The organism is Streptomyces aurantiaciflavus, assembly GCF_049808595.1.
Classification (GTDB): Bacteria; Actinomycetota; Actinomycetes; order Streptomycetales; family Streptomycetaceae; genus Streptomyces.
Genome location: NZ_JBNCAQ010000001.1, coordinates 1 through 57,671 on the forward strand (window position 1 = coordinate 1; position 57,671 = coordinate 57,671).

General features: G+C 72.3%; 42 protein-coding genes and 1 pseudogene (1 of these 43 running past the window's edge). 10 read left to right on the top strand and 33 right to left on the bottom strand.

Translation table 11 applies throughout. The features are described from left to right. Positions 1 to 31 precede the first annotated feature (31 nt). The 4 genes from infB to rimP form a co-directional block, all read right to left on the bottom strand. Positions 32 to 3,112: a translation initiation factor IF-2 gene (infB, locus tag ACPT94_RS00005; protein WP_360345524.1), complete on the bottom strand. Its 3,081-nt coding sequence runs from the start codon at positions 3,110 to 3,112 to the stop codon at positions 32 to 34. A gap of 147 nt (positions 3,113 to 3,259) precedes the next feature. Then, positions 3,260 to 3,556, bottom strand: coding sequence for a YlxR family protein (locus ACPT94_RS00010; protein ID WP_425244745.1), 297 nt, complete (start codon positions 3,554 to 3,556; stop codon positions 3,260 to 3,262). Positions 3,557 to 3,657: 101 nt separating this feature from the next. After that, the gene (gene nusA / locus ACPT94_RS00015) at positions 3,658 to 4,656 is read right to left on the bottom strand and encodes a transcription termination factor NusA (RefSeq protein ID WP_360345520.1); all 999 of its coding nucleotides are present in this window, start codon (positions 4,654 to 4,656) and stop codon (positions 3,658 to 3,660) included. A 2-nt stretch (positions 4,657 to 4,658) separates the two neighbouring features. Further along, positions 4,659 to 5,177: a ribosome maturation factor RimP gene (gene rimP, locus ACPT94_RS00020; RefSeq protein WP_360345518.1), complete on the bottom strand. Its 519-nt coding sequence runs from the start codon at positions 5,175 to 5,177 to the stop codon at positions 4,659 to 4,661. A 238-nt stretch (positions 5,178 to 5,415) separates the two neighbouring features. Here rimP and ACPT94_RS00025 point away from each other — a divergent pair, with 238 nt between their 5' ends. From ACPT94_RS00025 to ACPT94_RS00035, 3 genes are read left to right on the top strand one after another with little or no spacing between them, the layout of a single operon-like run. Next, positions 5,416 to 6,027, top strand: a complete 612-nt coding sequence (locus tag ACPT94_RS00025) for a hypothetical protein (RefSeq protein ID WP_360345516.1) — start codon at positions 5,416 to 5,418, stop codon at positions 6,025 to 6,027. Continuing rightward, complete coding sequence (locus ACPT94_RS00030) at positions 6,024 to 6,545, top strand: ferritin-like domain-containing protein (protein WP_425244746.1); 522 nt, start codon at positions 6,024 to 6,026, stop codon at positions 6,543 to 6,545. The genes ACPT94_RS00025 and ACPT94_RS00030 overlap by 4 nt, the downstream gene beginning before the upstream one ends. Before the next feature lie 45 nt (positions 6,546 to 6,590). Beyond that, positions 6,591 to 7,484, top strand: coding sequence for an aminoglycoside phosphotransferase family protein (locus ACPT94_RS00035; protein ID WP_425244747.1), 894 nt, complete (start codon positions 6,591 to 6,593; stop codon positions 7,482 to 7,484). Here the strand turns inward: ACPT94_RS00035 and ACPT94_RS00040 are convergent. The 11 genes from ACPT94_RS00040 to dxr all read right to left on the bottom strand — a co-directional run bounded on the left by ACPT94_RS00040 (position 7,481) and on the right by dxr (position 18,561). Next, positions 7,481 to 7,696 carry a ferredoxin gene (locus tag ACPT94_RS00040; RefSeq protein WP_360345512.1) on the bottom strand — a complete coding sequence of 72 codons (216 nt, stop codon included), beginning with the start codon at positions 7,694 to 7,696 and terminating at the stop codon, positions 7,481 to 7,483. The two genes, ACPT94_RS00035 and ACPT94_RS00040, sit on opposite strands and share 4 nt — an antisense overlap. Positions 7,697 to 7,700: 4 nt before the next feature. Next, positions 7,701 to 8,918 (bottom strand): NADH-ubiquinone oxidoreductase-F iron-sulfur binding region domain-containing protein, encoded by a 1,218-nt coding sequence (locus ACPT94_RS00045; protein WP_425244748.1) that lies wholly within the window; start codon positions 8,916 to 8,918, stop codon positions 7,701 to 7,703. Continuing rightward, entirely contained in the window at positions 8,915 to 9,520 is a 606-nt protein-coding gene (locus tag ACPT94_RS00050; protein WP_360345508.1) for a ferric reductase-like transmembrane domain-containing protein, read from the bottom strand. The genes ACPT94_RS00045 and ACPT94_RS00050 overlap by 4 nt, the downstream gene beginning before the upstream one ends. Further along, a complete protein-coding gene (locus ACPT94_RS00055) occupies positions 9,517 to 10,482 on the bottom strand; it encodes an FAD:protein FMN transferase (protein WP_360345506.1) in 966 nt (321 codons plus the stop codon). The genes ACPT94_RS00050 and ACPT94_RS00055 overlap by 4 nt, the downstream gene beginning before the upstream one ends. Next, entirely contained in the window at positions 10,482 to 10,868 is a 387-nt protein-coding gene (locus ACPT94_RS00060; RefSeq protein ID WP_425244749.1) for a hypothetical protein, read from the bottom strand. Before ACPT94_RS00060 ends, ACPT94_RS00055 begins: the two co-directional genes overlap by 1 nt. Positions 10,869 to 11,005: 137 nt before the next feature. Beyond that, the gene (locus tag ACPT94_RS00065) at positions 11,006 to 12,709 is read right to left on the bottom strand and encodes a proline--tRNA ligase (protein WP_360345502.1); all 1,704 of its coding nucleotides are present in this window, start codon (positions 12,707 to 12,709) and stop codon (positions 11,006 to 11,008) included. Positions 12,710 to 12,838: 129 nt separating this feature from the next. After that, a complete protein-coding gene (locus tag ACPT94_RS00070; RefSeq protein ID WP_425244750.1) occupies positions 12,839 to 13,402 on the bottom strand; it encodes a GNAT family N-acetyltransferase in 564 nt (187 codons plus the stop codon). Positions 13,403 to 13,478: 76 nt separating this feature from the next. Further along, the gene (locus tag ACPT94_RS00075) at positions 13,479 to 14,327 is read right to left on the bottom strand and encodes a GNAT family N-acetyltransferase (protein ID WP_360345498.1); all 849 of its coding nucleotides are present in this window, start codon (positions 14,325 to 14,327) and stop codon (positions 13,479 to 13,481) included. A gap of 271 nt (positions 14,328 to 14,598) precedes the next feature. Beyond that, complete coding sequence (ispG, locus tag ACPT94_RS00080) at positions 14,599 to 15,756, bottom strand: flavodoxin-dependent (E)-4-hydroxy-3-methylbut-2-enyl-diphosphate synthase (RefSeq protein ID WP_360345496.1); 1,158 nt, start codon at positions 15,754 to 15,756, stop codon at positions 14,599 to 14,601. Positions 15,757 to 15,997: 241 nt separating this feature from the next. Then, positions 15,998 to 17,290, bottom strand: a complete 1,293-nt coding sequence (locus tag ACPT94_RS00085; RefSeq protein ID WP_425244906.1) for a M50 family metallopeptidase — start codon at positions 17,288 to 17,290, stop codon at positions 15,998 to 16,000. Between the two features lie 8 nt (positions 17,291 to 17,298). Continuing rightward, positions 17,299 to 18,561, bottom strand: coding sequence for a 1-deoxy-D-xylulose-5-phosphate reductoisomerase (gene dxr, locus ACPT94_RS00090; RefSeq protein WP_425244751.1), 1,263 nt, complete (start codon positions 18,559 to 18,561; stop codon positions 17,299 to 17,301). Positions 18,562 to 18,758: 197 nt separating this feature from the next. On the opposite strand from dxr, the gene ACPT94_RS00095 reads away from it, so the two are divergent. Further along, complete coding sequence (locus ACPT94_RS00095; RefSeq protein WP_425244752.1) at positions 18,759 to 19,214, top strand: lamin tail domain-containing protein; 456 nt, start codon at positions 18,759 to 18,761, stop codon at positions 19,212 to 19,214. A gap of 3 nt (positions 19,215 to 19,217) precedes the next feature. Here ACPT94_RS00095 and ACPT94_RS00100 read toward each other — a convergent pair whose 3' ends face one another. Together ACPT94_RS00100 and ACPT94_RS00105 are read right to left on the bottom strand one after the other, a co-directional pair. Then, the gene (locus ACPT94_RS00100) at positions 19,218 to 21,164 is read right to left on the bottom strand and encodes an acyl-CoA dehydrogenase family protein (protein WP_360345490.1); all 1,947 of its coding nucleotides are present in this window, start codon (positions 21,162 to 21,164) and stop codon (positions 19,218 to 19,220) included. 111 nt (positions 21,165 to 21,275) lie between these two features. After that, complete coding sequence (locus ACPT94_RS00105) at positions 21,276 to 22,094, bottom strand: GH12 family glycosyl hydrolase domain-containing protein (RefSeq protein ID WP_360345488.1); 819 nt, start codon at positions 22,092 to 22,094, stop codon at positions 21,276 to 21,278. A 267-nt stretch (positions 22,095 to 22,361) separates the two neighbouring features. Between ACPT94_RS00105 and ACPT94_RS00110 the strand changes: the two genes are divergently transcribed. Together ACPT94_RS00110 and ACPT94_RS00115 are read left to right on the top strand one after the other, a co-directional pair. Then, positions 22,362 to 23,378, top strand: coding sequence for a LacI family DNA-binding transcriptional regulator (locus tag ACPT94_RS00110; protein ID WP_360345487.1), 1,017 nt, complete (start codon positions 22,362 to 22,364; stop codon positions 23,376 to 23,378). A 125-nt stretch (positions 23,379 to 23,503) separates the two neighbouring features. Continuing rightward, positions 23,504 to 25,546, top strand: coding sequence for a glycoside hydrolase family 31 protein (locus tag ACPT94_RS00115; RefSeq protein ID WP_360345485.1), 2,043 nt, complete (start codon positions 23,504 to 23,506; stop codon positions 25,544 to 25,546). A 67-nt stretch (positions 25,547 to 25,613) separates the two neighbouring features. Here ACPT94_RS00115 and ACPT94_RS00120 read toward each other — a convergent pair whose 3' ends face one another. From ACPT94_RS00120 to ACPT94_RS00150, 7 genes are all read right to left on the bottom strand, one after another. Beyond that, on the bottom strand, positions 25,614 to 26,342 hold the full coding sequence (locus tag ACPT94_RS00120; RefSeq protein WP_360345483.1) for a glycoside hydrolase family 12 protein: 729 nt from the start codon (positions 26,340 to 26,342) through the stop codon (positions 25,614 to 25,616). Positions 26,343 to 26,379: 37 nt separating this feature from the next. Further along, positions 26,380 to 28,653 (bottom strand): glycosyl hydrolase family 95 catalytic domain-containing protein, encoded by a 2,274-nt coding sequence (locus ACPT94_RS00125; protein ID WP_360345481.1) that lies wholly within the window; start codon positions 28,651 to 28,653, stop codon positions 26,380 to 26,382. Beyond that, entirely contained in the window at positions 28,650 to 30,629 is a 1,980-nt protein-coding gene (locus ACPT94_RS00130; protein ID WP_425244753.1) for a beta-galactosidase, read from the bottom strand. The genes ACPT94_RS00125 and ACPT94_RS00130 overlap by 4 nt, the downstream gene beginning before the upstream one ends. Then, a complete protein-coding gene (locus tag ACPT94_RS00135; protein ID WP_425244754.1) occupies positions 30,626 to 32,839 on the bottom strand; it encodes a WD40/YVTN/BNR-like repeat-containing protein in 2,214 nt (737 codons plus the stop codon). The genes ACPT94_RS00130 and ACPT94_RS00135 overlap by 4 nt, the downstream gene beginning before the upstream one ends. A gap of 361 nt (positions 32,840 to 33,200) precedes the next feature. Further along, a complete protein-coding gene (locus tag ACPT94_RS00140) occupies positions 33,201 to 34,154 on the bottom strand; it encodes a carbohydrate ABC transporter permease (protein WP_425244755.1) in 954 nt (317 codons plus the stop codon). Next, the gene (locus ACPT94_RS00145; protein WP_425244756.1) at positions 34,151 to 35,197 is read right to left on the bottom strand and encodes an ABC transporter permease; all 1,047 of its coding nucleotides are present in this window, start codon (positions 35,195 to 35,197) and stop codon (positions 34,151 to 34,153) included. The genes ACPT94_RS00140 and ACPT94_RS00145 overlap by 4 nt, the downstream gene beginning before the upstream one ends. A gap of 27 nt (positions 35,198 to 35,224) precedes the next feature. Next, positions 35,225 to 36,925: an extracellular solute-binding protein gene (locus tag ACPT94_RS00150; protein ID WP_360345471.1), complete on the bottom strand. Its 1,701-nt coding sequence runs from the start codon at positions 36,923 to 36,925 to the stop codon at positions 35,225 to 35,227. A gap of 386 nt (positions 36,926 to 37,311) precedes the next feature. On the opposite strand from ACPT94_RS00150, the gene ACPT94_RS00155 reads away from it, so the two are divergent. Continuing rightward, a complete protein-coding gene (locus tag ACPT94_RS00155) occupies positions 37,312 to 40,149 on the top strand; it encodes a glycoside hydrolase family 3 C-terminal domain-containing protein (protein WP_425244757.1) in 2,838 nt (945 codons plus the stop codon). Between the two features lie 189 nt (positions 40,150 to 40,338). On the opposite strand, the gene ACPT94_RS00160 is transcribed toward ACPT94_RS00155, so the two are convergent. The 4 genes and pseudogenes from ACPT94_RS00160 to gabT form a co-directional block, all read right to left on the bottom strand. Continuing rightward, a complete protein-coding gene (locus ACPT94_RS00160) occupies positions 40,339 to 41,784 on the bottom strand; it encodes an aldehyde dehydrogenase family protein (protein WP_425244907.1) in 1,446 nt (481 codons plus the stop codon). A gap of 145 nt (positions 41,785 to 41,929) precedes the next feature. Then, positions 41,930 to 42,604 (bottom strand): phosphatase PAP2 family protein, encoded by a 675-nt coding sequence (locus tag ACPT94_RS00165; RefSeq protein ID WP_360345467.1) that lies wholly within the window; start codon positions 42,602 to 42,604, stop codon positions 41,930 to 41,932. 196 nt (positions 42,605 to 42,800) lie between these two features. Beyond that, positions 42,801 to 43,017: pseudogene (locus ACPT94_RS00170) on the bottom strand (phosphatase PAP2 family protein); the annotation flags it as partial. Between the two features lie 135 nt (positions 43,018 to 43,152). Further along, entirely contained in the window at positions 43,153 to 44,487 is a 1,335-nt protein-coding gene (gene gabT, locus ACPT94_RS00175; RefSeq protein WP_425244758.1) for a 4-aminobutyrate--2-oxoglutarate transaminase, read from the bottom strand. A 278-nt stretch (positions 44,488 to 44,765) separates the two neighbouring features. Between gabT and ACPT94_RS00180 the strand changes: the two genes are divergently transcribed. Further along, positions 44,766 to 47,195: an ATP/GTP-binding protein gene (locus ACPT94_RS00180; protein WP_425244759.1), complete on the top strand. Its 2,430-nt coding sequence runs from the start codon at positions 44,766 to 44,768 to the stop codon at positions 47,193 to 47,195. Between the two features lie 279 nt (positions 47,196 to 47,474). Beyond that, positions 47,475 to 49,115, top strand: coding sequence for a PucR family transcriptional regulator (locus tag ACPT94_RS00185; RefSeq protein ID WP_425244760.1), 1,641 nt, complete (start codon positions 47,475 to 47,477; stop codon positions 49,113 to 49,115). A 465-nt stretch (positions 49,116 to 49,580) separates the two neighbouring features. Here ACPT94_RS00185 and ACPT94_RS00190 read toward each other — a convergent pair whose 3' ends face one another. Beyond that, entirely contained in the window at positions 49,581 to 50,882 is a 1,302-nt protein-coding gene (locus ACPT94_RS00190) for a glucarate dehydratase family protein (protein ID WP_425244761.1), read from the bottom strand. 300 nt (positions 50,883 to 51,182) lie between these two features. On the opposite strand from ACPT94_RS00190, the gene ACPT94_RS00195 reads away from it, so the two are divergent. Further along, positions 51,183 to 52,532, top strand: coding sequence for an MFS transporter (locus ACPT94_RS00195; RefSeq protein WP_425244762.1), 1,350 nt, complete (start codon positions 51,183 to 51,185; stop codon positions 52,530 to 52,532). A gap of 111 nt (positions 52,533 to 52,643) precedes the next feature. On the opposite strand, the gene ACPT94_RS00200 is transcribed toward ACPT94_RS00195, so the two are convergent. The 4 genes from ACPT94_RS00200 to ACPT94_RS00215 form a co-directional block, all read right to left on the bottom strand. After that, on the bottom strand, positions 52,644 to 53,639 hold the full coding sequence (locus ACPT94_RS00200; RefSeq protein WP_425244763.1) for an adenosine deaminase: 996 nt from the start codon (positions 53,637 to 53,639) through the stop codon (positions 52,644 to 52,646). 20 nt (positions 53,640 to 53,659) lie between these two features. Further along, on the bottom strand, positions 53,660 to 54,565 hold the full coding sequence (locus ACPT94_RS00205; protein ID WP_425244764.1) for a ribonuclease Z: 906 nt from the start codon (positions 54,563 to 54,565) through the stop codon (positions 53,660 to 53,662). Positions 54,566 to 54,571: 6 nt separating this feature from the next. Next, positions 54,572 to 54,925: a histidine triad nucleotide-binding protein gene (locus ACPT94_RS00210; RefSeq protein ID WP_360340981.1), complete on the bottom strand. Its 354-nt coding sequence runs from the start codon at positions 54,923 to 54,925 to the stop codon at positions 54,572 to 54,574. 150 nt (positions 54,926 to 55,075) lie between these two features. After that, on the bottom strand, positions 55,076 to 57,671 hold the 3' portion of the coding sequence (locus tag ACPT94_RS00215) for a S41 family peptidase (RefSeq protein WP_425244765.1). 665 nt of this gene lie beyond the right edge of the window; 2,596 of the gene's 3,261 nt are visible here — the last part of the coding sequence; its start codon lies off the right edge, out of view; it ends in the stop codon at positions 55,076 to 55,078.

Genomic DNA, 57,671 nt, shown 5'->3' on the forward strand with positions numbered 1-57,671 from the left:
ACCGCTTCCGTCGGCCGGCGCGAACCGTGGATCACACCCGCGGCTTCTCCCGCATCTCGTACGTCGCGATGACGTCGTCGACCTTGATGTCGTTGAAGTTGCCGAGGTTGATACCGCCCTCGAACCCTTCGCGGATCTCGGTGACGTCGTCCTTGAAGCGACGCAGGCCCTCGATGGTGAGGTTCTCCGCGATGACCTTGCCGTCGCGGACGAGGCGGGCCTTGGTGTTGCGCTTGACCTCGCCCGAGCGGATGAGGACACCGGCGATGTTGCCCAGCTTGGACGACTTGAAGACCTCGCGGATCTCCGCCGTACCGAGCTCGACCTCCTCGTACTCCGGCTTCAGCATGCCCTTCAGGGCCGCCTCGATCTCCTCGATCGCCTGGTAGATGACCGAGTAGTAGCGGACGTCCACACCCTCGCGCTCGGCCATCTGCTGCGCACGGCCGGCGGCACGCACGTTGAAGCCGATGACGATCGCGTCCGAGCCCATCGCCAGGTCGATGTCGGACTCCGTGACCGCACCGACGCCGCGGTGCAGGACGCGGATGTCGACCTCTTCGCCGACGTCCAGCTGGAGCAGGGAGGACTCGAGGGCCTCGACGGAACCAGAAGCGTCACCCTTGATGATCAGGTTCAGCTGCTGGACCTCGCCGGCCTTCAGAGCCGCGTCCAGGTTCTCCAGGGAGAACCTGCGCGTGCGCTTCGCGAAGGCCGCGTTGCGCTCGCGGGCCGCACGCTTCTCCGCGATCTGGCGGGCCGTACGGTCCTCCTCGACCACGAGGAAGTTGTCGCCCGCGCCCGGGACGTTGGTCAGGCCCAGGACCTGGACCGGCGTCGACGGGCCGGCCTCGGCCACGTTGTTGCCGTTGTCGTCGAGCATGGCGCGCACGCGACCGTAGGCGTCGCCCACGACCATCGTGTCGCCGACCCGCAGCGTGCCTCGCTGGACGAGGACCGTCGCCACGGCACCGCGGCCGCGGTCGAGACGGGACTCGATCGAGATGCCCTGCGCGTCCTGGTTCGGGTTGGCCCGCAGGTCGAGCGAGGCGTCGGCCGTGAGGATCACGGCCTCCAGCAGCGAGTCGATGTGCAGACCCTGCTTGGCGGAGATGTCGACGAACATCGTGTCGCCGCCGTACTCCTCGGCCACCAGGCCGTACTCGGTCAGCTGACCGCGCACCTTGGTCGGGTCGGCGCCCTCGACGTCGATCTTGTTGACCGCGACGACGATCGGGACGTCGGCCGCCTTGGCGTGGTTGAGCGCCTCGACCGTCTGCGGCATGACGCCGTCGTTGGCCGCGACGACCAGGATCGCGATGTCGGTCGACTTCGCACCACGGGCACGCATGGCGGTGAACGCCTCGTGGCCCGGGGTGTCGATGAAGGTGATCTTGCGCTCTTCGTCGTTGACCTCGGTCGCGACCTGGTAGGCACCGATGTGCTGGGTGATGCCACCGGCCTCGCCCGCGATGACGTTCGTCTTGCGGATGGCGTCGAGCAGGCGGGTCTTACCGTGGTCGACGTGACCCATGACGGTGACGACCGGCGGACGGACCACCAGGTCCTCGTCGTCGCCCTCGTCCTCGCCGAACTCGATGTCGAAGGACTCGAGCAGCTCGCGGTCCTCCTCCTCCGGGCTCACGATCTGAACCGTGTAGTTCATCTCGCCGGCGAGGAGTTCCAGCGTCTCGTCGGAGACGGACTGGGTCGCGGTGACCATCTCGCCGAGGTTCATCATGACCGCGACGAGGGACGCCGGGTTGGCGTTGATCTTCTCCGCGAAGTCGGTGAGCGACGCACCGCGCGACAGGCGAATGGTCTCGCCGTTGCCGCGAGGCAGCATCACGCCGCCGACCGACGGGGCCTGCATGGCCTCGTACTCCTGGCGCCTCTGCCGCTTCGACTTGCGACCGCGACGCGCGGGACCACCGGGACGACCGAAGGCGCCCTGCGTGCCACCACGGCCACCGGGACCACCCGGACGACCGCCGAAGCCGGGACGGCCACCGCCGCCACCGCCCGGACCGCCGGGACGACCGGCGAAGCCGCCGCCGCCACCGCCACCGGGACCGCCGGGACGACCGGCGAAGCCGCCGCCGCCACCGCCACCGGGACGACCGGCGAAGCCGCCGCCCGGACGACCGCCACCGCCACCGGGACGACCGCCGCCGCCGGGACCGCGGCCGCCGGGGCCGCCGCCGGGACGCGGGCCGGCAGCCGGACGCTGCGGCATCATGCCGGGGTTCGGACGGGGACCGCCGGGGCCGCCGCCGGGACGCGGAGCGCCGCCCTGCGGACGGGGCATGCCGGCCGGCGACGGACGCGAACCGCCCGGAGCCTGCGGACGCGGACCGCCGCCCTGGCCACCGGGGGCCTGGGGACGGGGACCGGCGCCGGGAGCGCCACCGGGGCCACCGGGACGCGGGCCGCCCTGCGGGCGCGGGGCCTGCGGACGGGCCATACCGGCGTTGCCGCCGGAGGTGAAGGGGTTGTTGCCCGGGCGCGGACCGGCCGGACGGGCACCCGGACGCGGCGCGCCGCCACCGGGACGCGGACCCTGCGCGGCGGCCGGGCGCGGAGCCTGACCACCCTGCTGGCCCTGACCGGGGGCGGGACGGCCACCGGGCTTGGGGGCGCCGGGGCGCGGACCCTGACCGGCGGGCTTCGGGGCGGCCGGGGCCGACGGCGGAGCGGTGAACTCCGGAGCGGCCGGGGCCGGACGCGGCGCGGGCCTGGGGCCCGGACGCGGGCCGGGAGCCGACGGCGCGGGGGCCGACGGAGCCGACGAGGCGGCCGGAGCCGCGGGGGCCGCCGGCGGCTGCGCCGCGGGGGGCTTGGGGGCGGCCGGCCGAGGAGCGGCCGGACCGGGACGAGCCGCCTGCGCCGGGGAGGGCGCGGCGGGCTTGGGGGCAGCCTTGCGCGGGGCGGGCTTGGCGGACTTGCCGCTGCCACCACCCTGGAAGGCGTCAGTCAGTTTGCGTACCACGGGCGCTTCGATGGTCGAAGACGCCGAACGGACGAATTCACCGAGTTCCTGGAGCTTGGCCATGACGACCTTGCTCTCCACGCCGAACTCCTTGGCGAGTTCGTATACCCGGACCTTAGCCACTTCGCTCCTTTTAGGTCCGGGTTGCGGCCGGACCGTCGCTACTTCATGGGCGTACTCATCGCGTACTCATCGAGTGCTCATCGCAATCTCGACCTACTTCCGACTCGCGAGGTACCAGGGCCGCGCGGGGGTTCCGCGCGACGCTTCTTACGGTGTTGCCTCTTCGGCAACTGTCATCTGCTCGACGTACTGACGCAACGCCTTTGTGTCGAGCGCTCCCGGGGCGCGCAACGCCCGTGTGAACGCCCGGCGGCGTACCGCCTGGTCGAGACAGACCGGGGCGAGGTGCACGTACGCACCCCGGCCGGGCAGCGTACCGCGAGGATCGGGGACGCAAGCGTCCTTGATCGCCACGATGCGCAGCAGCTCCGCCTTGGCCGCTCGCTCCCGGCACCCCACGCAGGTGCGTTCAGGGCATATTCGGGCATGCGTCCAGCCAGACACAGCTAAGTCTACCTCCCCAGACCGACCTCACCCCTTTGGGCCAGGATTCGAACAGTTGCCGTGCGAACACTGACGTGATCTCAGCGGCCTGCGGCTTGGATCTATTCCCCGCGCTGGTCGCCGGGGTGTTCGGTGTCCGGCCGGATGTCGATCCGCCAGCCGGTCAGACGGGCGGCGAGCCGGGCGTTCTGCCCTTCCTTGCCGATCGCCAGCGACAACTGGTAGTCCGGCACGGTCACGCGCGCGGAGCGGGCCGCCAGATCGACGACCTCCACCTTGGTCACCCGGGCGGGTGACAGCGCGTTGGCCACCATCTCCGCCGGGTCGTCCGACCAGTCGACGATGTCGATCTTCTCACCGTTCAGCTCGCCCATGACATTGCGCACACGGCCGCCCATGGGGCCGATGCAGGCGCCCTTGGCGTTCAGGCCCGAACGGGTGGAACGGACCGCGATCTTGGTGCGGTGGCCGGCCTCACGGGCGATGGCGGCGATCTCGACGGACCCGTCGGCGATCTCCGGCACCTCCAGCGCGAAGAGCTTCTTCACGAGGTTGGGATGGGTCCGGGAGAGGGTCACGGACGGGCCGCGGACACCCTTCGCCACCCGGACCACGTACGACCGCAGACGCAGGCCGTGCGAATACGTCTCGCCCGGGACCTGCTCCTGCACCGGGAGGATGGCCTCCAGCTTGCCGATGTCGACGAGCACGTTCTTCGGGTCGCGGCCCTGCTGGACCACACCGGTGACGATGTCGCCCTCGCGGCCCGCGTACTCGCCGAGCGTCGCGTCGTCCTCGGCGTCGCGCAGGCGCTGCAGGATCACCTGCTTGGCCGTGGTGGCGGCGATACGGCCGAAGCCGGACGGGGTGTCGTCGAACTCGCGGGGCTCCTGGCCCTCCTCGAGGTCCTCGGGGTCCTCCTTCGCCCACACGGTCACGTGACCGGTCTCCCGGTTGAGCTCCACGCGCGCGTGGCGGCGGCTTCCCTCGGTGCGGTGGTAGGCGATGAGGAGGGCCGACTCGATCGCCTCGACCAGCAGGTCGAAGGAAATCTCCTTCTCCCGTACCAAGCCCCGCAGGGCACTCATGTCGATGTCCACGGCTACGCCTCCTCCTCTTCCTTCATGTCCTTCTCGTCCTGCTTGTCCTTGCGGCTGAACTCGACCTGCACGCGGGCCTTGTCGATGTCGGCGAAGGCGAGTCTGCGGGTGGTGGGCTTGCGGCCCTTCACTCCGGGCACCTCGACGTCGAGGCCGTCGTCGTCCACGGTGAGGATGCGGGCGACGAGTTCGCCGCCCTCGTGGAGCTGGAACTTCACCAGGCGGTCCGCGGCCCGGACGTAGTGGCGGTGCTCGGTGAGGGAGCGTTCCGCGCCCGGGGTACCGACCTCGAGGGTGTACTCGCCCTGGCCCATCGCGTCCGTCTCGTCGAGCTTCGCCGAGAGCGCACGGCTCACATCGGCGATCCGGTCCAGGTCCGCACCGGTGTCGGAGTCGACGACGACGCGCAGCACGCGCTTGCGTCCGACGGAGTCCACGGCGATCTCTTCGAGATCGAGGCCCTGGGAGGTGACGAGCGGTTCCAGCAGTTCTCGCAGCCTCTCGCTCTGGGTGGTGCTCATCCGGGTGACTCCTCGGCCGCGTGTGCTGTTGTGGGATGGGTCGCGTGTCAGGTCAAAGGGTATCCGGTCGCGGGGTGTGTTGCCGTCCACCAAGCGGCCGGCGGGCGTCCGGCGAGCGGCCACCCGGGCACCCGGCGGTGCCGATGAGTGGTGCCCGGCAGGCGCGCGGGTACGGTGATCACGGGCGTGCCGCCCCGATCGGTATTTCTGTCGTACGAGTTCCCCGAGGACGTCTGCCGTGCCGTTCCCCCCGCCGTCGCGCACCCCCTCGGGGCCGCGCAGAAGAACCCTGCTCTCCTCGGCCGCCGGGGTCGCCCTGCTCGTGGGCTGCTCCTCGCGCGGCAACTCCGCCGAGGAGAGCGGTGAGGAGAGCCCGGGCGGCAGCCCGTCGGTCGCGGAGCGGGCACGCGCGCGTGCTGCCCGGGACAGCGCGGGGCTGGTGGAGCGGTACGACGCCGTCCTCGCCGTCCATCCGGCGCTGGCGACGCGGCTCACGCCGCTGCGGGCGGAGGTCGTGCGGCACGTGGCGGCGTTCGGGGGCGCCGGTTCCACGGCCAAACCCAAGGCCTCGCCCTCGTCTTCGGCTTCGGCCTCGCCGTCCGGCCCGGCTTCGGCTTCGCCTTCCGGCTCGGCCTCGGCTTCGGCTTCGGCCGATCCGTCCGCCCCGCCCGCCGCCGGCGCGGCAGGCGAGAAGGACGCCCTCAGCGGCCTCGCCGCCGCCGAGCGGGCGCTCGCCGACCGGCGGGTCGCGGCCCTGGTGGAGGTGCCGGGCGAGCTGGCGCGGCTGCTGGCCTCGGTGGCGGCGGCCGGTGCGGCACACGCGTACCTGCTGACGGAGGGGGCCCGATGAGCGAGAACCCGGTGAGCGAGAAGAAGAGCGGGGAACTGACGGCCCTCCAGGCGGCGCTGGCCGGCGAGCACGCGGCGGTGTACGGGTACGGCGTCGTCGGCGGGCGGATCCGCGAGGACCGGCGCGCGGAGGCACGGGCGGCGTACGACGCGCACCGTGCGCGCCGGGACGCGCTGGCGCGCGAGGTGCGCGCGCTGGGCGCCGAACCGGTCGTCGCGAGCGCCGCGTACGCGCTGCCGTTCGCGGTGCCGGACTCCGCCGCGGCGGTCCGGCTCGCGGCGGAGCTGGAGGAACGGGTGGCCGGGGTGTACTCCGACCTGGTGCGGGCGTCCGGTGACGCGCGGCGCCGGGAGGCCGCCGCGGCGCTGCGGGAGGCGGCGGTCCGGGCGGCGCGCTGGCGCGGCGGGAGCGTAGCCTTCCCTGGTCTCGCCGAGCGGGCCGGCACGGCCGCGGATCCGGCCGCCACCGGCGCCGGGCCTTCCGCCACGAAGGCGGGCTCGCCGACCCCGTCGGCATGACGGCAGAGGTGTAGAGGTACCGGGAGCAGAAGGGACGACGCGCGCATGGCTTTCGAACCGCCGCAGCGTCTGGTCAGGGCGCTCGGTGAGACGGCACCGGACGGTGACGACTGGTTGGCGAAGCTGCCGGAGACGGTCCGACGGGCCGTCGCGCTACGCGAGTTGACCGTCGAGCGGGTGCAGGCGCCGGGCGGGCGCAGCAGCCTGGTGGTGCTGGTGCGGTACGCCGACGGGACCCCGGCCGCGCTGAAGTTGGCCCCGCCCCGGTTCCGGCCGGAGGCGGAGCGGGCCGCGCTCGCGCACTGGGGCGGCCTGGGTGCCGTACTGCTGCTGGAGGGCCCCGTGACGGAAGGGGTGCTGGTGCTGGAGCGGCTGCATCCCGATGTGTCGGTGCGGTCGTTGCCGGAGGCGAAGGCGCTGCTGGAGGCGGCGGGGACGCTGCGGCGGCTGTGGGTCGAACCGCCTGCCGGGCACTCCTTCGAGAGCGTGGCCGAACGGACCGGGCGGCAGGCGCTGGCCATGCGGGCGAGCGCCGACGCCGAGGTGGCCCCGCTGGTGGACGCGGCGCTCGCGGCCCGTGAGGAGCTGCTGGCCGCGCCGCCCGAGCACCGGCTGCTGCACGGCACCTTCCGGCAGAGCAAGGTGCTGGCCGGTGAGCGGATGCCGTGGCTGGCCGTGGGGCCGGATCCGGTGGTCGGCGAGTGCGCCTTCGACCTGGCCCGGCTGGTCCGGGACCGGGTGGAGGACCTGATCGCCTCCCCGTCCGGCGCGGCGACGACCCGGCGCCGGGTGAAGCGGCTCGCGGAGTCCCTGGAGGTGGACCAGGAGCGGCTGCGCGGCTGGACGCTGTTCCGGGCGGTGGAGTCCGGGGTTCGGGCGCGGCGGGTGGGGCGGGAGCAGGACGCGGAGTTGCTGCTGGAGTTCGCGGGCTGGCTCTAACCCGCCTGCGCCGCGGTCACCTTGAGGGCGAGGACCGGGCAGTCGGCGACCGCGCGGCGGGCGCGTCCGACGGCTCCCCGGGGGACGGCGGCGCCGTCGACCAGTGGGTAGCCCCACTCGTCGAGGGTGATCCGTTCGGGGAGGAGTTCCGCGCAGAGGCCGTGGCCCTGGCAGGCGGTCCAGTCGATGTCGATGTGCCGCTCCGTGCTCATGGGGTCAGTTCTCCTCGGGTACGGGCAGCAGGGGTGTGTGGTCGGTCGCGGTGCACAGGCCGCGGGCGTGGGCATCGGCCTCGGCGGCGAAGGTGGTCAGGGCGCTGCGGACCAGGCGGACGGTGCCGTCGGGGTGGTGGCAGGCGCCGCGGCCCTCGACGAGGCCGGACCAGCGGGCGAGGTCGTGGCGGACCGTGCCCTGGGGCCCGGGGGCGGCCAGTGTCCGGAACGCGCCGGCGATGCGCGGGAGGCCGTTGAGGCAGGGCCCGCACTGGCCGGCCGACTGCAGGGCCAGGTGGCGCAGGACGCGGGCGGTCTCGGCGAGTCCGCACCGGCCGACGGGCAGCGCGGCGAGGACTCCGGCACCCAAGTAGCTCGCGTCGACGGCGAGTCGGGCGGCCTCGCGGGCCGGGATCCAGGTGCCGTGGTAGCCGCCGACGAGGACCGCCGCCGTACCCTCCAGGGGCAGCAGCCGGGCCAGCGGCAGGCCGTAGGGGGCCTCGACGACCAGCGGTTCGTGTCCGGGGACGTGGAGCGTGCACAGGGCGCTGCCGGGCTGGGCCGGGGTGCCGGCCGTGCGGTACCAGTCGGCGCCGTAACGGGCGATGAGCGCGAGGTGGGCCAGCGTCTCCACGTTCTGCACGAGGGTCGGGGCCCGGTGCACCCCGCGTTCGCGGACCGGCGGGCGCTGGTGCGTGGGCCGGGCGGGGCCGCCGGAGACGAACCGCGCGAGCGCCGAAGTCTGGCCGGACAGGAAGGACTTGGGGAGCCGGACGACCTGGACGGGCAGCGGGTCGGTCCGCTGCGCGAGGGCCGATTCCAGCCAGGTCGCGCCGTCCTCGACCGCCACGTACGCCTCCCCCGCGCCGACCGCGTGGGCGGCCACCTGCACGCCGTCCAGGACGAGGTGCGGCGACCGGTGCAGCAGGGTGCGGTCCTTGCGGCTCGCCGGTTCGCCCTCCGCGCCGTTGGCCACGACCACCGGGGCGCGTCCGGTACGCCGTCCGGCCTCGGCCACGGCGACCAGCTTGCGGTACGTCGGGAAGGCGGCTCCGCCGCGCCCGGTGAGGCCGGACTCGGCGACCGCGCGGAGAACCGCCTCGGGGTCGCCGTGGGGCAGGGGGCCGTGGCGCTGGTGGTGAACGGGAAGGTCGGCGGGGGCGGTGCCGGGGCCGAGCAGGCGGGGCGACATGTGAAGGTCGGGGAAGGTCGTCGCGGTCACGGGCGGGCTCCTTCGGCGGTGCGGAGGCGGGCGCCTTCTGCGGTGCGGAGAAGGGCCGCGGGGGTACGGCGGGCGGCGCGGACGGCGTGGGCCAGCCGGGCGGCCGAGGCGGCGAGCACCGTGGCCACGCAGGCGACGGTAAGCCAGGTCATCCAGTCGGTGCCGGTGTCCGTGCCGATGCCGACGCCGTGGACGAGGGCGACCGGCCAGGAGGCGTGGGCCAGCCAGTGGACGGCCCGCCAGGCGCGGTGGCCGAGGCGTTCGCGCAGCAGGCTGGTGACCAGGACGGCGAGCATCAGGTCGAGGGAGACCGTGCCGAGGCCGAGCCAGAGGGGCTGGTAGTCGGAGACGAAGGGCACGAGGACGTCGACGACGCTGATGGTGACGTAGCTGTCGACGATCGCCAGGGTGATGTGCAGGGCCAGGAAGGCGGTCGCGGAGAGGGAGAGCGTGCGGTGCAGGCTCATCGTGCCGAACCGGGGCAGGCCGGGGATCCGGCCTCTGAGCCGCACCGCGATGCCCAGCAGGACGACGACGGTCAGGAGGACGAGGCTGACGGCGCCGGTGGCGCGGTTGGCGTACCAGAGGGTCTCGGAGGTCATGCGGCGGCCTCCAGGGCGGTGGTGGGCCAGCCCGGGGTGGTGACGACCGTCCCGTCCTGCGCCACCAGCCGCGCGGGCAGGCCCCGGCGGATCAGCCGGCGTTCCGCGCCCGCGCCCTCGACCAGGGCGGCCGTGCTCGCCGCGTTGGCCTCGGCGCAGGTGGCCGCGGCGACGGAGACCGTGCGCCACGGGGAGCGGACGGGCAGGCCCGTGCGCGGGTCGACGATGTGGTGCAGCTCCTGCCCGCCGCGCCGCCAGCGGCGGGCCGTCGTACCGGAGGTGGCCAGTCCGCCGCTGTGCAGGCCGACCGTGGCGTACGGCCCCCGCGCCGGGGTCTCGTCGACGGGGCCGGTGACGTCCTGGACGCGGATCTGCCAGCCGTCCGACGGGGGCTCCCCGGCGACGGCGGTGTCCCCGCCGAGGCTGACGAGCACGCCGCAGCCGGCGGTCCGCGCCAGCATGCGCGCCGCGCGGTCGGCGGCCCAGGCCTTGGCCGTGGCGCCGAGGTCGAGGCGGACGCCGTCGGGGACGGTGACCGTGCCGGTCGTCCGGTCCAGGGTCACCCGACGCCAGCCGGGGGCGCGGCGGACCGTCAGCCGTACCGGGCGGTCGTCCTCACGGACGAGGGTGAAGTCGCGGTCGTAGCCGATGGCGTGCATCGCGGAGCCGACCGTCGGGTCCACGGCTCCGTCCGTCGTCTCGGCCGCGCGCAGCGCGACGTAGAGGGCCTCGGCGAGCAGGGGGCTGACCCGGACGGGGCGGCCTGCGGTGCCGTCGAGGGCGGTCAGTTCGGAGTCGGCGCGGAAGCGGCTGCAGGCCGCGTCGACCTCGGCGAGCTGCCGGGCGAGGAGCAGGTTGCAGGACTCCAGCAGGGACGGGTCGGTGACGACCACGCGGACGGTGGTGCCGAGGGCCCGCCACTCGGCGGCGGCGGTGGGGCGGGGCTTGGCGGGGGCGGTCATCACGACGCCCCCGAGGTGGAGTCGGCGGAACCGCCGGAGGAGGCGGTGAGGCCGCCGGAGTCGTCCGACGACGAACTGCCGCTGTCGGTGGACGAGCTGTCCGAGCTGCCCGAGGAGGAGTTGCCGGAGCTGTCCGACGACGAACCGCTGGACGTGTCGGTGGACGAGTCGGTCGACGAACTGCTCGACGAGGAGTCCGTGCCGCTGCTCGTGCTGGAGCTCGTGCCGTTGCCCGCCGTCGTCGTGGCGTCGGCCTGCATCGTGCCGATCAGCGCGAACACGCCTGCTGCCCCGGCCAGCGTGACGGCCGCCGCGAAGGCCGCCGTCCGCCGGGCACCTCTGCGGACCGCCGCCGCGGCCCCCCGCTCCTGTTCTCTCGTCGCCATGACCGTTCCCCTCCGTAGTGACGCTCTGTCACGCCCTACGGTCGGGGAACGGCCTGAGAGAAGTCTGTGAGGCGCCCCTACGCCTCGACAGAACCCTCTGAGAGAACCCTTAAATCGCTTGAGCCTCCAATGACTGGCTACGCCGTCAGGCGGGCGATCGCCTCGTCCACCGTCAGTTCCTCGCGCTCGCCGGTCCTGCGGTCCTTCAGCTCCACCACGCCCTCGGCGGAGCGGCGGCCCGCGACCAGGATCTTCGGTACGCCGATCAGCTCGGAGTCGGTGAACTTCACGCCCGGGGAGACGCCGGCCCGGTCGTCGACCAGGACGCGCAGGCCGGCCGCGCGCAGCTTCTCGGACACCTCGAGGGCCAGCTCGGTCTGGAGGGCCTTGCCCGCGGCGACGACGTGGACATCGGCCGGGGCGACCTCGGCGGGCCAGCACAGGCCCTTGTCGTCGGCGCTCTGCTCGGCGACCGCGGCGACCGCGCGGGAGACGCCGATGCCGTAGGAGCCCATGGTGACGCGGACCGGCTTGCCGTTCTGGCCGAGGACGTCGAGCTTCAGCGCGTCGGCGTACTTGCGGCCCAGCTGGAAGATGTGGCCGATCTCGATGGCGCGGTCCAGCTTGAGGCCGGTGCCGCACTTCGGGCAGGGGTCGCCCTCCTGGACGACCACGACGTCGACGTACGCGTCGACCTCGAAGTCACGGCCCGCGACGACGTTCTTGGCGTGCGTGCCCTCCTTGTTGGCGCCCGTGATCCAGGAGGTGCCGGGGGCCACGCGCGGGTCGGCGATGTACTTGACCTTCTCGCCGAGGCCCTGCGGACCGACGTAACCGCGCACCAGGTCCGGGCGGCCCACGAAGTCCTCGGCGGTGACCAACTCGACGGCGGCCGGGGCGAAGTGGGCCTCGACCTTGCCCATGTCGACCTCACGGTCACCGGGGACGCCCACGGCCACGATCTCGCCGTCGACCTTCACGAGGAGGTTCTTGAGCGTGGCGGAGGCCGGCACGCCGAGGTGGGCGGCGAGGGTCTCGATGGTCGGGGTGTCCGGGGTCGGGATCTCCTCCGCCGCGGGCACGCCGGCGCCGTCCACCGGCTTCAACTCGTACGTGATGGCCTCGGTGTTGGCGGCGAAGTCGCAGTTCGGGCAGTCCGCGAAGGTGTCCTCGCCGGCCTCGGCCGGGGCGAGGAACTCCTCCGACTTCGAGCCGCCCATCGCGCCCGCGGTCGCGGCACAGATGCGGTAGTCGAGGCCGAGACGCTCGAAGACCTTCTGGTAGGCCTGGCGGTGCAGGGCGTACGACTGGGCGAGACCCTCGTCGTCCAGATCGAAGGAGTAGGAGTCCTTCATCTGGAACTCGCGGCCGCGCAGGATGCCGGCGCGGGGGCGGGCCTCGTCACGGAACTTCGTCTGGATCTGGTAGAGGATGACCGGCAGGTCCTTGTAGGAGGAGGCCTGGTCCTTCACCAGCAGCGTGAAGATCTCCTCGTGGGTCGGGCCGAGGAGGTAGTCACCGCCCTTGCGGTCGTTGAGGCGGAACAGCTCGGCGCCGTACTCGTCCCAGCGGCCGGTCGCCTCGTACGGCTCCTTCGGCAGCAGGGCGGGGAGCAGCACCTCCTGGGCGCCGATCGCGTCCATCTCCTCACGGACGATGCGCTCGACGTTGGCGAGGACCTTCTTGCCCAGCGGCAGCCAGGTCCAGATGCCGGCGGCGGTACGGCGGACGTAGCCGGCGCGGACGAGGAGCTTGTGGCTGAGGACCTCGGCGTCGGCGGGGTCGTCGCGCAGCGTCTTCGCCATCAACTGGGACATGCGCTGGACCGGTGCGTTGGCCATGTTCTCGTACTCCTGCTGCGTAAGGATGATGGCTAGGAGGTTAGCCGGGAGCTCGGTGCGGCCGGAAATCCATTGCCTGCGGAGCGGCCTCGTTCGAGAAACGGCCCCTGCCCGGGGAGCGGCCCCTGCTCAGGGAGCGGTCCTGCTCGCGGGGTGGCCCTGCTTGCGCAGCAGGGGGAGGTGGGCGCCCATCACCGCGTACGGGCGGGGGGCGCTGGGGAAGAGGACGCGGCGGGCCAGGTCCTGGTAGCCGAGGGAGCGGTAGAGGGCTCTCGCGGGGCTCTCCGTGTCGATCGCGGAGAGGATCGAGCGGGGTTCGGCGGCGGTGTCCGTGATGGTGGTGATCAGGGCCCGGCCCGCGCCGCGGTTCTGGTAGACGGGGTGGACGTGGAGTTCCGTGATGACGAAGGAGTCGTCGAGCCAGGCCTCGTTTCCCAGGGCTCGCAGATACGGCTCCACGACGGTGGACCACCAGTGGCTGCGATCGTTGGGCATGCCGTAGACGAAGCCGATCAGGCGGCCCTCGGGGGTTGTCGCTCCGAGGGCTCTCGCACCCGGGTACGTCATGTGGCGCAGGACGATCTGTCTGCGGACGGCCACCTCGTCCGGGCCCAGTCCGAAGGCGACGGCTTGGACTGCCAGGGCCTCGTCCACGTGGGCTGAGAGGTCCAGGGGGCCGATGACGAGGTCCATGCCGGGAGCCTACAGGGGGGTTTCGGTTGTGTGTGGGGTGTGGGTCGGGGATGGCTGGTAGCGCCCGTCCGTCAGGTCAGAACAGCACGCTCATGAAAGCGCCCACCTCTTGGAAGCCCACTCGCCGGTACGTCCTCCTCGCCGCCGTGTTGAAGTCGTTGACGTAGAGGCTCACCACCGGGGACACGTCCGCCAGGGCGTAGCGCAGGACCGCCGCCATGCCGGGGACCGCCAGGCCCCTCCCCCGGTACTCCGGGGCCACCCACACGCCCTGGATCTGGCAGGCCTGGGGGGTCGCCGCGCCGATCTCGGCCTTGAAGACGACCCTGCCGTCGTCGTCGAGGCGGGCGAAGGAGCGGCCGGAGCCGACGAGTTCGGCGACGCGGGCCTGGTAGAGCAGGCCGCCGTCGCCGGCCATCGGGGAGACGCCGACCTCCTCGGTGAACATCGCCACGCACGCCGGCATGATCGTTTCCATCTCGTCCTTGCGGATGCGGCGGACGTAGGGATCCGGGGCTATGTCGGCGGGCATGCGGTCGGTGACCATGAGGGGCTGGTGGGCGCGGACCTCGCGGGCGGGGCCCCAGTGGGGTTCGAGCAGGCGCCAGAGCTGGGCGGTGGAGTCGACGGGGCCGACGATGGAGGAGCAGCGGCGGCCGGCCCGGCGGGCGCGGTCGGCGAAGGCGCGGACGGCGCGGGGGGTGGCGCAGATCGGGACCAGGTTGGCGCCGGCGTAGCACAGGGACGTCAGCATGCCGTCCTCGTACCAGCCCCACATCTCGCCGCCGAGGCGCCACGGGTCCAGGCCCGCGACCTGCACCCGGGAGGTCACGAAGGCGTTCGTGACCGGCTCGCGGTCGAGAACGGCGAGCGCGGCGTCCAGGTCGCTCGGTTCGAGGACCCGGGAGGTGGTCTGCGTCAACACGGGCGGGGCCTCACGCTGGGGTCTGCCTGATCTCCGCACTGTACCTGCGGAAGCTGAGCGGCGTCGCCCTGTGGGGGTGCCGCTCGTTGTCAAGTGACCGTCGGCTGCCGTCGCGTCCCCGGGGGCTGCCGCCCCCGGACCCCCGCTTCGGCCCTGAACGGGCCTCGTCCTCAATCGCCGGACGGGCTGTCTTGGCGGGCCTGCGCCGACAAGCTCGGCCCGACGGGGTGGGGTGGGGCTGGGCCGGCCAACCCCTCACCCGCAAGCCTTCTCAGCCCGCCACCGACACCGACGGCTCGCCCGACGTGACGCCTGCTGCCTCCATCTGTTCGGCCAGCTTCATGGCCTCCTCGATGAGGGTCTCCACGATCTTGGACTCGGGGACGGTCTTGATGACCTCGCCCTTGACGAAGATCTGGCCCTTGCCGTTGCCGGAGGCGACGCCGAGGTCGGCCTCGCGGGCCTCGCCGGGGCCGTTGACGACGCAGCCCATGACGGCGACGCGGAGGGGAACCTCCATGCCGGTGAGGCCGGCGGTGACCTCCTCGGCGAGCTTGTACACGTCGACCTGGGCGCGGCCGCAGGACGGGCAGGAGACGATCTCCAGGCCGCGCTGCTTGAGGTTCAGGGACTCCAGGATCTGGTTGCCGACCTTGACCTCCTCGACCGGCGGGGCCGAGAGGGAGACGCGGATGGTGTCGCCGATGCCCTGGCTCAGGAGGGCGCCGAAGGCGACCGCCGACTTGATGGTGCCCTGGAAGGCCGGGCCCGCCTCCGTCACGCCGAGGTGGAGGGGGTAGTCGCAGGCGGCGGCGAGCTGGCGGTAGGCCTCGATCATCACGACCGGGTCGTTGTGCTTCACGGAGATCTTGATGTCGCGGAAGTCGTGCTCCTCGAAGAGGGAGGCCTCCCACAGCGCCGACTCCACCAGCGCCTCCGGCGTCGCCTTGCCGTACTTCTGGAGCAGGCGCCTGTCCAGGGAGCCCGCGTTCACGCCGATGCGGATCGGGGTGCCGTGGTCCTTCGCCGCCTTGGCGATCTCCTTGACCTGGTCGTCGAACTTCTTGATGTTGCCGGGGTTCACTCGGACCGCGGCGCAGCCGGCCTCGATGGCGGCGAAGACGTACTTGGGCTGGAAGTGGATGTCGGCGATGACCGGGATCTGGGACTTCTTCGCGATCACCGGCAGGGCGTCGGCGTCGTCCTGGGTGGGACAGGCGACGCGGACGATCTGGCAGCCGGAGGCGGTGAGTTCGGCGATCTGCTGGAGGGTGGCGCCGATGTCCGACGTACGGGTCGTGGTCATCGACTGCACGGACACGGGGGCGTCTCCGCCGACCGCCACGGAGCCGACCTGGATCTGCCGGCTCTTCCGGCGCTCGGCGAGCTTGGTCGGAACGGACGGCATGCCGAGAGAAATCGCAGTCATCTGCTGTGCAACCCCAAGTCGTGGATCAAGGTCCGGTCCCGTGAGCAGCGGGCTCCGGCCTCCGAGATTACGGCACGGGCGTTGGCCCGAGCACATCCCGCATGTAAACCCACTCATAGGGGGGCGGGGGGGGGCCCCCCCGGGGGGGGCCGGCCCCCCCCCCCCGCCCGGGGGGGCGGGGGGGCCCGGCGCGGGGCCCCCCCCCCCGGCCGCCCCCCCCCCGCCCCTGAACGCCGTGCGGCTAGGAGATTCTCACCGGGTTAACCACGTCCGCGATGAGGACGAGGATGGTGAAGCAGATGAAGATCCCGGCGACCACGTAGGCCACGGGCATCAGCTTCGCCACGTCGAACGGGCCCGGGTCCGGGCGGCGCAGCACCTTCGCGATGGTGCGGCGCAGCGACTCCCAGAGCGCGCCCGCGATGTGGCCGCCGTCGAGCGGCAGCAGCGGGAGCATGTTGAAGAGGAACAGGGAGAGGTTGAAGCCGGCGAGCAGCATCACGAACATGGCCAGCTGCTGGGAGGCCGGGATGTCGAGGGTGGCGATCTCGCCGCCGACCCGGGCCGCGCCGACGACGCCCATCGGGGAGTCGGGCTCGCGCGGGCCGTCGCCGAAGGCCGCGTCCCACAGGGCGGGGATCTTGGACGGCAGGGCGGCGAGGGAGTCGACGGCGTCGCCGACCCGGTCGGTCATCCAGGTCACGGACTCGCCCAAGTCCTGCTTGACGACGCCGGTGGCGGCGCTGAAGCCGAGGAAGCCCGCCTTGACGTACTCGCCCTCGACGTAGGCGCCGCTGGAGTCCTTCTTCGCGACCTGGTTGGTGGCGATCTTCGCGTGGAGGGTGAGCTCCTTGCCGTCGCGGTCGACGACGATGGGGACCTCCTGGCCGGCGCTGACGCGGATCAGGTCGGAGAGGGTGTCCCAGTCGTCGGTGCGCCTGCCGTCGAAGGAGACGATCCGGTCGCCCTTCTCCATGCCGGCGGCGGCGGCCGGGGAGGCCGGGTCGGAGGACTTGCAGGTGTCGCGGTTCTCGCTCTGCGCGATGACGCACGGGGAGACGGAGGCGACGGTGGTGGTCTGCTGCTGGATGCCGAAGCCCATCAGCACGGTGAGGAACAGGGCGACCGCGAGGACGAGGTTCATGAAGGGGCCCGCGAACATCACGATGACCCGTTTCCACGGCTTGCGCGTGTAGAACATGCGGGTCTCGTCGCCGGGCTTGAGCTCCTCGAACGCGGCCGAGCGGGCGTCCTCGATCATGCCGCGCCAGGGCGAGGTGGACCGGGCCGTTATCCGGCCGTCGTCGCCGGGCGGGAACATGCCGATCATGCGGATGTAGCCGCCGAAGGGGACCGCCTTGACGCCGTACTCGGTCTCGCCCTTGGTGCGCGACCACAGGGTGGGGCCGAAGCCGACCATGTACTGCGGGACGCGGATGCCGAAGAGCTTGGCCGTGGACAGGTGCCCCAGCTCGTGCCAGGCGATCGACACGAGGAGGCCGAACGCGAAGACCACAATGCCGAGGATGAACATCAGGGTCGTCATGCGCGGACCTCCGCCGTCTGGGCCGTCAGTTCCCGGGCCCGGGCCCGCGCCCAGGTCTCCGCTTCCAGGACGTCCGGCACGGTGAGTGAGGTTCCCGTGCCGGGGGTGCCGTGCTCGTCGACGACTCTGGTCACGGTCTCCATGATCCCGTTGAACGGCAGCGCGCCCCGGCGGAAGGCCTCCACGCACTCCTCGTTGGCGGCGTTGAACACCGCCGGGGCCGTCCCCGCGAGCTCGCCCACGCGCCGGGCGAGGTTCACCGAGGGGAAGGCGTCGTTGTCGAGCGGGAAGAACTCCCACGTCGACGCCTTGCTCCAGTCGAAGGCGGGCGCCGCGTCGGGCACCCGCTCGGGCCAGCCGAGGCCGATGGCGATGGGCCCGCGCATGTCGGGGGGCGTCGCCTGCGCCAGTGTCGATCCGTCCGTGAACTCAACCATCGAGTGGACATACGACTGGGGATGCACGACCACCTCAATGCGGTCGAAGGGAATGTCGTAGAGGAGGTGGGCCTCGATGACCTCCAGGCCCTTGTTGACGAGGGTCGCGGAGTTGATCGTGATCACGGGGCCCATGGCCCAGGTGGGGTGCGCGAGGGCGTCCTCGACGGTGACGTTCGCCAGTTCCTCCTTGGTGCGGCCGCGGAAGGGGCCGCCGGAGGCGGTGACGACGAGCTTGCGGACGTCGGCGCGGGTACCGGCCGCGAGGGCCTGGAAGAGGGCCGCGTGCTCGGAGTCCACGGGGATGATCTGGCCGGGCTTGGCGAGCGCCTTGACCAGCGGGCCGCCGACGATGAGCGACTCCTTGTTGGCGAGCGCGAGGGTGCGGCCCGCCTCCAGGGCGGCGAGGGTGGGCGCGAGGCCGATGGAGCCCGTGATGCCGTTCAGGACGGTGTGGGAGTCGGAGGCGGCGAGCTCGGTCGCCGCGTCCGGTCCGGCGAGGATCTCGGGGAGCGGCTCCCCGGTGCCGTACTCGGCGGTGAGCGCCTCGCGCAGGGCCGGTACGACGTCCTCGCGGGCGACCGCGACGGTCCGCGCCCGCAGCCGGCGGGCCTGCTCGGCGAGGAGGGCGACCCGGCCGCCGTTGGCGGACAGGCCGGTCACCCGGAAGCGGTCCGGGTTGCGCAGCACGAGGTCGATGGCCTGGGTGCCGATCGACCCGGTGGAGCCGAGGATCACCACGTCCTTCGGGCCGTCGCCCGCGACGGGGTCGTAGACGAGGTGCGGGTCGGCCAGGGGTGAGGGGGCTGGACTGTCGCTCATTCCCCCATTGTGGCCGCAAGGGATGTCCGCCGGGACAGGGTGTCCCTCGGGCGGGTGGCTTGTCGGACTTGCCGCCGAAGAGACCGGAATCGGGGACTGTGAAGACGAAGTGAAGGTTGTGTGATAACACTTCGGTCGTGCCGGGCGGGGGCCCGGCCGTCGCATGATCTCGGACGACATCCTGGGGGGATCTCTCCATGCGCATACGCGCCGCTCTCGCCCTGCCCGCGCTCGCGGGCGCCGTGGCACTCACCGGCACCGTCCTCAGCGCCCCGGCGCAGGCGGCCGGGGGCGTGGTCATCCGCCACGTCTGGTTCGACAGCCCCGGCTCGGACAACGGCTCCAACTCCAGCCTCAACGCGGAGTGGGTCGAGATCAAGAACACCGCCTCGTCGGCGATCTCGCTCAAGGGCTGGGTGCTGAAGGACAAGTCGAACCACAGGTACGTCTTCCCCAACGTGAAGATCGGCGCGGGCAAGACCCTGAAGGTGCGGACGGGTGTCGGCTCGGACACCGCGTCGACCAAGTACCAGGACCGCCGCTGGTACGTGTGGAACAACACCAGCGACACGGCGACGCTGACCAAGGCCAGTGGCGCCAAGGTCGACTCCTGCTCCTGGACGACGCGGGATCCGAGCGACAAGTGGTGCTGACCCTCACCTGATGGGCCGGTGCACGTTCTCCTTCTGCGAGGGTCCGGGGGTCGCGTCGGCGATCCACGGACCCTCCCCCGACGGGTCGAGGATCCCCTCCTCCAGCCAGGTGTAGGTGCCCGCGAGGACGCCCTTGACGACCTTGTGGTCGAGGTCGTCGGTGTTGGACCACAGGCGGGTGAAGAGGGCGTCGACGCGGACGCGGGCCTGGCGGCAGAAGGCGTCGGCGAGCTGGTAGGCCTCGCGGCCGTGCTCGCCGCGGGAGCGCAGCAGCTCGGCGCGGACACAGGCGGCGCTCATCGCGAACAGCTCGGCGCCGATGTCGACGATCCGGCCGAGGAAGCCCTGCTTGGTCTCCATCCGGCCCTGCCAGCGGGACATGGCGTAGAAGGTGGACCGGGCGAGCTTGCGGGCGTGCCGCTCGACGTAGCGCAGATGCGGGGACAGGTCGACATCGTGCTTGAACTCGGCGTAGGACGTGGGCAGCTGGCCCGGCCCCGCGACCAGCTTCGGGAGCCACTTGGCGTAGAACACGCCCGCGTTGGCACCCGCCCTCGCCTTGTCCTGCAGGGACTTCTCGGGGTCGATGAGGTCGCCGGCGACCGCGAGGTGGGCGTCGACGGCCTCCCGGGCGATCAGCAGGTGCATGATCTCCGTGGAGCCCTCGAAGATGCGGTTGATGCGCAGGTCGCGCAGGAGCTGTTCGGCGGGGACCGCGCGCTCGCCGCGGGCGGCGAGGGACTCGGCCGTCTCGAAGCCGCGGCCGCCGCGGATCTGGACCAGCTCGTCGGCCATGCGGCAGCCCATCTCGGAGCCGTACAGCTTGGCGAGGGCGGCCTCGATGCGGATGTCGTTGCGGTCCTCGTCGGCCATCTGGGAGGACAGGTCGACGACCGCCTCCAGGGCGAACGTCGTGGCCGCGATGAAGCTGATCTTCGAGCCGACCGCCTCGTGCAGGGCGACCGGCTTGCCCCACTGCTCGCGCACCGCGGACCACTCACGGGCGATCTTCAGGCACCACTTTCCGGCGCCGACGCACATCGCGGGCAGCGACAGCCGGCCGGTGTTGAGCGTGGTGAGCGCGATCTTCAGGCCCGCGCCCTCGGGGCCGATGCGGTTCGCGGCGGGCACACGCACCTGGTGGAAGCGGGTGACGCCGTTCTCGAGGCCGCGCAGGCCCATGAAGGCGTTGCGGTTCTCGACCGTGACACCCTCGGAGGACGCCTCGACGACGAAGGCGGTGATGCCGCCCTTGTGGCCCGCGGACTTCGGTACGCGGGCCATGACGACGAGCAGGTCGGCGACCACGCCGTTCGTGGTCCACAGCTTGACCCCGTCGAGGACGTAGTCGTCGCCGTCCGGGACGGCGGTGGTGGCCAGGCGGGCGGGGTCGGAGCCGACGTCCGGCTCGGTCAGCAGGAACGCCGAGATGTCGGTGCGGGCGCAGCGCGGCAGGAAGGTGTCCTTCTGCTCCTGGGTGCCGAACAGCTTCAGCGGCTGGGGGACGCCGATCGACTGGTGGGCGGAGAGCAGTGCGCCGAGCGCCGGGTTCGCGGAGCCGACCAGGGCGAGGGCCTTGTTGTAGTAGACCTGTGTGAGGCCGAGGCCGCCGTACTTGGGGTCGATCTTCATGCCGAGGGCGCCGAGTTCCTTGAGACCGTCGATGGTCTCGTCGGGGATGCGCGCCTCGCGTTCGATGCGGGCCGAGTCGACGCGGGTCTCGCAGAAGTCGCGCAGCTTGGCGAGGAACTCCTCGCCGCGCTGGGCGTCCTCGTCGGCCGGCAGGGGGTGGGGGTGGATGAGATCGAGCCGGAAGCGGCCCAGGAACAGTTCCTTGGCGAAGCTGGGCTTGCGCCAGTGCTGCTCCCGGGCGGCCTCCGCCACCTGGCGGGCCTCACGTTCGGTGACGGTGGGCCGGGAGGAGGAGGGGGAGGAGGATGGTGCGGACATGAGGCTCACCTCGCCGCGAGTCGGGATCTTGGACCCGAAGGGTTACCGACGGGTCCTACTCGATCGTTGGTACCTGATCCGGGGCGAGCCCACCACCCCTCGCGCGTCCGTTCAGCCCACGGTGACCGAGTACGACTTGGTGTCCAGACGGCCCGTTCCCTTGAAGACCTCGGTGCCGGACTCGATGCCGGAGACGTACTTGTCGTTGCTGAGCAGCTTGCGCCGAACGAGTGCCTGGGTGAAGTCGTCGAGGTTCAGGGTGGCCTTGGTCGTGTTGGCGCGGCGGACGAAGGAGTACACCTTCCAGCCGATGTCGCCCTGGTAGATGTCCCACATGGCGCCGCCCAGGCTCACGCTGCCGTACTTGGTGCCCAGCGGGCCGGCGCCGCCCTGGCGGTTGAGCCAGATCATGATCTCGTCGGTGGGCTGGTCCTGCCAGTCCGCGGTGTTCTTGGTGTGCAGCCAGAGGTCGTAGGCGACGTTCATGACGCCGGGATTCGCGGAGACGGAGAACTCCCAGCTCGCTGTCACCTTCTTGCGGTCGCCGACCCGGATCGGCAGCCCGGTCCTCGCCTTGTCGACCTTCCAGCCCCAGTGCCAGCCGAGCACCGTGCCGGCGTACGTCTTCACGTCGTAGTCCTTGCCGGTGGCGCTGTTGGCCCAGCTGTAGCTGGTCCCCCAGGAGATGCTGGAGCCGGACGCCGCACCGCCGGCGTTGTCCCAGACGCACTGGCTGCCGACGGCCTTCTCCTGGTTCCACAGGTTGTTGTTCACGTAGTACTTGCCGAGCGTGATGGTGTCGAACGCCGTGCACTTCTTGCTCGACTCGCCCGCCTGGGCGACGGTGACACCGGCGGCGGCCGCGAGGGCGACCGCGGCGGCGGTGAGGGCCTTCGCCTTCTTCGTCAGGCGGGGACGGCGGTGCTGCATGAGGGTCCTTCCGGGGGCGGATCGCTGTGACGTTCCCCAGTGGCCGCCGGGGCGCGGAAGGTTGCCGTCCGCCGCGCGTCCCTCCCGGTGGGCGCCCGCGCGTGGTAGGCAGGGCCCACCCCGGTGCCGTCCCCCGGGAACTTGTTGTCGAAGCGCTTCGACAACCTATGGACACCCACTCCCGCTAGAGCTACTGTCGAACCACCCTCACCCGCCCCTGTTCGCAATGCGCACTGTCGAAGCGCTTCACAAAGCTTGGAGAGCTGGATGGTCACCCTCGCCGAGGTCGCCCAGCACGCCGGAGTCTCGGCGAGCACGGTGAGCTATGTCCTCAGCGGCAAGCGGTCCATCTCCGCGACCACCCGGCAGCGGGTCGAGCAGAGCATCCGCGAACTCGGCTACCACCCGAACGCGGGCGCGCGCGCCCTGGCCAGCAGCAGGTCCAACATCATCGCGCTGATGATCCCGCTGCGCACCGACATGTACGTGCCGGTGATGATGGAGATCGCCATCGCGGTCGCCACCACGGCCCGGACGCACGGCTACGACGTCCTGCTGCTCACCGGCGAGGAGGGTCCCGACGCCGTCCGCCGCGTCACCGGCAGCGGGCTCGCCGACGCGATGATCCTGATGGACGTCCAGCTCGACGACGAACGGCTGCCGTTGCTGAGGGGCACCGACCAGCCGTCCGTGCTCATCGGGCTGCCCGCCGACACCACGGGCCTGACCTGCGTCGACCTCGACTGGAGCGCGACGGGCGCGCTGTGTGTGGAGCACCTCGCGACACTCGGCCACCGCGACGTCGCGGTCATCGGCGAGGCCCCCGCGGTCTACGAACGGCACACCGGGTTCGCCGAGCGCACCCTCGACGGACTCCGGTCCCGGGCGAAGGAGCTGGGCCTGCGGGTGCTGCACCGTCCGTGCGAGGGCGGGTACGACGCGATGGCCGTGACCCTGGCCCGGATCCTCGACGAACGGCCGGGCACCACCGGCTTCGTCGTACAGAACGAGTCGGCGGTCGAACCGCTCCTCGCACTGCTGCGCCAGCAGGGCCGGGCCGTGCCCGAGGACGTGTCGGTGGTCGCGATCTGCCCCGACCAGGTCGCCGTCCAGGCCTCGGTGCGGCTGACGTCCGTCGCCATCCCCGCGCAGGAGATGGGGCGGCACGCCGTGGAACGGCTGACGGCCAAGCTCGACGGGCGGGGAAGCGACGAGGTCGTGCTGATCGCCCCCGAGCTGACGGTCCGCGCCAGCTCGGGACCGGCGCCGGCCGGCACCGACTGACACCCGCCGCCCCACCTCACCGGTGCGCCTGCCCGGGCACCGCCCGTCCGCCCTTCTCCATGTCCCACTCCTCCATGTCCCACTCCTCCATGTCTCACTCCTCCAGGAGCACAGGAGCACCCCCCGTGAATCAGCCTGCCGAAAACCAGCCTCAGGTCAGCCTGGCGCAGTCGTCGCCCACCGTCGGTACCTTCCGTGAGCAAGGCGGTGCGCTGGAGTGGAGCGGCCGCCAGGAGACCGTCCGGGTCGAGCCGTGGGGGCCGGACGCGGTCCGGGTCCGCGCGCGGCTCGGCGGTCCCGTTCTCGACGGTCTGCCGGGCGCGCTCCTCGACGAGGCCCCGCCGACCTCGTCCACCGTCAAGATCGAGGACGGGCGGGGGCGGCTGACCGTCGGCGCGCTGACCGTCGAGATCGACGCGGAGGGCCTGATCCGCTTCCTGCGGACGGAGGACGGCGGCGAGATCCTGGCCGAGCAGCGCGCCCACTTCTGGTGGCCCGGCCCGCGTCTCTACACGGCCGTCGGCAACGGCCACCACCGGCTGGAGCAGCGCTTCGCCGCCTACGACGACGAGAAGCTGTACGGCCTGGGCCAGCACCAGCACGGGCGGCTGGACCAGAAGGGGCTGGTGCTGGACCTGGTCCAGCGCAACGCCGAGGTCGGCATCCCGGTGCTCACCTCCAGCCGCGGCTACACCCTGCTGTGGAACAACCCGGCGATCGGACGCGTGGAACTGGCCGGCAACGGCACCCGCTGGGTCGCGGACTCGGCCCGTCAGATCGACTACTGGATCACCGCGGGCGCCCCGGCCGAGGCCCAGCGCCGCTACAGCGCGGTGACCGGGCGCACCCCGATGCTGCCGGAGTGGGCGGCGGGCTTCTGGCAGTGCAAGCTGCGCTACCGCACGCAGGACGAGCTCCTCGCCGTGGCCCGGGAGTACAAGCGGCGGGGCCTGCCCCTGTCCGCCATCGTCTGCGACTTCTTCCACTGGACGCACCTGGGCGAGTGGAAGTTCGACCCGAAGGAGTGGCCGGACCCGGCGGCGATGGTCCGTGAACTGGACGAGCTGGGCGTCAAGCTGGTGGTCAGCGTCTGGCCGTCGGTGTCCCCGCTGAGCGAGAACCACTCGCTGATGGAGCAGCGCGGCTACTTCATCGGCACGCAGTACGGTCCGCTGGCGCACGCCGACTGGCCGGACAAGGAGGTGGCGTCGACGGTCCAGGTGGCCTTCTACGACGCCACCAACCCGGACGCCCGGGAGTTCGTGTGGTCACGCGTGCGCGACAACTACCTCGTCCCGTACGGCATCACGGCCTTCTGGCTGGACGCGTGCGAGCCCGAGCTGAAGCCGGGCTTCCAGGAGAACCTGCGCTACTGGGCGGGGCCCGGCCTGGAGGTCGGCAACATCTACCCGGCCGACAACGCCCGCACCTTCCACGAGGGCCTGCGCGCCTCCGGCGAGGAGGAGATCATCACGCTGAACCGCTCGGCGTGGGCGGGCAGTCAGCGCTACGGCGCCGCCCTGTGGTCCGGTGACATCGGCACCGACTTCGCGACCCTGCGCCGCCAGATCGCGGCCGGCCTGAACACGGCCCTCTCCGGCATCCCGTGGTGGAACACGGACATCGGCGGCTTCCACGGCGGCGACCCGGACGACCCGGCCTACCGCGAGGTCATGGTCCGCTGGTTCCAGTTCGGCGCCCTGTCCCCGCTGATGCGTCTGCACGGCTTCCGCGACCCGGGCATGCCGCTGGGCCCGGAGATGACCGGCGGCCCGAACGAGGTGTGGTCGTACGGCGAGGAGGCCGGGGCGATCCTGGAGCGGTATCTGCGGCTGCGCGAGCGCCTGAAGCCGTATGTGCTGCAGGTGATGCGGGAGGCCCATGAGGAGGGGCTGCCGGTGATGCGGCCGCTGTTCCTGGAGTTCCCCGGGGACCAGCGGACCTGGAGCGTCGACGACGCCTATCTCCTCGGCCGCGACCTGCTGGTCGCCCCGGTGCTGACGGCGGGCGCCACTCGGTGGACGGTGTACCTGCCGGCGGGGGCGCGCTGGACGGACGCGTGGACGGGTGAGGCGTACGAGGGCGGTGCGGACGTGACGGTCGACGCCCCGCTGGACCGCATCCCGCTGTTCCTGCGGGACGGGGCGAGGCTGCCCGTAGCGGAGTAGCCGCGTCGTGACGACGGTGCGGCCGGTCCCGTAGGGGAGGGACCGGCCGCACTGTCGTGTGCGTCGCTCAGCTGCTGCTGACGGTCAGGTTGTTGGTCTGGAAGTCCAGGCCGCCGGACGACGAGGTGATCTCGAAGCCGAACTGGACGTCACCGATGGTCTCGTTGCCCATCCAGCCCTTGGTGTCCTTGATCCACTTCAGGATCGGGAGGATCTGGACCGTGCCGGAGGTGGAGTCCGAGGTACGCAGGAACGAGAAGACGTCCCAGTAGGTGCCGTCGGACCGGTAGGCGCGGCCCTTGTAGACGTTCCAGCTGTGCCCGCCGAGCGTCACGCTCTGCTGGAAGGAGCCGAGCGCGCCGACGTCGCCGTTGTAGTTGACCCAGAGCATGGTCTCGTAGTCGTAGTCCGTATCCCAGATGTCGTACGACGAGTTGTACGAGCCCGAGGACGGGACGGTGACGTTGTAGCTGCTGTTGAGCGAGCCGAGGGAGGTGATCGACTTGTTGATCACCTTCTTGGCGTTGGGGTACGACTTGATGCCGCCGGTGTTGGGGTGGTTGGCCCAGACGCCCCAGTTGGTGCCGGAGTTCGCCCAGACGCACTGGCTGCCGGCGCCGGAGCCCCAGATGTTGTTGTAGAGGGTGTAGCCGTTCAGGCTGGTGTTGCCCCACTGGTCGCAGGAGCTCCAGACGGCGGCCGAGGCGGGGGCGGAGGCGAGGCCGATGGTGGCGCCGAGGGCGAGGGCCGGGGCGAGCAGGGCCTTGGTGACCCTGCCGAGGGTGCGTGTTGCCATGGTGTCCCTTCCATGGGTGGGGGGAGTGTGCGGGGAGTCACCACGTCCCCAGGGTGAGGACGTGGTCTTCTCCGGCGACGAGGTCGAGCGGCTGTGCGTCGTCGCCGGAGGAAGTCCGGACTTCGATGCGGTGGGTGCGGTGGGGCTTCAGGACGGCCCGGGCGCCGTCGGGTCCCCAGGCGAGGTCGAGCTCGGCGCCGAACCGGGTGCGCACGCCCCGGAGTTCACCCGACGGCAGCGCGGGGGTGAGGGCGGGGAGCAGGACCAGCCGGTCGGGGGTCGACTGGACGAGCATCTCGACGAGGACGGCGGGCAGGGTGTGGGCGGCGTCCGCGTTGTAGACGTCGCGGCGGGGGTAGTGGGCGCTCATCAGGGAGGCGTGGAAGAAGTCGCCCTCCAGGACGTTGGCCAGGGCGTGGGCGACCCGGTGGCCGTCGCGCAGTCTCGCCGCGATCAGAGCGTGGTGGAGGTGGCCGTGCGCGGAGTCGTTCTCGGCGCCGCGCAGTTCCAGCGCGCGGTGGGCGGCGGCCGCGAGGCGCGGGGTGTCGTAGGGGTTGATCTCGTCGAGGGGCCAGACGCCGTAGAGGTGGCTGAGATGGCGGTGGTCGTAGGTGTCGTCGAGGCCGGGCCAGGCCCATTCGGCGAGGGCGCCGTCGGCGTTGATCCGGTGCGGTGGGAGGCGGTCGGCGAGGGCGCGCCAGCGGTCGGCGTCCGGGCCCGGGTGGTAGTCGGCCGCGGTGAGCAGGGCGTGCCGGGCGGCGGAGAGGTCCATGGCCGCGTTGAGGGCGCCCCAGCTCGCGTTCGCGGGCCGGTTCTCGGGTGAGTAGGAGGGGACGACGACGAGACGGCCGTCCGCGTCGGTGCGGGTGAGGAAGTCCTCGTAGAACCGGGCGACTTCGGCGAGGGCGGCGGCGGTGCGCGGGTCGCGTGCGCCGCGGGTCTCGTCGTGGTCGACGAGCGGCTTGAGCAGCCAGTCGGCGCCCGCCGTCCACAGGTGCAGCGGGTACTCGCGGCTGAAGTGGTACGTCAGCCCGGACTCGCCGTCGGTGTGCGCGGGCGCGACCACGCCCCGGGCGCCGAAGACCGCGCGGGCGTTCTCCCGCCAGTCGTCGAGCTGACGGTGGACCAGGGCGGCGAGGGCGTCGGTGACCTCGGGGAGGGCGGCGGCCGGGGCGGAGGCGGTCTGGAGGTTGACGTTGGCGTCGTTGGTGAACGCCCCGGCCCAGGCGGTGTCCCAGTCTCCGGTCCACAGGCCGGGCAGCCGGGGCGGGTTGAGGCCGGAGGAGGACAGCAGGTGGTAGCGGCCGGCGGCGAAGAGGCGTTCCAGGAGGGCCCTGCTGCGGGGGCGTTCCAGCAGCTCGGAGCCGGGAAGGCCGCGCTCGCCCGGGTCGGCGTGCAGATCGAGGGTGACGCGGTCGTAGGCGGTGCGGTGCAGGGGCAGGTGGCGGTCGAGCAGCTCGTCGTAGGAGTGCGGCAGGCCGGCGAGGGCGCGCTGCTCCTCCGCGACGTCCAGTTCGCCGGTGTGCCGGCGCACACGGGTGAGCAGCAGCACGGACTCCGCGCCGGTGATCCGCACACCGGGGAGGGTGAGCGCGGTGCGGCCGCCGGTGACGACGACGAGGGTCACGCCCGTGTACGCGCGGTCGCTGCCGGGGTAGCGGGCGCGCAGGGTGAGCAGGGCGCCGGCCGGGGTGAGGGCGGCGCCGTGGCCGACGGCGAGGTCGGCGGGGGCGCCGGGGAGCCGGTGGTCCAGGGAGATGTCCAGGTCGAGGCCGGTGACCTGCTGGACGATCACGTCGTCCGCGCGGGAGACGAAGACCCGGCCGGCGACGCCCGCGCAGGTGGCGATGGTCTCGCCGGTGGTGAAGTCGGCGGTGCGCAGGTATCGGCGGTAGCGGCGCGGCTCGTCCGAGGGTGCTCTGCGCAGCCGTATCTGGAAGGCCGGGTGGAAGGGCTGGACCCACTGCAGGGGCCGGTGGTCGGTGAAGCCCTCGGCGGCGGCCGACTCTCCGGCCAGCAACTTCTCCTGGAGGGCCGGGAGTTCGGCGGCGAGCTCGGGCGGGCGGGCGTGTTCGGCGCCGTTGGGGCGGACCAGGGAGTGGTGGGTGACGATGACACGGTCGTCGTACGGGTCGCCGAACGCGAGGGCGCCGTGGTGGCCGTTGCCGCTGAGGAAGGCGTCCTCCCAGCGGACGGCGGGCTGGTACTCCCAGGTGCCGTGCACGGGGCGGTCCGTGCTGGGGATGCGGGTGCCGGGGATGCCGGTGCCGGGGGCGTCGGCGGGCACGCCGGTGGTGGGCAGGTTGGTCATGAGCGCAACACCACCACGCCGTAGCGGCCCAGCGGGACCTCGTCCGTGAAGGTGGTGCCGGTCAGCAGGTCGCGGTGGGCGCCCGGGACCTGGACGGTCACCGGGTCGCGGCCGTGGTGGAGGAGGAACAGCAGCTCGCCCCGGCGTACGGCCTCGACGTCCGGCGGGAGGCCGTCGAGGACGGGCCGGGCGCCGGCGTCGGCGGCGACGCGGGCGAGGAGGGCGCGCAGGGCGTCGGGCTCGGGGAGGGTGGAGACGTACCAGGCGCGGTCGCGGCGCAGGACGGCGGGCAGCCCGTCGAGCTCACCGCCCTTGTAGACGGTTTCCACCGAGCTCTCCTCGGTCTCCAGTTCCTCGGACCACAGAGTGCCCCGGAAACCGTCGCACCCGACGGTCTCCCCCTCCTCCAGCGGCCACCACTCGTGCAGGACGCGGATGCCGAACAGCTCGCGCAGCCGGGCGTCCATACCGCCCGGGCGGATCCGGTCGTCCTCGTCGGCTACGCCGGTGAGGAAGCCGCTGACCAGGGTGCCGCCGCCGCGGACGTAGGCGAGGAGGTTGTCGATCGCCGGGTCCGTCAGCGCGTACAGCTGGGGGACGACGACCAGCCGGTAGCCGGTGAGGTCGTGTTCGGGATGGGCGAAGTCGGTGGTGAGGTGGGCCTCCCACAGGGCGCGGTGCCAGGCGTGGAGCACGGCAGAGTGGTCGACCCGGCTGGAGGGGCGGCCGTCCTGGGCGCCCGCCCACCAGGCGTGCCAGTCGTGCAGGATCGCGATGTCCGCGGTGATCCGGCTGCCCGCCACCTCGCCCCCGACGCGGGCCAGCTCTGCGCCGAGCTGCTTGACCTCCTGGTACGTCCGCCCCTGCTCCCCCGCGTGGCTGACCATCCCGGAGTGGAACTTCTCCGCGCCCTGGCGGGACTGGCGCCACTGGAAGTAGCAGACGGCGTCGGCGCCCCGGGCGACGGCCTGGAGGGACCAGAGACGGTTGAGGCCGCGCGGCTTGGGGTGGTTCACGCCGCGCCAGTTGACCGGCCCGGCCGCCTGCTCCATCAGCATCCAGGGGCCGCGGGCCTGTGAGCGCGTCAGGTCCTGGACCAGCGCGCCCTGTTGCGGACCGAGCGGGTCGCGCGGGTCGGGGTAGAGGTCGACGGAGACGACGTCCTCCTCCTCGGCCCAGCGCCAGGCGTCCTGGCCGAGGAACAACGGCATGAAGTTGGTGGTGACCGGGATGTGCGGGGTGTGCCGGGCGACGATGTCGCGCTCGGCGACGTAGCACTCCAGGAGCATGTCGGAGGTGAAGCGCCGGAAGTCCAGCACCTGGGTGGGGTTCTTCAGGTAGTGCGGGGTGCGCGGCGGCAGGATGCCGTCCCAGGTGTCGTAGCCCTGGCTCCAGAAGGCGGTGCCCCAGGCGGTGTTGAGGGCGTCGAGGGTGCCGTACTTCTCGCGCAGCCAGCGGCGGAAGGCGGCGGCGGCCTCGTCACCGTGGTCGTAGGTGCAGTACTCGTTGTTGATGTGCCACATAGTGAGGGCGGGGTGGCCGGCGTAGCGGGCGGCCAGGTCCTCGGTGATGGCGGCGGCGTGGCGGCGGTAGGTGGCGCTGGAGTGCGAGAAGTGCTGGCGGCCGCCCCACCACTCGGTGCGGCCGTCCTCGGTGCGGGGCAGGGTGTCCGGGTGGAGGCGCCCGAGCCACGGGGGCGGGGAGGAGGTGGGGGTGGCGAGGACGACGCCGATGCCGTTGTCCCGCATCAGGTCCATCAGCCGGTCCAGCCAGCCGAACTCCCGGGCGCCCGGCTCGGGTTCGAGCTTCGCCCAGGAGAAGACGCCGAGGGTGACGGAGTTGACGCCGGCCTCCCGCATGAGGCGTACGTCCTCGTGCCAGGTCTCCTCGGGCCACTGCTCGGGGTTGTAGTCGCCGCCGAAGAGGATGCGGCCCCGGGTGGCGTCGCCCAGGGCCGGCCTCTTCGCGGTGGTCACACGGGCTCCCCGTACTGGATGCCGCGCCCGTTGGTGGCGAGGTAGACGCGGCCGTACACGCGCGGGTCGCCGGTGATGGTCTCGCCGGTCCAGCCCCACTGGTGGGCGTCGTCGTTGATCCGCACCCAGGTCTTCGCCTCGTCGTCGGAGCGGTACACGGCGGTGATGGCCTCGGTGGCTCCGACCAGGTAGATCGCCGGGTAGGCGGCACCGTCGGCGGCCTTGCCGAAGCCGAGGGTGTACGACGCCCAGGGGCCGGCGACCTTGGAGAAGTTCGCGCCGCCGTCCGTGGACCGGTACAGCCCGTTCCACTTGGTGCTCAGCCACAGGTCGCCGGACCGGCCGGGCGCCGCGACCAGCTCGAACTGGCTGTCGCCGGAGGGCAGCCCGGCCGCGCGCGCGGTGAAGGTGAGGCCGCTGTCCGTACTGGCGAACAGCGTTCCCGTGTCGGTGTCGTACGCGTAGAAGCGCGTGGGGTCGGCCGGGTCGGCGACCGGCGTGGCGCCCTTCGGGAAGGAGGAGACCTCGGCCCAGGTGGCGCCGTTGTCGGTGGAGCGCTGGGCCGGGTACTTGGTGCCGTCCCAGTGCACGAAGACCCACAGCAGCACGCTGCCGTCGGTGTTGGTGGCGATCGGTCCCGGCGCGTCCTTGCCGAGGGCGGGCTGGGCCGCGAAGGGCGCCCAGGTCCGCCCGCCGTCGTTCGACCAGGCGCCGTTGCCGTGGTCGCCCCAGCCGGTGCGCACGACGTACGACGGCCTGGCCGCGGCCATCGCGAGTCCCGTCGCGGTGCCGAACACGGGGTTCGTGGCCATGCCGCGCGACGGGGACGCGGTGAGCCGCTCGTGGTACAGCACGCCGATGTCCCCGCATCCGCTGATCAGGTGCGCCTCCCCGGTCGGCGGCGAGATCAGCTGACGCACGGACGTCTCCTCCAGGCCGCGGATCTGCGGCGCCCAGCGCTTCAGGTCCCGGGTGCCGTAGAGGGTGGCGCCGGTGCCGTACACGATGTGCTTCGAGTCGTACGGGTCGACGGCGACGGCCTGGATCCACCAGCCGAACTTGGGCCGATCCTCGCCCCACTTGAGGTAAGGAGTCTCCGACACGTCGAAGACGGCGGTGTCCTTGAGGGACGTCCAGCTGCGGCCGCCGTCGGTGCTGCGGTACAGGGTGTCGACCGCCGCCCACCGGTTGTTGGTGGAGACGACGACGGTGCCGGGTCGGCAGGCGTCCACGGCGACGCCGCCGTAGCCGAAGCTGTCGGTGGAACCGTCACTGGTCGTCCCGCCCGGCTTCACCGGGGTGACCTCGGTCCACTTGCCGGTGGCCGTGGCCAGCTTGTGCACGCTGCCGTCGGACTGGCCGTTGGGGCCGGGCGCGTCGGCGTACGTCACGTACAGCTCGCGGGTGTGCCTGTCGTACGCGGCGCGGATCGGGACCTTGGCGGCGGTGCCGGTGGGCTGTCCGGGGACGGGCTCCCAGGTCGTACCGTCCGCGGTTCGGTAGAGGTTCGCGGCGGTGCCGCCGGCGTCGCCCCAGCCGGCGTAGACGGTGCGGCCGGCGGCGACGAGGAGGGTGACGCCCTGGCCGGTGGCACTGGGGGTGGCGGGGAAGGTGCTCGCGGCCGCCCAGGTGGCGCCCCGGTCGGTGGACTTGAGGAGTCCGTCGTGCCGCGTCCCCAGCCAGAGGGTGTCGCTGCTGCGCGGATCGACGAGCAGGCGCTCGCCCGTGCCCCGGCCGTCCTCGTTGGCGCCGAGCTTCACGGTGAGGTCGGTACGGGCCCAGGTGGCGCCGCGGTCCTCGGAACGGAGGATCGCGCCGTTGCCGGCCCAGGACTGGGCGTAGGTGCCCAGGGCGAGGTAGAGGCGGTCCGGGTGGGCCGGGTCGACGGCGAGGGCCTCGACGCCGAGGAGGTTCCAGTCGTCCCAGCCGAGGTGGTCGGTGAGCGGGGTCCAGCGGGACGTGCGGTCGTCCCATCTGTACGCGCCGCCGATGTCGGTGCGGGCGTAGGCGAGGTCCTTGACCGAGGGGTGGAAGAGGACGCCGGTGACGAAGCCCGTGCCGCCTATGACGGCGTTGCGCCAGCGGTAGGCGGGGGCGGCGGGTTCGGCCTGCTCCGCGGCGCGTGCCTGGAAGGCAGGGACGGCCGTGAGGGCTGCTGCGGCTGCCGTCCCGGCGAGGACGGTGCGGCGGCTGAGGGGGGAGGTGTGCATGGCTGTACCTCGCAGGGGGTTGGGTTCGTGGACCTGGGTTCGCTGGTGCCGTGCGTTGCGGCTGGGGGGGGGACGCGCGGCCCGGCGCTGACGGGGCACCGCCTGCGCCCACTCCCGCCGCCTGGGGCCCCCAGGGCCTTGAGGCACTGGGGGAGGCACGACTGCCCGCAGCTGGGCGGGAGGGCCGGCCACCGCGGCACCCGGTGGCCAGGCGGGACGGTTCGGCTGGCAGCAGTGCGACTCCCCAGGGGCGCGGGGCTGTATCGATGTACGGCTCCGCCGCGTGGGCGCGACCGGCCACCGACGGCCTGTCGACGACAGACGGCCGAGCGTTCTACGGCGCGGGGACCTAGCTCCGGCGTCAGCCCTTCACCGCGCCGGTCAGCATCCCCTTCTTGAAGTGTTTCTGGACGAACGGCGACAGGACGGCCACCGGCAGCAACGCCATCACCATGACCGCCATCTGCACGGCCAGGCCGGACAGTTCGCCGGTCTTGATGGCCTGGCCCAGCCCGACCGGCGCCTCCTGCTTCTGCACCAGCTGGATCATGACGTTCTGCAGCGGCATCATGTCCTGGTCGTTGAGGTACAGCGACGCGTTGAACCAGGCGCTCCAGTAACCGACCGCGTAGAACAGCGTGATCACGGCCAGCACCGCACGCGACAGCGGCATGACGATCTGCCACAGGATCCGGAAGTCGCCCGCGCCGTCGATCCGCGCGCTGTCGATCAGTTCCTGCGAGATCCCCATGAAGAAGCCCCGCAGCACCAGGATGTTGAAGACGCTCACCGCGCTCGGCAGGATCAGCGCGAGGTAGGTGTCGGTCAGGCCGAGGGACTGCACCAGCAGGTACGTCGGGATCAGACCGGCGCTGAAGAACATCGTCGCCAGCAGGATCATCAGCAGCCAGCGGTGGCCCAGCGAGCCCGTGCGGGACAGCCCGTAGGCGCACAGCACCGACACCGTCATCGAGAACGCCGTACCGACGAGCGTGATCAGGATGCTGATGATGGCGGCACGGGTGACCTGACCCCCGCTCAGCAGCTCCTGGTAGGCCACGAACGTGATCCCCTTCGGGATCATCACCAGTCCGCCCGCCTCGTCGATCGTCTTCCGCGAGGACAGCGACGTGACGACGATGATCCACAGCGGGAACAGGATGCCCAGGCAGGCCAGCACCAGCACCAGGCCCTTGCTCGCCAGGCCCGCCGTCGAGGGCCTCTCCTCCCACACCGGCCGCGGCGGCGCCTCCCACCAGCGGGGTTCGGCCGCGGCCCCCCGCTCACTCGCCGGCTTGTCGATCACGGCACTCACTTCTTGTACACCCCCTGCTCGCCCATGAGATGGGCCACCTTGTTGGCGACGAGGACCAGCCCGAGGCTCACCACGCCCTTGATGAGCCCGGCGGCGGCCGCGTAACTGAAGTCCTGGTTGCGCACGCCGTTCCACCAGACGAAGGTGTCGAGGACCTCCGCCGCGCCCGGTCCGACGGCGTCGCGTTGGAGGAGGATCTGTTCGAAGCCGACGGTGAGGGCGTCGCCGACGCGCAGCACCAGCAGCAGGGCGATCACCGGGCGCAGCGCCGGCAGGGTGACGTGCCAGATGCGGCGCCAGCGGTCGGCGCCGTCCATCGCGGCGGCCTCGTACAGGTCCTGGGGGACCGAGGCGAGCGCCGCGAGGAAGACGATGATCCCCCAGCCGGCGTCCTTCCAGACGGTCTGTGAGGTGATCAGGAACGGGAAGGTGTTCGGGTCGGTCATGATGTCGAGGCCGTCGTACCCGTGCTGGCGCAGCAGTTGGGACAGCATTCCCGCGCCGCCGAACATCTGCTGGAAGACGGCGATGACCAGCACCCACGAGAAGAAGTGGGGCAGGTAGAGAACGGCCTGCGCGACCGCCCGCACCCGGGGCCTGACCACGCTGTTGATGAGGAGCGCGAGCAGGATCGTGACCGGGAAGAACACCACCAGCTGCAGGAAGAACAGCACGAGGGTGTTCTGCACGGCCTGCCAGAAGGCGGAGTCGTCGAAGATCCGCTGGAAGTTCTCCAGGCCCACCCAGGGGCTGTGGAGGATGGAGACGGCCCCGTTGTCGCTGATGTAGGGGTCGTACTCCTGGAAGGCCACGACGTTGCCGAGGATCGGCACGTAGTTGAAGAGCAGCACCAGGAGGACGGCCGGCAGGGTCATCAGGAGCAGGACGCGGTCGCGTCTGAACCTGAGCCGCAGGCCGAGCTTCCCCTGCCGTGGGGTGCGCCGGGGCGTGCCGACGGCGTCGTCGGACGCCACCGGGGTCTCACCGGACTTCACCGGCGTACTGGCCTCGGTACCGCTCCGAGGCACCGTGCTGTTCGACACGGCCGTTCTCCTTGCCTCGGGGCCGGGTCAGCTCGCGGCCGAGCCGTTGTCGTCGAGCAGCTTCTTGTACCAGTCGCGCAGCTGGTCGCCGCCCTTCTTCTTCCAGTCGGAGACGGCCTGCTGCATGTCGCTGATCTTCTTGCGGCCGCGGGTGATGTCGTCCTCGAGCTGCTCGAAGTCGTTGGAGAGGTTGGTGTAGCGAGCGGGCTCGGTGATCATCTGGCCGTAGAAGCTGGACTTCTTGGTGAAGCCGCCCATCCGCTGCTGCCACTCCACCTGGGCCTTGGTGACGGCGGGGAAGTCGGGGTGGGCGAGGGTGGGGGCGGGGCTCGCGACCATGACGTAGGCGTTGAGGACCTGGTTGTTGCCCGCGGTGGTCTTGACGGGCACGCCGTCCTTGACCGTGTAGTGGGTGCCCTCCACGCCGTAGTTGGTCATCATGTATTCCTTGGTGCCGTACGGCGCGGCGGTGACGTTGGCGACGGCCAGCACGTCACGGATCACGGACTCCGAGGCCTTCTTGTTGACGTAGGCGAAGATGCCGGCCGGCTGTTCGGCCCAGACCGTCGGGTCGCCGCCGTCGTGGCCGTAGACGTCCATGCCCCAGATCTTGAAGTCCGGGTTCTGGGTGGCCTGTTCCGCCGTGCGGCTCCACCACTGGCTGATGTTGTTGGAGTAGATCAGGAACTCGCCCGCCGCGAACTTGGGGCCCGGGTCGGGGGCGTTCTTGCCCATCATCGCGTCGGGGTGCACCACCCCGGCGGCGAAGAGCTTGCGGGTCCACTCCAGCGCTTCGAGGTACTCCTCCGTCTCGATGCGGTTGATCAGCTTGCCGTCGACGAGGTTCCAGCCGAGCGGCTTCTCACTGCCGGAGAGCACACCGAACATCTGCCAGGCGGTCCACTTCATGTCCAGGCAGGCCCACCGCTTCGCCTTGGCGTTGGTGATCTCCTTGGCCAGCGCCAGGAACTCGTCCGCCGTCCGCGGGGTCTCGTACCCCTCCTTGTCGAAGATGTCCTTGCGGTACAGGGGCACGATGCCGGTGACGTACGACTGCGGCATCGGCAGGCCGCGCAATTTGCCGCCGATGATGCAGCGCTGCCAGGCGTCGGTCGGGATGGCCGCGAGGTTCGGATACTCCTTGACCGCGTCCCCGGAGAGGTAGGGACCGAGGTCGGCGAACTTGCTGATGATCGCGCTGGGTATCTTGCCGCCCATGTTCCAGCTGGGGACGACCACCACGTCCGGTACGTCGCTGGAGGCGAGGACCGCGCCGAGCTTCTGGTCGTAGGTGTTGCCGTCCTGGTTCTGCCAGACGACGTCGACGCCGATCAGGTCGTTCATCCCCTTGTAGTAGGGGTTGTCCTGCTTGGGCGGGGAGCCCCAGAACGGCGACATGATGGTGACCTTGCCGCCCTTGCCGAGCTTCTTGGGCACCGAGATCTTGAGGGTGGCGAGGTCCAGCTTGCTGGTGAAGCCGACCGGGGAGCCGTTCTTGGCGGGGATGTCGGGCGTGACGACGTTGCTGGCGACGTACGCCGGCAGGATCTTCTTCGCGTCCTTGCCCGACGTGGTGCCATCACGCGAACCGCTGTCCGCACCGCCGCAGGCGGCCAGCAGCGGCATCCCTCCCGCCACCGCTGCGGTGGCGACCGCCGTGGAGGCGAGGAAGCTTCTCCGGCTCGGGCCGGAAGGACCTGAAGAGGGGGAAGCGGCGTTCGGCGTCATTGCGTCAACCCTTCATGGCGCACCAGGACACCCGGCGGTGGCCGTCGGCTGCGGTGTCTCGAGTGGAACTGGCTGAGCTGAAGCGGTTCTCGGCCCGTGATCGTCGGAGGACTGGGCGCCGCCGGCGGCGGCTCCGCACCGTCGAAGGATCGTCGAAGCGCTTCGATGTTGCTGCGAGGTTAAGTCAAGGGCAGGGGGTGCACAAGGGTCGCTCGCAAGATTCCTCCGAGCTGTCCCAGGTTTCGCGCACGGTCATATGCGGCTTGAAATGACGCCTGAGCGTCAGAGTTGTTGCGGTGGGGTCTCTTGACACCCACCCCGACGTCGAATGAGCATCGAAGCGCTTCGAAAGCGTCTCCCCGCTCCATCGCAAAGGGATCCCCAACGTGACCGCACCCACGCCGCCCACGCCGCCTTTCCGCGATCCGCATCTGCCGTTCGCGAAGCGCATCGACGATCTGCTGTCGCGCCTGACCCCGCAGGAGAAGATCTCCTTCCTGCACCAGTTCGCGCCCGCCGTGGAGCGGCTCGGCATCGCCGCGTTCCGCACCGGCCAGGAAGCGCTGCACGGTGTGGCGTGGATGGGTCCGGCGACGGTGTTCCCGCAGGCCGTGGGGTTGGGCGCGACCTGGAACCCGGAGCTGGTGCGCCGGGTCGGCGAGGCGGTGTCCAAGGAGGTCCGCGCGATGCGCGCCCGCGACGAGCGCGTCGGCCTCAACGTCTGGTCCCCCACCGTCAACCTGCTGCGCCACCCCCTGTGGGGCCGCAACGAGGAGGGCTACTCCGAGGACCCGAAGCTGACCTCGGCCATCGCCACCGCGTACACCCAGGGCCTGCGCGGGGACCATCCGACGTACTGGCGTACAGCCCCGGTCCTCAAGCACTGGCTGGCCCACAACAACGAGACCGGCCGGGACGTCACGTCCTCCTCGGTCCGCCCGCGCGTGCTGCACGAGTACGACCTGCGCGCCTTCCGCGAGACGGTCGAGGCGGGCGCGGTGGCCGGTGTGATGCCCGCGTACAACCTGGTCAACGGCCGCCCCAACCACGTCTCCCCGTACCTGCGCGAGCACCTGCGGGCCTGGACCGAGCAGGATCTGCTGGTCTGCTCGGACGCGGGCGCGCCCTCCAACCTGGTCGACTCCGAGCACTACTTCGACACCCACGAGGAGGCGACGGCGGCCTCGCTGACCGCCGGCGTGGACAGCTTCACCGACCACGGCACGGACGGCTCCACGATCACCGCCCGCCTCCGGGGGGCGCTGGACCAGGGCCTGCTGACCGAGGCCGACATCGACACGGCGGTCCGCCGGCAGCTCTCGGTCCGCTTCCGTCTGGGCGAGTTCGACCCGCACTACGATCCGCACGCGGGCACCGGCGAGTTCGACACCCCGGCCCACCGCGCCCTGGCGCGGGAGGCGGCCGAGCAGGCGGTCGTCCTGCTGCGCAACGACGGCGTCCTGCCGCTCGCCCCCGACACCCGTCTCGCCGTCGTCGGTCTGCTCGCCGACGAGTGCAAGCTCGACTGGTACAGCGGCACGCTGATCCACCGCTCCACTCCCCTGGAGGGGCTGTACGAGCGGTTCGGCGCCGAGCGCGTGGAGTTCGCGGAGGGCGTGGACCGCGTCCTGCTGAAGACGTCCGCGGGAACGTTCCTGAAGGTCCCGTCCGCCCCCGAGGCCGCCGACGAGGCGCGTGGCGCCGAGGGCGCCCTGGACCCGGCGCTGCTCGCGGGCCGCACCGACCTGCCCCCGCTCACCACCGACACCACCGGCACCGAGTTCGCCCTGGTGGACTGGGGCGAGGACCTCCTCACCCTGCGCGCCCCCGACGGCCGCTACCTCTCGGTCGCCGACGACGGCTTCCTGCGCGCCTCCGCCGACCAGCCCGGCGGCTGGATCGTCCAGGAGACGTTCCGCCTCGAACCCCATGAAAACGGTCACCTCCTGAAGCACGTGGGAACGGGTCGCCACGTCTCTGTCACCGCCGAGGGCGTGAAGGTTGCCGAGGAGAATCCCGAGGTTCTCGACCTCATCGTCGTCGAACGCGGCGAGGACGCAGTGACCCGCGTCACGTCCGAGGCGGACGTGGTCGTGGTCGTCGCGGGCAACGACCCGCACATCAACGGCCGTGAGACCGAGGACCGCACGACCCTGCGGCTGCCGCCCCAGCAGGCACGGATCCTGGAGGCGGCCCGGGCGGCCAACCCGCGCACGGTGCTGGCGCTGGTGTCGGCGTACCCGTACGCGTTCGAGCCGGGGCGGCTGTCGGCGGTGCTGTGGACCGCGCACGGCGGGCAGGCCGCGGGCACGGCGCTGGCGAGGATCCTGGCCGGTGACGTCTCCCCCGCGGGCCGGCTGCCGCAGACCTGGTACGCCGACGACGCCGACCTGCCCGACCTGCTCGACTACGACGTGATCGGCGCCCGCCAGACGTACCTGTACTTCGAGGGCACCCCGCTGTTCCCGTTCGGGCACGGTCTGTCCTACGCGTCGTTCGCCTACGCCGACCTGGCCGTGGGCGTCGGGGGCGACTCGGCGCGGGTCTCCTTCACGGTGACCAACACGGGGGACGTGACCGCCGACGAGGTCGCCCAGCTCTACACGCGCGCGGTGGACCCGTCGGTCTCCCGGCCGCGCCGTGAGCTGCTGGCCCACCGCAGGATCACCCTGGCCCCGGGCGAGAAGGCGGAGGTGTCCTTCGAGGTCCCGCTGTCCGCCTTCGCCTTCTGGGACGTGGCCCGGGGCGACTGGCGCCGCGAGCCGGGCCCGTACGACCTGCTGGTCGGCGCGTCCAGCGAGGACGTCCGGCTGCGGACGACGGTGACGCTGGACGGCGAGCCCGCCGCCCCGCGCCCGGTCCTGCGGCGCGGCCTGTCCGCCGTCGACTTCGACGAGCAGAGCGGCACCGAGATCGTGGACCGGACGAAGGTGTCGGGCGACGCGGTGACGCCGGTGGCAGGCGGTTCGGGCGAACTGCTCTACCGGGCCTGCGACTTCGGGGCCGGCGTCGGCGGGGTGACCGTGGAGGTGGCCGGCGAGGGCACGGTGGAGGTCTCCCTGGCCGGCGGCCCGGCCCTGGCGACCCTGACACTCGACACGCCCACGTCGGGCCCGTACGACTACACCACGCTCGACGCCCCGTTCACCGCCGAGGGTGTGCACGACCTGCGGCTCAGACTGCGCGGCCCGCTACGGCTCGCGCTCGTCGGCTTCTCCGGTTGAGGGTCCGGACCAGGCCGACGCGAAGAAGGGGCCCGGCACCGGAAGGCATCGGTGCCGGGCCCCTTCGGGGACAGCGATCTCGCGTCACGGGCGAGATTACCTGAAAATGGTTCCCATTAGCCAGAGGATCGGGCCGGAAAGTCGGGGAAACCGGAGAGCGGAGCCGGAGAGCGGCCGGAGGGTTGCGCGTCAGAGAGCGAGCCCCGTGAGGACCAGCACCCGCTCGTAGGTGTAGTCGTCCATCGCGAACTTCACGCCCTCGCGGCCCACACCGGACTGCTTGGCCCCGCCGTACGGCATCTGGTCGGCGCGGTAGGAGGGCACGTCGCCGACGATCACACCGCCGACCTCCAGCGCGCGGTGGGCGCGGAAGGCGACCTGGAGGTCATGGGTGAACACGCCCGCCTGGAGGCCGTACTTGGAGTCGTTGACGGCGGCGAAGGCCTCGGCCTCGCCGTCCACCTTCTGCACGGTCAGGACCGGCCCGAAGACCTCCTCGCAGGAGATCGTGACGTCCGCGGGCACGTCGGTGAGGACGGTCGGCGCGTAGGAGGCGCCGTCGCGCTTGCCGCCGGTGAGGAGGGAGGCGCCGGCCGCGACGGCCTCGTCCACCCAGGTCTCGACGCGCTTGGCGGCGTCCTCGCTGACCAGCGGGCCGACGTCGGTCTTGTCGTCGGAGGGGTCGCCGGTGACCTGGGCCTCGACGGCGGCGACGATGCGCGGCAGCAGGCGGTCGTACACGGAGGCGTCCGCGATGACCCGCTGCACGGAGATGCAGGACTGGCCGCCCTGGTAGTTGGAGAAGGTGGCGATGCGGGTCGCGGCCCAGTCGAGGTCGGCGTCGGAGGCGTAGTCCCCGAGGACCACGGCCGCGCCGTTGCCGCCCAGCTCCAGGGTGCAGTGCTTGCGCGGCACCGAGTCCATGATCGAGTAGCCGACCTTCTCGGAGCCGGTGAAGGAGATGACCGGCAGCCGCTCGTCCTGGACGAGGGCGGGCATGCGGTCGTTGGAGACCGGCAGGATGCTCCAGGAGCCGGCGGGCAGCTCGGTCTCGGCGAGCAGCTCGCCGATGACCAGGCCGGAGAGCGGGGTGGCCGGGGCGGGCTTGAGGATGATCGGCGCGCCGGCCGCGATCGCCGGGGCGACCTTGTGGGCGCACAGGTTCAGCGGGAAGTTGAACGGCGCGATGCCGAGCACGACGCCCTTCGGGAAGCGCCGGGTGAGGGCGAGGCGCCCCTGACCGCCGGGGTCGGTGTCGAGCCGCTGGGCCTCGCCGCCGTTGAACCGGCGGGCCTCCTCGGCCGCGAACCGGAAGACGGAGACGGCACGGCCGACCTCGCCGCGCGCCCACTTGATCGGCTTGCCGTTCTCGGCCGAGATCAGCCGCGCGATCTCCTCGGTGCGCTCGACGAGCCGCTTGCTGACGTGGTCGAGGGCGGCGGCGCGGACATGGGCCGGGGTGGCGGCGAACTCGTCCCGTACGGCGTACGCGGCGGCCACGGCCTCCTCGACCTGCGCCTCGGTCGGCACGCTGACCCTGCCGACGAGACGGCCGTCCCACGGGGAGGTGACGTCGAAGCTGTTCTCGCCGGTGACCTGGCGGCCGGCGAGCCAGAAGGCGTGGGTGGCTGCCACATTCTCTATGGCCATGTGAGTCCCGGCCCTTCCGCGTTGGGGGTGTGCTGACTTTCGTGGTCCACGGTAGGGGCGGGGAGGCGGCCGGTCGTTTGTCCGGGACGTAGTGGTGGGGGGTCGGGGCGCGCCGGTTTGGCGCGGTCGGCTAGGACGCGACGCGCCGTAGGAACAGCCACAACGCCGCCAGCATCGCCACGCCCAGGCACCAGCTGGCCACGACGTCCAACGGCCAGTGGTAGCCGTGCCGGACCAGTCCGAAGGAGACGGCCGCGACGAGGAGGGCGGCGGTGGCGACGACCGCGCGGCGCGCGAGGGCCGTGAGCAGCCAGGGCAGCAGGATCAGGGCGGCGGACCCGTAGGCGACGGCCGCCGTCGCCGTGTGCCCGGAGGGGTAGTACCCGGTGGCCGGTGGCACGACGGGTGTGCCCGGCCGGGCCGTCCACTCCTTCAGGGGGACGACGATCAGCGGGACCAGCACCATCAGCACGAGCGCGGCGCCGGACGGCAGCCACCATCGCCCCACGCCCGCCGCCCTGCCCCGCCGGGCGACGTACCAGGCGACCAGCACCAGCACGGGCACCGCGACCGACACATTGCCCAGGTCGGCGAGGAGGTCGGAGGCCCGGTCCGGTTCGACGAGGGCGCGGCTGAGGCGCCCGTCGAGGCCGAGCAGGGGTCCGTCGGTCGCGACCTGCCAGGTGAACAGCGCGAACAGGACGGTGGGCAGGGCGAAGAGGAGGGCGAGGAAGGAGACACCCGGGGCGGGCGTGTCGGGGTCCGGCGGCGCGTCCTCGGTCCGCTGGTGGGTGCGGGTCGGCATGGGCCCAAGCTTGACAGGTGCGGCCGGGCGCGGATGCCATCGACGGCCGGCCGCCGGTGCGCTCCGTGATCACGCCCGACGAGACCAGGCGGGAGAGGCGGGACGAGACACATCGAGGGGAAGGCCGGATCGTGAACGCCGCAAAAAGAAGGCCCCGGCGAACCGGGGCTCAGTGGTCTGCACCTCAGAAGGAGGTCGGCCACCCCGGAACAGGGGGGGTGGTTCCGGGGTGGCCGTCCGGATCGGAACGCCGGCCGCCCCGGGGGGTTTGGGGCGGGCGACCGTCCGATCGGTGAGGAGATCCGAAGCCCTCAGGCTCCGGTTGTGTGCGCGAGGGCACGACCAGGTCGAAGCTGGGGAGGCCCCGTCCTGGGTTCACCCACAGTCCCCTGTGGGCGGGGTGTATCTCTCATCTGGGTAGAACCTACGGCAGTGACTGGCGGGACGACAGACGGAATCCCGTCCCGCCATCCACCCCGCACACCTTCTTCACACGCTCTGCCCGGCCCGGAATTCCGCGTCTGCCGGGAGCGGTGCCGAAGGGCGGCTCAGATACGGGCGAAGGCCTGCTCGATGATGTCCAGACCCTCGTTGAGCAGGTCGTCGCCGATGACGAGCGGCGGCAGGAAGCGCAGGACGTTGCCGTAGGTGCCACAGGTCAGGACCAGCAGGCCCTCCTGGTGGCAGGCCTTGGCCAGCGCGGCGGTCGCCTCCGGGTTCGGCTCCTTGGTGGCGCGATCCTTGACCAGCTCGATGGCGATCATCGCGCCGCGCCCCCGCACGTCGCCGATGACGTCGAACTTCTCGGCCATGGCGCCCAGCCGGGCCTTCATCGTCGCCCCGATCGCCTTCGCCCTGGCGTTGAGGTCGAGCTCCTTCATCGTCTCGATGGAGCCGAGCGCACCGGCGCAGGCGACCGGGTTGCCGCCGTAGGTGCCGCCCAGGCCGCCCGCGTGCGCGGCGTCCATGATCTCGGCGCGGCCGGTGACGGCGGCGAGCGGGAGACCACCGGCGATGCCCTTGGCGGTGGTGATCAGGTCGGGGACGATGTCCTCGTCCTCACAGGCGAACCACTGGCCGGTGCGGCAGAAGCCGGACTGGATCTCGTCGGCGACGAAGACGATGCCGTTGTCCTTGGCGAACTGGCTGATCGCGGGCAGGAAGCCCTTCGCCGGCTCGATGAAGCCGCCCTCGCCTAGCACCGGCTCGACGATGATCGCGGCCACGTTGTCCGGGCCGACCTGCTTGGTGATCTGGTCGATGGCCTGCGCGGCGGCCTCCGGACCGCAGTTGTCCGGGCCGGTCGGCCAGCGGTAGGCGTACGCCATCGGCATGCGGTACACCTCGGGCGCGAACGGCCCGAAGCCGTGCTTGTACGGCATGTTCTTCGCCGTCAGCGCCATCGTGAGGTTCGTCCGGCCGTGGTAGCCGTGGTCGAAGACGACGACCGCCTGGCGCCTGGTGTAGGCGCGGGCGATCTTCACGGCGTTCTCGACGGCCTCGGCGCCGCTGTTGAACAGCGCGGACTTCTTGGCGTGGTCACCCGGGGTGAGCTCGGCGAGGGCCTCGGCGACCGCGACGTACCCCTCGTACGGGGTGACCATGAAACAGGTGTGGGTGAAGTCGGCGAGCTGCGCGGAGGCCCGGCGTACGACGGCCTCGGCGGAGGCGCCGACGCTGGTCACCGCGATGCCGGAGCCGAAGTCGATGAGGCGGTTGCCGTCGACGTCCTCGATGATGCCGCCGCCCGCGCGCGCCGTGAAGACCGGCAGCACCGAGCCCACGCCCTGCGCGACCGCGGCGACGCGGCGGGCCTGCAGCTCCTGCGACTTCGGGCCGGGGATGGCGGTGACGACGCGGCGCTCCTGGGGAAGTGCGGTCATGGGGGCTCCCTGATGATCTTGCGTGCCGGGCGGTCCGGGTGTTCGCGGGGGTGCGTTTTTCGGACGCATTACTTCTTTTCTCGCAGGCTAGGGCGGGAGGAGAGGTGCGGGCATGCTCCATGTGGGCGTTGTCGGCGGCTCGGGTTGTCCTTCGTGGCCATAGCCGCGCGGCCGCCCGTCGCCGTGGGCCCGGCCGCGTAAGCGGTGAACTCCCTTGGCGGGGGCGTTAGATTGACTCGGCGATGGTGGACGGAACGGCTGGTCAGGGGGCAAGGGCGATGGACAGCGACGGGACGCAGGACGCGCGGGGTACGCATGCGAATCCTGTGCCGCGCCCGGCGGGGCCGCCCGAGCGCCCCGCCGTACCGCCGGCGCCCCCCGCGGTGCCGCCGCGGCCGGCCCGCGCGCCCGGGGTGCCGCACACGTCCGGGCAGGTCACGCCGCCCTCCTCGGCCGTGGCGGCGTGGCTGAACGAGGCGCGTCCGGCGGCCCGGCCCGGCATCTGGCGCTTCGGGTACCGGCTGCCGAAGGCCGCCGTGGCGGCGGAGCGGCTCTCGCCCGTCACCGTTCTCGGCATGCTGATTCCGCTGGTGGTCGCGCTGGTGCTGTGGTCGCTGTGGCGGCAGGGCAGCCTCCCGTACCAGTTCGCGCCGCTGCGGCTGTTCACTCCGGACGACTGGTGGTGGGGCGGCACGATCGCCTCGCCACGGAACATGGAGGGCGCCGAGGCACGGGTCGTCTACGACGGCGTCTTCTTCGCCGTCCTCGTCTACGCGATGGGCCGGCTGGGCGGCTGGCTCGACGCCGCCCGCCACTTCGTCGGCCGCCGGCCGCAGCCCGCGCGGGCCCTGCTCGCCCTCCTGTGCGCGCTGGCCGCGCTGAGCTTCGTGTTCCCCAGCGCCTTCCCCGGGGTCGGCTGGGACGCCCTGCCCGTCGTCGACCCGCTGTTCTCGCTGATCGTCCTGATCTCCGGCAGCTACGAACTGTTCGCCTCCCCCACCTTCACCGACTCGCTGTACGCGGTGATCACGCTGCTGGTGGTGTGGCCGTTCGCGGTGCTGGGCGGCTGGTGGCCGTACCTGAAGGAACGACTCGCCGCCCGGCGCGAGAGCCCGGACCGTCCCGGGCCGGCGAGCGTCGAGCGGCCGCGCGCGCAGTGGCCGCAGCTGCGGGACGCCGGGCAGTACGAGGCGGCGGACGTGCTGACCGCCGAGGTCGCGGCCGGGCGGATGAACGACGTGGACTGCGCGCGGGTGCGGCGGGCGTGGACGGTGGGGCTGCCCGACTTCGGGGAGACCGTGCTGCGGGAGGGCGGCGCCGCCTGGGCCCACCCCTCCGGGGACCGCGATCTGCCCCGGCGCGGCGCGCGCCACGATCTGCTCGCGGGCCAGGTCCGCATCGGCCGCTGGGTGGCCGCCGAGCGCGCCCCCGTCGCCTACCACGACGCGGGCGCGGCGCTCGGCCCCGAGGTGCTGGGCACCTCGCTGCTGGCGGTCGGGCCGTCCGGCTCGGGCAAGACACGCACGCTCGTCGAGCCGCTGACCGAGGCACTGGCCCTCCAGGCGCTCACCGGAGGCTGTGCCCTGGTCGCGGTCTCCTCGCCGGGCAGCCCGCTCGGCTCCGACTCCGCGTTCGACGTGATCGTACGGATCGGCGACCCGGCGTCCGTCCACGACCTGGACCCGTACGCCCAGTCCGACGACCCCGACGAGGCGGCCGCCGTCCTCGCCGAGGCGCTGGTCGGCGACCTCGACACCGTGAACGGCCAGAGCGCGACCACCGCGCTCGCCCAGCTCCTCGGCCCCTACCGGGCCGTGCACGGCCGCTTCCCGACGCTGCCCGTGCTGCGCGAGCTGCTCGAGGGCGAGCCGACGGCGCTGTCCGCGCTGCGGGAGGCCGTGGCCGGGGACGAGGTCATGCGCCGCGAGCTGGAGGCGCGCGTCCGGCAGACGGGCGCCCCCGGCGACCCGGGCCGCGCCCTCGCGGACCGGCTCGCGCTGCTGAACCGGCCGGTGTTCGCCGAGTTCTTCGGCGGGGGCGGCCGGCCGGACGAGGCCGGGGGCGGCTCCCACCGCGCCTTCTCGCTGCGGGCCGTCGCCCACCACCCGCTGCGCGTCCGCGTCGACCTGCCCGAGCGCGGCCACGAGGAGGCCGCCCGGCTGATCACCCGGCTCGTCCTCGCCCAGTTCCACACCGTCGTACGGGAGGGGCGGCGCGCGCACTTCGCCTGCCTGGTCCTGGACGACGCGACGGGGACGGTCACCGCGGAGTCGGTGCGCCGCATCCAGCGCCTGCGCTCGCAGAACGCCGGTGTGGTGCTCGCCCTGCGCAGCATCGGCGACGTCCCCGAGGCCCTGCACGGGCCGCTGTACGGGGCGGTCGGCTGCCGGATGGCGTTCTCCGGGATCACCACCTGGGACGGCAGCCGGTTCGCGCAGACCTGGGGCACCGAGTGGGTGGAGACGACGGAGGTCGCCAAGCACACCGTCTTCGCCGACCAGCCGATGACCCGGGCCCTGCACGCCCTGCGCAAGCTGGTCACCGGCAAGGCGGTGACCACCGACGCGGTGACCGTGCGCCAGGTCGAGCGGGAGCGGTGGTCGGCGTCCCAGCTGGCCCACGAGGTGCCGCCGGGGCACGCGGTGCTGTCCCTGACGACCGTCAAGGGCGAGCACGCGCCGCCGTTGCTGGTGGATCTGCGGGGGTGAGGGGCGGACGGGGCTGTTCCCCGGTCCGAGGGCCCTGGCCTACGGGGCCTTGGCGTACGAGGGCCTTGCTGTATGGGTGCCTTGACGTACGGGTGCCTTGACGTACCGGTGCCTTGATGTACGGGGACGCCGACTTACGGGGACCTCGGCGTACGGGGGACGTACGGGACCTTACAGTGAGGCAGAATCGACACAGGTCCTTCATACGAAGCGGCCAAAGGATCACGCAGCTGACGCGGACGATCTCGCACACGCTCACCTCTCCGACCTGAAGGCCCCATGCCTCCCACGCTCGCCTCGCTCGTCCACCACTCCGCGCTGAAGCTGACCGTGCGGGCGGGCGAAGACCGTCTGGACGTGCCGGTGCGCTGGGCGCACGTCAGCGAGCTCGCCGACCCCGTGCCGTACATGGAGGGCGGGGAGCTGCTGCTGATCACCGCGCTGAAGCTGGACGCGGAGGACCCCGAGGCCATGCGACGCTATGTGAAGCGCCTGGCCGGGGCGGGGGTGGTGGGGCTCGGCTTCGCCGTCGGCGTCAACTACGAGGAGATCCCCGAGGCGCTCGTGGACGCGGCGCAGGAGGAGGGCCTGCCACTGCTGGAGGTGCCCCGCCGCACGCCCTTCCTCGCGATCAGCAAGGCGGTGTCGGCGGCGATCGCGGCCGATCAGTACCGGGCCGTGACGGCCGGGTTCGCGGCCCAGCGCGAGCTGACCAGGCAGGCGCTGACGGACGGCCCGGAGGGCCTGCTCACCGCCCTCGCCTCCCAGGTCGACGGCTGGACCGCGCTGTACGACGCCTCGGGCGCCGTCGTCGCGACCGCGCCCGAGTGGGCGGGGCGGCGGGCGGCGCGGCTCACGGCGGAGGTGGAACGGCTGCGGGAGCGGTCGGCGCCGGCCTCGGCGGTCGTCGGCGGGCCGGAGCACTCCGACCACGACGACCGGATAGAGCTGCACTCCCTCGGCACCGGCCGGCGCCCGCGCGCCGCCCTCGCGGTCGGCACGGCGTCCGCCCTCGGTACGGCGGAGCGGTACGCCGTCCACTCGGCCATCGCCCTGCTCACGCTCACCACGGAACGCTCCCGGTCCCTGCAGGCGGCGGAACAGCGGATCGGGGCGGCGGTGCTGCGCATGCTCCTGGCGGGCGAGCCGGATCACGCCCGTGCCGTCGCCGGGGATCTGTACGGGGGTCTGCTCGACGCTCCCTTCCGGGTGATCGTCGCCGAGTCGGCGACCGCCAAGCCGTCGGGGGATCCGCTGGGCGGCGTCTCCGAGGTCGTGGAGTCCGCGGCCGCGCGCTCCGGGGAGGCGGTGCTGGTCGTGCCCGAGGGTGAGCGGCTGGTGGCCCTGGTCGTGGACGGGGGTGCGGCCGTGGCGGCCTGCGCGCAGTACGCGGCGGGGCTGGAGGGTGCGCGGGCGGCGGGCGGCGGCGTCCGTGGGGGTGCCGGCCGTGAGGGTCGCGTCCGCGAGGGGCGCGTCCGCGAGGGCGGTGAGGAGGACGAGCTGGTCGTCGGTCTGTCCGCGCCGGCCGGGCCGATCGCGGCGGCCGCGGCGTACAAGCAGGCCGAGCAGGCGCTGTCGGTGGCTCGCCGCCGGGGTCGTGTTCTCGTGGAACACGAGCAGCTGGCGGCGGGCTCGGTTCTCCCTCTCCTCGGGGACGACGCGGTGAAGGCTTTCGCGGACGGGCTCCTGCGGGCCCTGCACGAACACGACGCGACTGGGCGGGGGGATCTGGTCGCCTCGCTGCGCGCCTGGCTGTCGCGCCACGGCCAGTGGGACGCGGCGGCCGCCGACCTGGGCGTCCATCGCCATACGCTGCGTTATCGGATGCGGCGGGTGGAGGAGATCCTGGGGCGCTCGCTGGATGATCCGGATGTGCGGATGGAGCTGTGGCTGGCGTTGAAGGCTACGGCTGCGGAGTAGTGGAGCAGGCGCGGGTGCGTTGCGCGTGCGCGTGCGCCTGGTGGTGGTGGGTGGGTCGGGGTCGTGGCGGTGCGGGCTGTTGCTGCCCCGTGCGCCTGGTGGTGGTGGGTGGGTCGAGGTCGTGGCGGTGCGGGCTGTTGCTGCCCCGTGCGCCTGGTGGTGGTGGGTGGGTCGGAGTCGTGGCGGTGCGGCGAGCCCGTCGCGTGTTGGGCGTACGGCTGCCTGCTGCCACAGTCCGACTTGGCTGTGACGAGCTGAGCGACGGGCTCCTGCCGCACCGCCACGACCCGCTCCCGTGCCATGGCGACTGCGGGAGCGTCGTGGCTGCGCCGCAGCGACCACGACCCGGGCATGTCGGAGGGCGGGTGCGGGAGCGTCGTGGCTGCGTCGTGGCGCCACGACTCGGGCCCGGGCCATGGCGGCTGCGGGAGCGTGGGGGCGTGGGTGCGGGTGGCGTCTACGGGTTCACCAGCGGGGGACCTGGGGGGTGGTCCACTCGGGGTGGGCTGCTCGCATCGCTGCCTCGTCGTCCCGGTCGCGGAGTGTGCCGTCGTCGTCGAGCCAGCGCTGGTGGAGGAACCGCAGGCGGTCCCGGTCGAGTTCGACGCCCAGGCCGGGGGTGTCGGACACGGTGATCCTGCCGTCGATGAAGGTGAGGCGGTCGGTCAGGACGTCCTCCGACTGCCAGGGGTAGTGCGAGTCGCAGGCGTGGTGGAGGTTGGGGACCGTGGCCGCCACGTGGGTCATGGCGGCGAGGCTGATGCCCAGGTGGGTGTTGGAGTGCATGGAGACGCCGACGCCGAAGGCGCGGCAGGTCGCGGCCAGTTGCTGCGTGTTGCGCAGGCCGCCCCAGTAGTGGTGGTCGGAGAGGACGACCTGGACCGCGTTCCGGGTGAAGGCCTCCTTGATCTCGGCGAACGTCGTCACGCACATGTTGGTGGCGAGCGGTACGTCGGTGGCGGCGGCGACCTCGGCCATGGCGGGGGTGCCGAGGGTCGGGTCCTCCAGGTACTCGAGGACGTCCCCGAGCTCCTTGGCCACCTTCAGCGAAGTCTCCACGTTCCAGGCGCCGTTGGGGTCGAGGCGCAGGGGGTGACCGGGGAAGGCCTCGGCCAGGGCGCGTACGGCGGCGATCTCCTCGTCCGGCGGGAAGACGCCTCCCTTGAGCTTGAAGGAGGTGAAGCCGTAGCGGTCCTTGAACTTGCGGGCCTGCTCGACGACTCCGGCCGGATCCACGGCGGCTCCCCAGTCGTCCTTCTCGCCTGCCACACCCTCGGGGTGGTCCGCCCACTTGTAGAAGAGGTACGCGCTGTACTCGACCGCGTCACGCACCTTGCCGCCGAGCAGGGCGTGCACGGGCAGGCCCAGCGCCTTGCCGAGGGCGTCGAGGCAGGCGACCTCGAAGGCGGAGAGGACGGACAGGCGCAGTTTGTCGGCGGTCTGGACGCCGCGCAGGCCACCCACGTCGACCTGGTCGGAGACCCGGGAGACGTCCACGGCCACCTCGTCCGCGACTGTGAACAAGCCGTTCAGGTCACTGACCGGTCGGCCGACCAGTTTGTTCGCGAACGGCTGTGCCAGTTCGAGGTACTTGGTATCGCCGTAGGTCTCCCCCACGCCTGTGGTTCCGTCGGCCGTCACCACCTCGACGATCAGCCGGGGGGTGTACGGCTGGTGCACGCCCTGGGTGTTCAGCAGCGGCGGGTCGGCGACCAGGATCGGGGTCAGCCGTACCTCGGTGATGGTCAGGTCGCGGGTCCGGGCCACAGCGTCTCCCCACATAGACGTCGTTTATGTATGTAGATGGAGGTTAGGTAGGCGCACAGGGCACGTCAATGGCGGGTGGGTGGGTGGGGCTGGGGCTGGGCCCGACTGAGGGAGTGAGGGGGGTGGCGGTCGCTTGTACCCGGGTTCTGGGGCTGTAAACGCCAAGTGATCCACATCACCCGGTCTGAGCTTCTGCTCCAAACCGTGTGCTTGATACAAATTGCCCGCGCGTTCCTGTCCGTCGACGGTCGACGCCCCATCCCCCTTTGAGCCGCTCCTTTCGCACGCCCTGGAACGCCCGTGTTCGCCCCCCGCACCCCCACGCCCTGGCCCCTCGTCGCCCTTTTCACGGCCGGGTACCTCGCCCCCTATCTGCTGCCGACCGTCGTCGGGCGGCTGGACGCGGGGCTGCCGCTGTCCGCCACCCAGGCCGGCGCCGTCGGCAGTGCGCTGCTGCTGAGTTCGGCGTCGGCCGGGTTCGCGCTGGCCTCGCGGGTCGAGCGGATCGGGGCGCGGACCCTGGCCCGCGTCGGGCTGCTGCTCGCCGTGCTCGGGTACGGCGGGGCCGCCCTCGCGGGGAGCGTGCCGGCGGTGGTCGCGGGCGCGGTCCTCGGTGGCTTCGGTTCCGGTACGGCCACGACGGTGGCCGCCACCCGGATCGCCGCCCAGCCCGACCCGCACCGCGCGTCCACGCTCGGTCTGCTCGGGGTCTCGGCGCTCGCGGGCGCCGTCTATCTGACGGTCCCGCACCTCGGCGCGGGGCATGGGCAGCCGCTGGCCGCCATCGCGCTGACCGCCGTCGCCGTATGGCCGCTGACGGGACGTCTCCCGGGCCGTACGGCCGTGGCGTCGTCGCCGCGTGACACGGCAGGCTCCCGCCTTCCCCAGCTGCGCTCGGGGCTGGTGCTGGCCGCCGCCATGCCGTGCTGGTCCCTCGTGCAGAACTCCCTGTGGGGCGTCAGCGGGCGGATCGGTCTGACGCAGGCTCACCTCACCGAGGCCGCCGTGGGCGCGGTGTTCGCCGTGGCGCTGGGGGCCGGGCTGCTGGGTGTCCTGGGCGCGGGCGCGCTGGGGCCGCGGCTCGGACGGGCGGTGCCCATCGGTGGCGGGACCGTGCTGATCGCCGGGTGCGTCGTGGCGAGCGCCTCGGCGACCGGGCTGGGGAGCTTCGCGGCCGGTGAGATCGCCTGGAACGCGCTCTACCCGATCGTGCTGTCGTACCTGATCGGCCTCGCCGCCTCGCTCGATCCGCGCGGCCGCTGGGCCGTACTGGTCGGCTCCGCCTCGTCGCTGGGGACGGCGGCCGGTCCGCTGACCGGCAGTGTGCTGTCGGCGCAGGCCGGTTTCCCGGTGATGGGGCTGGTCCTGGGCGGCGGGCTGCTGGTCGTCGCCGTACCGATGACCGCCGTCGCCCTGCACGTGAGCGGGCGCCCGCTGCTGCCGGGCGCGGTCCGGCGCCGGGGCGGCACCCCGGCCGCCGTGGTCGCCGCGGCCCCGGGTACGCCGAGCGGTGCGGTGCCGCGGGTGGGCGCCCCGGAGCAGCCGGTGGTGGAGATCCCCGTGGACACCCCGGCCGTGCCCGCCAAGGGCGCGTACGACACGGCGGGGCCGCGGCGGGCGGGGGCCGTCGCGCCGGGGGGCGTCGACTGACCGGCCCCGGTCGGTGGATGACGTACCGGGGACGGTACGGGCAACTATCCGTGTGCCGTCCGCCGTAGGCAGGAAAGCCGCGTCGGCCACCGTGTCGACCAGGCGGCCCGGTCAGGACGGGAACTCGTACGCCTCCACCTCGGCGAGGCAGCGCGCCCGCCGCTCCTCGTCGTCCTCCAGGAACGAGGCGACGAAGGAGTTGCGGGCGAGCTCACGCAGCCGCTCCGGGCTCAGCCCCAGGGTCTGCCGGACGGCGTCGAAGTTGTCGCCGACGTAGCCGCCGAAGTAGGCGGGGTCGTCGGAGTTGACCGTGCAGACGAGCCCGGCGTCGAGCATCGCGGGCAGCGGATGGGCGGCGAGGGTGTCGACGGCCCGCAGCCGGACGTTGGACAGCGGGCACAACGTCAGCGGGATCCGCTCCCGCACCAGCCGTTCCACCAGCGCCGGGTCCTCCACGCACCGCAGCCCGTGGTCCACGCGCTCGACACCGAGCACGTCGAGAGCCTCGGTGATGTACTCCGGCGGCCCCTCCTCACCGGCGTGCGCCACCCGCCGCAGCCCGAGCGCGGCGGCGGCCTCGTACACCTCGCGGAACTTGACCGGCGGATGCCCGACCTCGGCGGAGTCCAGCCCGACGCCGGTGATCCGGTCGAGGTACGGCCGCGCCGCGTCCAGGGTCTCCATCGCCGACTCGGCGGACTGGTCGCGCAGGAAGCAGAGGATCAGCCGCGTCGAGACGCCGTGCTGCTCCTCACTGCGGCCGAGCGCCCGCCACAGCCCTTCCACCACCGTGCCCATGTCGATACCGCGGGCGAGGTGGGCCTGCGGATCGAAGAAGATCTCCGCGTGCCGCACGCCCTGGGCCGCGGCCCGGGCGAGATAGGCGTTGGTGAGGTCCTCGAAGTCCCGCTCGGTGCGCAGGACCGCCATCAGCTCGTAGTACAGGTTCAGGAAGGACTGCAGGTCCTCGAACTGGTACGCCTTGCGCAGCTGGTCCGTGTCCGCGTAGGGCAGCGTGACCCCGTTGCGTGCGGCCAGCTCGAACGCCAGCTCGGGTTCCAGGGTGCCTTCGATGTGGAGGTGCAGTTCAGCTTTGGGGAGGGACATCAAAGCATCGTACGGGTGGTTTACCGCCGTTTCGGAACCGGCACTCGCAGAAGGTCGTACGCCACCGTCAGCTCGCCCTCGAACCCGGCCGCCCGCGCCTGCCGCTCGAAGTCGTCGGGTTCGTCGTAGCGCTGACTGAAGTGGGTGAGGACGAGATGCCGCACGCCGGCGTCCCGCGCGACACCTGCCGCCTGACCGGCCGTCAGATGGCCGTGTTCGACGGCCAGTTCCACGTCCTCGTCGAGGAAGGTCGACTCGATGACGAGCATGTCGCAGCCGTCCGCCAGCGCGTGCACTCCGTCGCACAGCCGGGTGTCCATGACGAACGCGAACCGCTGCCCGCGCCGCACCTCGCTCACGTCTTCGAGGGAGACGTCGCCCAGGGAGCCCTCCCGCTGGATCCGCCCGACGTCCGGCCCCCTGACGCCGTGCGCGGCGAGCCGGTCGGGCAGCATGCGGCGCCCGTCCGGCTCGATCAGCCGGTAGCCGTAGGACTCGACGGGGTGGGAGAGCTTGCGCGCTTCGAGGGTGTACGAGCGTGTCGTGGCCAGGGGCCCGTCCCGGTCGACCGGGGCCTCGGTGATGCCGACGGTCTCGCGGTAGGCGGTGGAGTACCGGAGGCGGTCGAAGAAGCGCTGGCCGGAGAGCGGGTAGTGGGCGGTGACCGGGTGCGGGACCTTGTCGAGGTTGACGCGCTGGATGACGCCGGCGAGGCCGAGGGAGTGGTCGCCGTGGAAGTGCGTGACGCAGATCCGGTTCAGGTCGTGGGCGGCGACCCCGGCCCGCAGCATCTGGCGCTGCGTGCCCTCGCCGGGGTCGAAGAGGATGCCCTCGCCGTCCCAGCGCAGGAGGTAGCCGTTGTGGTTGCGGTGCCGGGTCGGGACCTGGCTGGCGGTGCCGAGGACCACCAGTTCACGGACGGACACGGCGCCTTACCCGGGGGGCCAGTGCAGGCCACGGCCGCCGAGGACGTGCGCGTGGGCGTGCCAGACGGTCTGGCCGGCGCCGCTGCCGGTGTTGAAGACGGTGCGGTAGCTCTCCAGCTTTTCCTCGTCGGCGACCGCCTGCGTCTCGCGCAGCACGTCCGCGGCGAGCTGCGGCGCCTCGGCGGCGAGGGCGGCGGCGTCGACGTGGTGCGCCTTGGGGATCACCAGGATGTGGGTGGGGGCCTGCGGGTTGATGTCCCGGAAGGCGAGGGTCGTCTCGGTCTCCCGCACGATCGTCGCCGGGACATGCCCCTCGACGATCCTGCAGAACAGGCAGTCGTCCTGCGGCTCACCTGACATGCGGTGACTCCTTCAACGCTGGTGATCTCTTACGGGGCATCGTAGCGAGCGTCCGGTGGATCCAGCCCGTCGTGGGGCCCCCGCTCGACGGGCCGAAGCGGGGGCCGGGGGCGGCAGCCCCCAGGGCGAATCGCACCGGCGCCGGGTGGGCTACAGCTCCGGCAACGGCGGAGCCGTCTTCGCCGGCGTGTCCTCCAGCGCGGCCAGCGCGAGCCTCACCGCCTCGTCCAGCTGCACGTCCCTCTCCGCCGCGTGGTCCTGGGGCCGGGCGACGACCTCGACGTCCGGATCGACGCCGTGGTTCTCGACCCCCCAGTCGTACCCCTCCAACCAGATCGCGTACTTCGGCTGGGTGACCAGCGTCCCGTCCACCAGCCGGTACCTGCTGTCGATGCCGATGGTCCCGCCCCACGTCCGGGTACCCACCACCGGCCCGATCCCCAGCGCCTTGACCGCCGCGTTGACGATGTCGCCGTCGGACCCGGAGAACTCGTCGGCGACCGCGACGACGGGCCCCCGGGGCGCGTCCTCCGGGTAGCTGACGGGCCGCATCCCGCGCGGCACGTCCCAGCCGACGATCCGCCGCGCCAGCTTCTCCACGACCAGCTGCGAGGTGTGCCCGCCCCGGTTCTCCCGGACGTCGACGACGAGCCCCTCGCGGGCCACCTCGACCCGCAGGTCGCGGTGGATCTGCGCCCAGCCGGGCGCCTGCATGTCGGGCACGTGCAGGTAGCCCAGCCGCCCACCGGACTTCTCGTGCACGTACGCCCGCCGGTCCGCGACCCAGGCGTGGTAGCGCAGCGCCTCCTCGTCGGCGATCGGTACGACGACGGCGTGCCGCGGCTCGCCCCCGCCGGCCGGCGAGACGGTCAGCTCGACCGCCTTGCCCGCCGTACCGACGAGCAGCGGTCCGGGCCCGGTGACCGGGTCCACCGGATGCCCGGCGACGGCGACGATCGCGTCTCCGGCGCGCACGGCGACGCCGGGTGCGGCGAGCGGGGAGTGGGCGTCGGGGTCGGAGGTCTCCGACGGCAGGACGCGGTCGATGCGCCAACTGCCGTCCTCGTGGCGGGAGATGTCGGCGCCGAGGAGACCCTGGCGGGCGCCGCCGCCGTAGCCGCCGCGCGGTATGACGTAGGCGTGCGAGGTGCCGAGCTCGCCGTGCACCTCCCAGAGGAGGTCGACCAGGTCGTCGTGGGTGGCGACCCGGTCGAGGACGGGCCGGTAGCGGTCGAGGACGCCGTCCCAGTCGACGCCGCCGAGGTCGGGACGCCAGAAGTTGTCCCGCATGATGCGGCCGGTCTCGTCGTACATCTGCCGCCACTCGGCGGCCGGGTCGACCGTCTGGCGGATGCGGCCGAGGTCGACGGTGATGTTGTTGTCGCTGTCCTCGTCGCCGGAGGCCCGCCGGTCGCTGGGGACGACCTTGAGCTTGCCGTCGGTCCACAGCAGCAGCCGCTTGCCGTCGCCGCTGACGTCGAAGTCGTCGGCGTCGGAGGCGAGGTGTTCGAGGCGGTGCTGGGCGAGGTCGTAGCGCTCCAGCTCGGTGTGCGGGTCGGGGTCGTCCGGGGTGGCGCGGGAGGCGCCGAGGACACCGCGCACCGGGTGGCGCAGCCACAGCACGCCGTCCTTGGCGGCGCGCAGCGTGGAGTAGCGGCCGGCCTCGACGGGGAACGGGATGATCCGGTCGGCGAGGCCCTCCAGGTCGATGCGGGTGGCCGGGGTGCCCTCGCTGTCGGGTGTCTCGTCCTTGTCCGGGGCCTCGAAGGGGCGGCCGTGCCGCTGGGGGCCGAACGGCGAGGGCGTCGTGGCGGCCAGGGTGATCAGGTGCGGGCGGGCGCCGGCGATGAAGGAGAGGTCGAAGGCGTGCTGGTCGTAGACCGGGTCGAAGGCGCGTGTGGACAGGAACGCGAGGTGCTTGCCGTCGAGGGTGAAGGCGGGCGCGTAGTCGCGGAAGCGCAGCGGGGTCGCCTCGGTGACCGACAGGTCGGTGGTGTTGGCGAGCTTGAGCTGGCTGAGCGGGCGGGGGCCGGGGTGCGACCAGGCCAGCCAGCCGGAGTCGGGCGAGAAGACCAGGTCGCCGACCTCGCCGTCCTCGCTGCGGTCAACCTCGCGGACCTCGCCGGTCTCCCGTTCGACGAGCAGCAGCCGCCCGTCGTGCGCGGCGACGGCGGCCCGGCTGCCGTCGGGCGCCATGGCGAGCTCCAGCACCCGGCCGAGCCGCCCGGCCGCGAGCCGGCGCGGGGTGGCCCCCGGCGCGAGTCCGGTGGCCGGCGCGAACTCCAGGGCGTCCTCGCCCTCGGCGTCCGTCACCCACACCACCCACTCCTCGCCCTCCGTGCGGAAGGTGCGCGGCAGCCGGGCGCGTACGCCGGGTTCGGCGGCGAGCGCGCGGGCGGGACCGGAGCGGTGGGTGACCCAGTGGACGGCGCCGCGCACCTCGACGGCGCTGCCGCGCGCGGTGTGGTCGGGGGTGGCGGATCCCAGCCACCGGGAGGCGGTCACCGGGTACGGCCGCCGGTCGGTGCGCTGCCCGCCGAGCCGCACGTCGAGCCGGCGCGGCTCGGCCCCGTCGAGGTCGTCGAGGATCCACAGCTCACCCGCGGAGACGTACACGACCCGCCGGCCGTCACTGCCGGCCTGCCGGGCGTAGAAGCCTCCCCCGCTCTCGGCTTCGCTCGAGCGGGGGGACCCCCATGAGCGGGAGGTGCCCCCGAGCGGGGTGTGCCGCCGCAGGTCGGAGCCG

Coding starts and splice junctions, on each gene's coding strand:
- ACPT94_RS00030 (WP_425244746.1), top strand. CDS start 6,024: ATGAGCGAGAACCCGGTGAGCGAGAAGAAGAGCGGGGAACTGACGGCC.
- ACPT94_RS00125 (WP_360345481.1), bottom strand. CDS start 28,653: ATGACCAACCTGCCCACCACCGGCGTGCCCGCCGACGCCCCCGGCACC.
- ACPT94_RS00135 (WP_425244754.1), bottom strand. CDS start 32,839: ATGCACACCTCCCCCCTCAGCCGCCGCACCGTCCTCGCCGGGACGGCA.
- ACPT94_RS00180 (WP_425244759.1), top strand. CDS start 44,766: ATGGACAGCGACGGGACGCAGGACGCGCGGGGTACGCATGCGAATCCT.
- ACPT94_RS00185 (WP_425244760.1), top strand. CDS start 47,475: ATGCCTCCCACGCTCGCCTCGCTCGTCCACCACTCCGCGCTGAAGCTG.
- rimP (WP_360345518.1), bottom strand. CDS start 5,177: ATGAGCACCACCCAGAGCGAGAGGCTGCGAGAACTGCTGGAACCGCTC.
- ACPT94_RS00050 (WP_360345508.1), bottom strand. CDS start 9,520: ATGACCTCCGAGACCCTCTGGTACGCCAACCGCGCCACCGGCGCCGTC.
- ACPT94_RS00120 (WP_360345483.1), bottom strand. CDS start 26,342: ATGGCAACACGCACCCTCGGCAGGGTCACCAAGGCCCTGCTCGCCCCG.
- ACPT94_RS00065 (WP_360345502.1), bottom strand. CDS start 12,709: ATGGCCAACGCACCGGTCCAGCGCATGTCCCAGTTGATGGCGAAGACG.
- ACPT94_RS00070 (WP_425244750.1), bottom strand. CDS start 13,402: ATGGACCTCGTCATCGGCCCCCTGGACCTCTCAGCCCACGTGGACGAG.
- ACPT94_RS00040 (WP_360345512.1), bottom strand. CDS start 7,696: ATGAGCACGGAGCGGCACATCGACATCGACTGGACCGCCTGCCAGGGC.
- ACPT94_RS00105 (WP_360345488.1), bottom strand. CDS start 22,094: ATGCAGCACCGCCGTCCCCGCCTGACGAAGAAGGCGAAGGCCCTCACC.
- ACPT94_RS00165 (WP_360345467.1), bottom strand. CDS start 42,604: ATGCCGACCCGCACCCACCAGCGGACCGAGGACGCGCCGCCGGACCCC.
- ACPT94_RS00210 (WP_360340981.1), bottom strand. CDS start 54,925: ATGTCAGGTGAGCCGCAGGACGACTGCCTGTTCTGCAGGATCGTCGAG.
- ispG (WP_360345496.1), bottom strand. CDS start 15,756: ATGACTGCGATTTCTCTCGGCATGCCGTCCGTTCCGACCAAGCTCGCC.
- ACPT94_RS00060 (WP_425244749.1), bottom strand. CDS start 10,868: ATGGCGACGAGAGAACAGGAGCGGGGGGCCGCGGCGGCGGTCCGCAGA.
- gabT (WP_425244758.1), bottom strand. CDS start 44,487: ATGACCGCACTTCCCCAGGAGCGCCGCGTCGTCACCGCCATCCCCGGC.
- ACPT94_RS00035 (WP_425244747.1), top strand. CDS start 6,591: ATGGCTTTCGAACCGCCGCAGCGTCTGGTCAGGGCGCTCGGTGAGACG.
- ACPT94_RS00100 (WP_360345490.1), bottom strand. CDS start 21,164: ATGTCCGCACCATCCTCCTCCCCCTCCTCCTCCCGGCCCACCGTCACC.
- ACPT94_RS00055 (WP_360345506.1), bottom strand. CDS start 10,482: ATGACCGCCCCCGCCAAGCCCCGCCCCACCGCCGCCGCCGAGTGGCGG.
- ACPT94_RS00095 (WP_425244752.1), top strand. CDS start 18,759: ATGCGCATACGCGCCGCTCTCGCCCTGCCCGCGCTCGCGGGCGCCGTG.
- ACPT94_RS00085 (WP_425244906.1), bottom strand. CDS start 17,290: ATGTTCATCCTCGGCATTGTGGTCTTCGCGTTCGGCCTCCTCGTGTCG.
- ACPT94_RS00200 (WP_425244763.1), bottom strand. CDS start 53,639: ATGTCCCTCCCCAAAGCTGAACTGCACCTCCACATCGAAGGCACCCTG.
- ACPT94_RS00110 (WP_360345487.1), top strand. CDS start 22,362: ATGGTCACCCTCGCCGAGGTCGCCCAGCACGCCGGAGTCTCGGCGAGC.
- dxr (WP_425244751.1), bottom strand. CDS start 18,561: ATGAGCGACAGTCCAGCCCCCTCACCCCTGGCCGACCCGCACCTCGTC.
- ACPT94_RS00150 (WP_360345471.1), bottom strand. CDS start 36,925: ATGACGCCGAACGCCGCTTCCCCCTCTTCAGGTCCTTCCGGCCCGAGC.